This window comes from Streptomyces sp. NPDC014623 (genome assembly GCF_043088245.1).
Lineage (GTDB): Bacteria > Actinomycetota > Actinomycetes > Streptomycetales > Streptomycetaceae > Streptomyces.
This window is the reverse complement of record NZ_JBIBZU010000025.1, coordinates 1-55,749: the sequence shown is the minus strand read 5'-3', so window position 1 is coordinate 55,749 and position 55,749 is coordinate 1. Positions and strand designations below refer to the sequence as shown.

Annotated in this window: 54 protein-coding genes and 1 tRNA gene (1 of these 55 only partly in view); 25 read left to right on the top strand and 30 right to left on the bottom strand. The window is 69.5% G+C overall.

The window, feature by feature from the left end; translation table 11 throughout:
* On the bottom strand, positions 1-1,060 hold the 5' portion of the coding sequence (locus tag ACF1FZ_RS30550; RefSeq protein ID WP_391776628.1) for an NHL domain-containing thioredoxin family protein. It extends 752 nt beyond the left edge of the window; only the first 1,060 of its 1,812 coding nucleotides appear in the window; the start codon lies at positions 1,058-1,060; the stop codon falls past the left edge of the window.
* A 64-nt stretch (positions 1,061-1,124) separates the two neighbouring features.
* On the opposite strand from ACF1FZ_RS30550, the gene ACF1FZ_RS30545 reads away from it, so the two are divergent.
* A complete protein-coding gene (locus ACF1FZ_RS30545) occupies positions 1,125-1,619 on the top strand; it encodes an LURP-one-related/scramblase family protein (protein WP_391776627.1) in 495 nt (164 codons plus the stop codon).
* Between the two features lie 82 nt (positions 1,620-1,701).
* Here the strand turns inward: ACF1FZ_RS30545 and ACF1FZ_RS30540 are convergent, their stop codons facing one another.
* Complete coding sequence (locus ACF1FZ_RS30540) at positions 1,702-2,499, bottom strand: carbon-nitrogen family hydrolase (RefSeq protein ID WP_391776626.1); 798 nt, start codon at positions 2,497-2,499, stop codon at positions 1,702-1,704.
* A 200-nt stretch (positions 2,500-2,699) separates the two neighbouring features.
* On the opposite strand from ACF1FZ_RS30540, the gene ACF1FZ_RS30535 reads away from it, so the two are divergent.
* The gene (locus ACF1FZ_RS30535) at positions 2,700-3,524 is read left to right on the top strand and encodes a maleylpyruvate isomerase family mycothiol-dependent enzyme (RefSeq protein ID WP_391776625.1); all 825 of its coding nucleotides are present in this window, start codon (positions 2,700-2,702) and stop codon (positions 3,522-3,524) included.
* A 61-nt stretch (positions 3,525-3,585) separates the two neighbouring features.
* Here the strand turns inward: ACF1FZ_RS30535 and ACF1FZ_RS30530 are convergent, their stop codons facing one another.
* Positions 3,586-4,893 (bottom strand): nitrate/nitrite transporter, encoded by a 1,308-nt coding sequence (locus tag ACF1FZ_RS30530; protein ID WP_391776624.1) that lies wholly within the window; start codon positions 4,891-4,893, stop codon positions 3,586-3,588.
* On the bottom strand, positions 4,890-5,561 hold the full coding sequence (locus tag ACF1FZ_RS30525) for a GntR family transcriptional regulator (protein WP_391776623.1): 672 nt from the start codon (positions 5,559-5,561) through the stop codon (positions 4,890-4,892). Before ACF1FZ_RS30525 ends, ACF1FZ_RS30530 begins: the two co-directional genes overlap by 4 nt.
* Before the next feature lie 235 nt (positions 5,562-5,796).
* On the opposite strand from ACF1FZ_RS30525, the gene ACF1FZ_RS30520 reads away from it, so the two are divergent.
* Positions 5,797-6,675, top strand: coding sequence for a D-alanyl-D-alanine carboxypeptidase family protein (locus ACF1FZ_RS30520; RefSeq protein ID WP_391776672.1), 879 nt, complete (start codon positions 5,797-5,799; stop codon positions 6,673-6,675).
* A 60-nt stretch (positions 6,676-6,735) separates the two neighbouring features.
* Here the strand turns inward: ACF1FZ_RS30520 and ACF1FZ_RS30515 are convergent, their stop codons facing one another.
* From ACF1FZ_RS30515 to pdhA (ACF1FZ_RS30505), 3 genes are read right to left on the bottom strand one after another with little or no spacing between them, the layout of a single operon-like run.
* The gene (locus ACF1FZ_RS30515) at positions 6,736-8,130 is read right to left on the bottom strand and encodes a dihydrolipoamide acetyltransferase family protein (protein ID WP_391776622.1); all 1,395 of its coding nucleotides are present in this window, start codon (positions 8,128-8,130) and stop codon (positions 6,736-6,738) included.
* Positions 8,131-8,140: 10 nt separating this feature from the next.
* Positions 8,141-9,121, bottom strand: coding sequence for an alpha-ketoacid dehydrogenase subunit beta (locus ACF1FZ_RS30510; RefSeq protein WP_391776621.1), 981 nt, complete (start codon positions 9,119-9,121; stop codon positions 8,141-8,143).
* A 2-nt stretch (positions 9,122-9,123) separates the two neighbouring features.
* Positions 9,124-10,284, bottom strand: a complete 1,161-nt coding sequence (gene pdhA / locus ACF1FZ_RS30505) for a pyruvate dehydrogenase (acetyl-transferring) E1 component subunit alpha (protein WP_391776620.1) — start codon at positions 10,282-10,284, stop codon at positions 9,124-9,126.
* A gap of 346 nt (positions 10,285-10,630) precedes the next feature.
* On the opposite strand from pdhA (ACF1FZ_RS30505), the gene ACF1FZ_RS30500 reads away from it, so the two are divergent.
* The 3 genes from ACF1FZ_RS30500 (at position 10,631) to ACF1FZ_RS30490 (ending at position 12,996) form a co-directional block, all read left to right on the top strand.
* Positions 10,631-11,290, top strand: coding sequence for a response regulator (locus tag ACF1FZ_RS30500; RefSeq protein WP_391776619.1), 660 nt, complete (start codon positions 10,631-10,633; stop codon positions 11,288-11,290).
* A gap of 118 nt (positions 11,291-11,408) precedes the next feature.
* Positions 11,409-11,915, top strand: a complete 507-nt coding sequence (locus tag ACF1FZ_RS30495; protein ID WP_391776671.1) for a pyridoxamine 5'-phosphate oxidase family protein — start codon at positions 11,409-11,411, stop codon at positions 11,913-11,915.
* Between the two features lie 25 nt (positions 11,916-11,940).
* The gene (locus ACF1FZ_RS30490) at positions 11,941-12,996 is read left to right on the top strand and encodes a phosphotransferase (RefSeq protein WP_391776618.1); all 1,056 of its coding nucleotides are present in this window, start codon (positions 11,941-11,943) and stop codon (positions 12,994-12,996) included.
* A gap of 24 nt (positions 12,997-13,020) precedes the next feature.
* Here ACF1FZ_RS30490 and ACF1FZ_RS30485 read toward each other — a convergent pair whose 3' ends face one another.
* Positions 13,021-14,661, bottom strand: a complete 1,641-nt coding sequence (locus ACF1FZ_RS30485; protein WP_391776617.1) for a protein kinase — start codon at positions 14,659-14,661, stop codon at positions 13,021-13,023.
* Positions 14,662-14,955: 294 nt separating this feature from the next.
* On the opposite strand from ACF1FZ_RS30485, the gene ACF1FZ_RS30480 reads away from it, so the two are divergent.
* The 3 genes from ACF1FZ_RS30480 to ACF1FZ_RS30470 all read left to right on the top strand — a co-directional run bounded on the left by ACF1FZ_RS30480 (position 14,956) and on the right by ACF1FZ_RS30470 (position 18,032).
* Positions 14,956-16,581: a protein kinase gene (locus ACF1FZ_RS30480; RefSeq protein WP_391776616.1), complete on the top strand. Its 1,626-nt coding sequence runs from the start codon at positions 14,956-14,958 to the stop codon at positions 16,579-16,581.
* Positions 16,582-16,790: 209 nt separating this feature from the next.
* Positions 16,791-17,225: a hypothetical protein gene (locus ACF1FZ_RS30475; protein WP_391776615.1), complete on the top strand. Its 435-nt coding sequence runs from the start codon at positions 16,791-16,793 to the stop codon at positions 17,223-17,225.
* Positions 17,226-17,477: 252 nt separating this feature from the next.
* Positions 17,478-18,032 (top strand): bacterial proteasome activator family protein, encoded by a 555-nt coding sequence (locus ACF1FZ_RS30470; protein ID WP_391776614.1) that lies wholly within the window; start codon positions 17,478-17,480, stop codon positions 18,030-18,032.
* A gap of 155 nt (positions 18,033-18,187) precedes the next feature.
* Here ACF1FZ_RS30470 and ACF1FZ_RS30465 read toward each other — a convergent pair whose 3' ends face one another.
* The 7 genes from ACF1FZ_RS30465 to pdhA (ACF1FZ_RS30435) form a co-directional block, all read right to left on the bottom strand.
* Positions 18,188-19,174, bottom strand: a complete 987-nt coding sequence (locus ACF1FZ_RS30465) for an NAD(P)H-quinone oxidoreductase (RefSeq protein ID WP_391776613.1) — start codon at positions 19,172-19,174, stop codon at positions 18,188-18,190.
* Between the two features lie 69 nt (positions 19,175-19,243).
* Positions 19,244-20,347, bottom strand: a complete 1,104-nt coding sequence (locus ACF1FZ_RS30460; RefSeq protein WP_391776612.1) for a potassium channel family protein — start codon at positions 20,345-20,347, stop codon at positions 19,244-19,246.
* Complete coding sequence (locus tag ACF1FZ_RS30455) at positions 20,344-22,002, bottom strand: molybdopterin-binding protein (protein ID WP_391776611.1); 1,659 nt, start codon at positions 22,000-22,002, stop codon at positions 20,344-20,346. Before ACF1FZ_RS30455 ends, ACF1FZ_RS30460 begins: the two co-directional genes overlap by 4 nt.
* On the bottom strand, positions 21,999-22,874 hold the full coding sequence (locus ACF1FZ_RS30450) for an NTP transferase domain-containing protein (RefSeq protein WP_391776610.1): 876 nt from the start codon (positions 22,872-22,874) through the stop codon (positions 21,999-22,001). The genes ACF1FZ_RS30455 and ACF1FZ_RS30450 overlap by 4 nt, the downstream gene beginning before the upstream one ends.
* Positions 22,875-22,967: 93 nt before the next feature.
* Positions 22,968-24,305: a dihydrolipoamide acetyltransferase family protein gene (locus ACF1FZ_RS30445; protein ID WP_391776609.1), complete on the bottom strand. Its 1,338-nt coding sequence runs from the start codon at positions 24,303-24,305 to the stop codon at positions 22,968-22,970.
* On the bottom strand, positions 24,305-25,336 hold the full coding sequence (locus ACF1FZ_RS30440; RefSeq protein WP_391776608.1) for an alpha-ketoacid dehydrogenase subunit beta: 1,032 nt from the start codon (positions 25,334-25,336) through the stop codon (positions 24,305-24,307). The genes ACF1FZ_RS30445 and ACF1FZ_RS30440 overlap by 1 nt, the downstream gene beginning before the upstream one ends.
* Entirely contained in the window at positions 25,333-26,496 is a 1,164-nt protein-coding gene (pdhA, locus tag ACF1FZ_RS30435; RefSeq protein WP_391776607.1) for a pyruvate dehydrogenase (acetyl-transferring) E1 component subunit alpha, read from the bottom strand. Before pdhA (ACF1FZ_RS30435) ends, ACF1FZ_RS30440 begins: the two co-directional genes overlap by 4 nt.
* A 211-nt stretch (positions 26,497-26,707) precedes the next feature.
* Here pdhA (ACF1FZ_RS30435) and ACF1FZ_RS30430 point away from each other — a divergent pair, with 211 nt between their 5' ends.
* Positions 26,708-27,229: an Lrp/AsnC family transcriptional regulator gene (locus ACF1FZ_RS30430; protein ID WP_391776606.1), complete on the top strand. Its 522-nt coding sequence runs from the start codon at positions 26,708-26,710 to the stop codon at positions 27,227-27,229.
* 15 nt (positions 27,230-27,244) lie between these two features.
* On the opposite strand, the gene ACF1FZ_RS30425 is transcribed toward ACF1FZ_RS30430, so the two are convergent.
* Positions 27,245-27,835: a TetR/AcrR family transcriptional regulator gene (locus ACF1FZ_RS30425; protein WP_391776605.1), complete on the bottom strand. Its 591-nt coding sequence runs from the start codon at positions 27,833-27,835 to the stop codon at positions 27,245-27,247.
* Between the two features lie 122 nt (positions 27,836-27,957).
* On the opposite strand from ACF1FZ_RS30425, the gene paaN reads away from it, so the two are divergent.
* On the top strand, positions 27,958-29,658 hold the full coding sequence (gene paaN / locus ACF1FZ_RS30420) for a phenylacetic acid degradation protein PaaN (RefSeq protein ID WP_391776604.1): 1,701 nt from the start codon (positions 27,958-27,960) through the stop codon (positions 29,656-29,658).
* Between the two features lie 58 nt (positions 29,659-29,716).
* Here the strand turns inward: paaN and ACF1FZ_RS30415 are convergent, their stop codons facing one another.
* Genes ACF1FZ_RS30415 through ACF1FZ_RS30405 form a run of 3 tightly spaced genes read right to left on the bottom strand, consistent with a single transcriptional unit; the run spans position 29,717 to position 32,582 of the window.
* Entirely contained in the window at positions 29,717-30,427 is a 711-nt protein-coding gene (locus tag ACF1FZ_RS30415; protein ID WP_391776603.1) for a TrmH family RNA methyltransferase, read from the bottom strand.
* Positions 30,424-31,695, bottom strand: a complete 1,272-nt coding sequence (locus ACF1FZ_RS30410) for an HTTM domain-containing protein (protein WP_391776602.1) — start codon at positions 31,693-31,695, stop codon at positions 30,424-30,426. The genes ACF1FZ_RS30415 and ACF1FZ_RS30410 overlap by 4 nt, the downstream gene beginning before the upstream one ends.
* Entirely contained in the window at positions 31,692-32,582 is an 891-nt protein-coding gene (locus ACF1FZ_RS30405; RefSeq protein WP_391776601.1) for a DUF5819 family protein, read from the bottom strand. The genes ACF1FZ_RS30410 and ACF1FZ_RS30405 overlap by 4 nt, the downstream gene beginning before the upstream one ends.
* 114 nt (positions 32,583-32,696) lie before the next feature.
* Here ACF1FZ_RS30405 and paaA point away from each other — a divergent pair, with 114 nt between their 5' ends.
* From paaA to ACF1FZ_RS30380, 5 genes are read left to right on the top strand one after another with little or no spacing between them, the layout of a single operon-like run.
* On the top strand, positions 32,697-33,716 hold the full coding sequence (gene paaA, locus ACF1FZ_RS30400) for a 1,2-phenylacetyl-CoA epoxidase subunit PaaA (RefSeq protein WP_391776600.1): 1,020 nt from the start codon (positions 32,697-32,699) through the stop codon (positions 33,714-33,716).
* Positions 33,713-34,003, top strand: a complete 291-nt coding sequence (gene paaB / locus ACF1FZ_RS30395; protein ID WP_031090474.1) for a 1,2-phenylacetyl-CoA epoxidase subunit PaaB — start codon at positions 33,713-33,715, stop codon at positions 34,001-34,003. The genes paaA and paaB overlap by 4 nt, the downstream gene beginning before the upstream one ends.
* Positions 34,000-34,701: a 1,2-phenylacetyl-CoA epoxidase subunit PaaC gene (gene paaC, locus ACF1FZ_RS30390; protein WP_391776599.1), complete on the top strand. Its 702-nt coding sequence runs from the start codon at positions 34,000-34,002 to the stop codon at positions 34,699-34,701. Before paaB ends, paaC begins: the two co-directional genes overlap by 4 nt.
* The gene (gene paaD, locus ACF1FZ_RS30385) at positions 34,698-35,195 is read left to right on the top strand and encodes a 1,2-phenylacetyl-CoA epoxidase subunit PaaD (protein WP_391776670.1); all 498 of its coding nucleotides are present in this window, start codon (positions 34,698-34,700) and stop codon (positions 35,193-35,195) included. Before paaC ends, paaD begins: the two co-directional genes overlap by 4 nt.
* Positions 35,196-36,257, top strand: a complete 1,062-nt coding sequence (locus tag ACF1FZ_RS30380) for a 2Fe-2S iron-sulfur cluster-binding protein (protein ID WP_391776598.1) — start codon at positions 35,196-35,198, stop codon at positions 36,255-36,257.
* A gap of 197 nt (positions 36,258-36,454) precedes the next feature.
* Here the strand turns inward: ACF1FZ_RS30380 and ACF1FZ_RS30375 are convergent, their stop codons facing one another.
* Genes ACF1FZ_RS30375 through ACF1FZ_RS30365 form a run of 3 tightly spaced genes read right to left on the bottom strand, consistent with a single transcriptional unit; the run spans position 36,455 to position 39,367 of the window.
* The gene (locus ACF1FZ_RS30375) at positions 36,455-36,799 is read right to left on the bottom strand and encodes a rhodanese-like domain-containing protein (RefSeq protein ID WP_391776597.1); all 345 of its coding nucleotides are present in this window, start codon (positions 36,797-36,799) and stop codon (positions 36,455-36,457) included.
* Positions 36,800-36,844: 45 nt separating this feature from the next.
* Positions 36,845-37,852: a J domain-containing protein gene (locus tag ACF1FZ_RS30370; RefSeq protein ID WP_391776596.1), complete on the bottom strand. Its 1,008-nt coding sequence runs from the start codon at positions 37,850-37,852 to the stop codon at positions 36,845-36,847.
* A gap of 57 nt (positions 37,853-37,909) precedes the next feature.
* Positions 37,910-39,367, bottom strand: coding sequence for a DUF2252 domain-containing protein (locus ACF1FZ_RS30365; protein ID WP_391776595.1), 1,458 nt, complete (start codon positions 39,365-39,367; stop codon positions 37,910-37,912).
* A gap of 95 nt (positions 39,368-39,462) precedes the next feature.
* On the opposite strand from ACF1FZ_RS30365, the gene ACF1FZ_RS30360 reads away from it, so the two are divergent.
* The gene (locus ACF1FZ_RS30360) at positions 39,463-39,675 is read left to right on the top strand and encodes a hypothetical protein (RefSeq protein ID WP_391776594.1); all 213 of its coding nucleotides are present in this window, start codon (positions 39,463-39,465) and stop codon (positions 39,673-39,675) included.
* Between the two features lie 269 nt (positions 39,676-39,944).
* On the opposite strand, the gene ACF1FZ_RS30355 is transcribed toward ACF1FZ_RS30360, so the two are convergent.
* Positions 39,945-40,027: transfer RNA gene (locus tag ACF1FZ_RS30355), tRNA-Leu, on the bottom strand.
* Positions 40,028-40,342: 315 nt separating this feature from the next.
* Here ACF1FZ_RS30355 and ACF1FZ_RS30350 point away from each other — a divergent pair.
* The 6 genes from ACF1FZ_RS30350 to pknB all read left to right on the top strand — a co-directional run bounded on the left by ACF1FZ_RS30350 (position 40,343) and on the right by pknB (position 48,367).
* Positions 40,343-41,197 carry an FhaA domain-containing protein gene (locus ACF1FZ_RS30350; RefSeq protein ID WP_391776593.1) on the top strand — a complete coding sequence of 285 codons (855 nt, stop codon included), beginning with the start codon at positions 40,343-40,345 and terminating at the stop codon, positions 41,195-41,197.
* A gap of 10 nt (positions 41,198-41,207) precedes the next feature.
* Complete coding sequence (locus tag ACF1FZ_RS30345; protein ID WP_031090454.1) at positions 41,208-41,723, top strand: FHA domain-containing protein; 516 nt, start codon at positions 41,208-41,210, stop codon at positions 41,721-41,723.
* A gap of 129 nt (positions 41,724-41,852) precedes the next feature.
* Complete coding sequence (locus ACF1FZ_RS30340; protein ID WP_391776592.1) at positions 41,853-43,340, top strand: Stp1/IreP family PP2C-type Ser/Thr phosphatase; 1,488 nt, start codon at positions 41,853-41,855, stop codon at positions 43,338-43,340.
* Between the two features lie 21 nt (positions 43,341-43,361).
* Positions 43,362-44,762: an FtsW/RodA/SpoVE family cell cycle protein gene (locus ACF1FZ_RS30335; RefSeq protein WP_391776591.1), complete on the top strand. Its 1,401-nt coding sequence runs from the start codon at positions 43,362-43,364 to the stop codon at positions 44,760-44,762.
* Entirely contained in the window at positions 44,759-46,216 is a 1,458-nt protein-coding gene (locus ACF1FZ_RS30330; protein ID WP_391776590.1) for a peptidoglycan D,D-transpeptidase FtsI family protein, read from the top strand. The genes ACF1FZ_RS30335 and ACF1FZ_RS30330 overlap by 4 nt, the downstream gene beginning before the upstream one ends.
* Before the next feature lie 168 nt (positions 46,217-46,384).
* Positions 46,385-48,367: a Stk1 family PASTA domain-containing Ser/Thr kinase gene (pknB, locus tag ACF1FZ_RS30325; protein WP_391776589.1), complete on the top strand. Its 1,983-nt coding sequence runs from the start codon at positions 46,385-46,387 to the stop codon at positions 48,365-48,367.
* 94 nt (positions 48,368-48,461) lie between these two features.
* Here pknB and ACF1FZ_RS30320 read toward each other — a convergent pair whose 3' ends face one another.
* The 5 genes from ACF1FZ_RS30320 to ACF1FZ_RS30300 form a co-directional block, all read right to left on the bottom strand.
* On the bottom strand, positions 48,462-49,190 hold the full coding sequence (locus ACF1FZ_RS30320; RefSeq protein ID WP_391776588.1) for a class E sortase: 729 nt from the start codon (positions 49,188-49,190) through the stop codon (positions 48,462-48,464).
* Between the two features lie 25 nt (positions 49,191-49,215).
* The gene (locus tag ACF1FZ_RS30315) at positions 49,216-50,541 is read right to left on the bottom strand and encodes a class E sortase (RefSeq protein ID WP_391776587.1); all 1,326 of its coding nucleotides are present in this window, start codon (positions 50,539-50,541) and stop codon (positions 49,216-49,218) included.
* Positions 50,538-51,176 (bottom strand): aminodeoxychorismate/anthranilate synthase component II, encoded by a 639-nt coding sequence (locus tag ACF1FZ_RS30310; protein WP_391776586.1) that lies wholly within the window; start codon positions 51,174-51,176, stop codon positions 50,538-50,540. The genes ACF1FZ_RS30315 and ACF1FZ_RS30310 overlap by 4 nt, the downstream gene beginning before the upstream one ends.
* Complete coding sequence (locus tag ACF1FZ_RS30305) at positions 51,173-51,361, bottom strand: hypothetical protein (protein WP_391776585.1); 189 nt, start codon at positions 51,359-51,361, stop codon at positions 51,173-51,175. The genes ACF1FZ_RS30310 and ACF1FZ_RS30305 overlap by 4 nt, the downstream gene beginning before the upstream one ends.
* 140 nt (positions 51,362-51,501) lie before the next feature.
* Entirely contained in the window at positions 51,502-52,269 is a 768-nt protein-coding gene (locus ACF1FZ_RS30300) for a DUF881 domain-containing protein (RefSeq protein ID WP_391776584.1), read from the bottom strand.
* A gap of 136 nt (positions 52,270-52,405) precedes the next feature.
* Between ACF1FZ_RS30300 and crgA the strand changes: the two genes are divergently transcribed.
* Complete coding sequence (gene crgA / locus ACF1FZ_RS30295) at positions 52,406-52,660, top strand: cell division protein CrgA (RefSeq protein ID WP_391776583.1); 255 nt, start codon at positions 52,406-52,408, stop codon at positions 52,658-52,660.
* Between the two features lie 239 nt (positions 52,661-52,899).
* On the opposite strand, the gene ACF1FZ_RS30290 is transcribed toward crgA, so the two are convergent.
* Together ACF1FZ_RS30290 and ACF1FZ_RS30285 are read right to left on the bottom strand one after the other, a co-directional pair.
* Positions 52,900-53,814 carry a rhomboid family intramembrane serine protease gene (locus ACF1FZ_RS30290; protein ID WP_391776582.1) on the bottom strand — a complete coding sequence of 305 codons (915 nt, stop codon included), beginning with the start codon at positions 53,812-53,814 and terminating at the stop codon, positions 52,900-52,902.
* Positions 53,815-53,970: 156 nt separating this feature from the next.
* Positions 53,971-54,498 carry a peptidylprolyl isomerase gene (locus ACF1FZ_RS30285; protein WP_391776581.1) on the bottom strand — a complete coding sequence of 176 codons (528 nt, stop codon included), beginning with the start codon at positions 54,496-54,498 and terminating at the stop codon, positions 53,971-53,973.
* A gap of 347 nt (positions 54,499-54,845) precedes the next feature.
* Here ACF1FZ_RS30285 and ACF1FZ_RS30280 point away from each other — a divergent pair, with 347 nt between their 5' ends.
* The gene (locus ACF1FZ_RS30280) at positions 54,846-55,577 is read left to right on the top strand and encodes a DUF5324 family protein (protein ID WP_391776580.1); all 732 of its coding nucleotides are present in this window, start codon (positions 54,846-54,848) and stop codon (positions 55,575-55,577) included.
* The last annotated feature ends 172 nt before the right edge of the window (positions 55,578-55,749 follow it).

The following is a 55,749-nucleotide window of genomic DNA, read 5'->3' as shown; positions in this document are numbered from 1 at the left end:
GGTCGCCGGCCGCGGCCAGACCGGACGGCTGCGCGAACCACGCCTCGTTCCCGGGCCCGTCGACCAGGCCCTCGTTGGTCGTCCCGGCGGCGACCCCCACCGTGTCCGGCCCCGGGTCGTACGTCCACAACTGGTGCACCCCGGCCATGGCGATCCACAACCGGTCGCCGAACCAGGCGATGTCCCACGGCGACGAGAGGTCCACCTCCGTGGCCGGACCGCTGGTGGGGGAGCCCTGCCACCACTGACGCCCGGTCCCGGCCAGCGTGACCGTCACACCCGTCGTGGGGTCGAGCGCCCTGATCGCGTGATTGACCGTGTCCGCGACGGCGATCCGGCCGTCGGGCAGGACGGCGAGGCCCTGCGGTTCGCTGAACCGGGCCTCGTCGCGGCCGCCGTCCGCGAATCCACGCTCACCGGTGCCGAAGTGGCCCCGTACGGTCTCGCCGTCGGCGTCCAGCTCGACCAGGCGGTGCCGTGTGGTGTCCGAGACCAGGAAGCCGCCGTCGGGGAGGGCGAGCGCCTTGCCGGGGAAGCGCAGATGTGTGGCGACCGGCTCCGGAGCGACGTACGGGCCGTCGCCACGGCGCAGGGTGCCCTTCGCGGCGTGTTCGGCCTCCAGCTCCTCGACCAGCTTCTCGATGGCGTGGGCGTGCCCCTCGCCGGCGTGCTGGGCGACGACATACCCCTCGGGATCCACGACGACGAGCGTGGGCCAGGCCCGGACGGCGTACTGCTTCCAGGTGGCGAGCTCGGGGTCGTCGAGGACCGGGTGGTGCACCTCGTACCTCTCGACGGCGTCGACCACGGCCTGATGCTCCGCCTCGTGCACGAACTTCGGGGAGTGGACGCCGATGATCACCACGGTGTCGCGGTGCTTCTCCTCCAGCTCACGCAGCTCGTCGAGCACATGCAGACAGTTCACACAGCAGAAGGTCCAGAAATCCAGAATGACGATGCGTCCCCGCAGGTCAGCAAGGGTGTACTGCCGGTCACCTGTATTGAGCCAGCCGCCCTTGCCGATCAGTTCGGGGGCGCGGACACGTGCACGTGCTGTCATGACAACAGTCAACAGCACCGTGGCCTGCGCACATTCCGGCTGGACGTCGGGGAACCTGTGATCCATGAGACTTCTCGTACGTGAGCGGCTGTTCGGCGTCGGCGACGACTACTGGATCGAGGACGCGGACGGGCGGAAGCTCTTCCTCGTCGACGGCAAGGCCATGCGGCTCCGTGACACCTTCGAGCTGAAGGACACGAGCGGCCGGGTGCTGGTGGAGATCCGTCAGAAGCTGATCAGCCTGCGCGACACGATGATCATGGAGCGGGACGGTGAGCAGCTCGCCACGGTCAGACGCAAGCGGCTCTCGCTCCTGCGCAACCACTACCGGGTGACCCTGATGGACGGAACCGAGCTGGACGTCAGCGGCAAGATCCTCGACCGCGAGTTCGCCATCGACTACGACGGCGAGCTGCTCGCCCAGATCTCCCGGCGCTGGCTGACCGTCCGCGACACGTACGGCCTCGACATCGTGCGGGAGGACGCCGACGCGCCCCTGCTCCTCGCGGTGGCGGTCTGCGTGATCGTCCTTGCGGACAAGGAGCACGGCGACGGCTGAAGGACGGTTGGCCGCAGGACCATGGAGGGCCCCTCGGTCCGGTTTCACGTGAAACCGGGCCGACGGGACGCGCACGTACGGTTCAGGCGATGCGGCGCGGGGCGAGGCCCAGACGGCGGTCCTTGAGAGCCGGGAACTGCTCCCGGGTGGCGGCGGCCTTCGCCGGGTCGAACTCCACGGTGAGCACTTCCTCGGCCGCCCCCGCCTCGGCGAGCACCTCGCCCCAGGGGTCGACGACGATGCTGTGGCCCGCCTGCTCGACGCCCGCGTGGACACCCGCCGATCCGACCGCCAGGACGTACGCCTGGTTCTCGACCGCCCGGGCCTGCGCCAGCAGGGTCCAGTGCGAGCGGCGGCGCTCCGGCCAGCCGGCCGCGACGACCAGGGTTTCGGCCCCCGCGTCGACGAGGCCCCGGAACTGCTCGGGGAAGCGCAGGTCGTAACACGTGGCGAGGCCGAGGACGGTCTCCGGCAGAGCGACGGTGACGAGTTCCTCGCCCGCCCCCATCATGACCGCCTCGCCCTTGTCGAAACCGAAGCGATGGATCTTGCGGTAAGCGGCGGCCCGTCGGCCTTCGGGCGAGAACACCAGCGACGTGTTGTAGAGGGTGCCGTCCTCGGCGCGCTCGACGAAGGACCCGGCATGCAGCCAGACCCCGGCCTCGGCCGCGGCCTTCGCCATGATGTCGTGCGTGGGTCCGTGCAGCGGCTCGGCCTCGTCGGCGAAAGCGGCATAAGCGAAGGCGCCCACCGGCCAGAGCTCCGGGAGGACAACCAGGTCCGCACCCCGCTGGGCCACGACCAGCGAAGCCACGCGCTCCCTACGGGAATTGACTGTTTCATCCGGGTTTATTGCAATCTGGATGAGAGAGGCGTGCACACTACCACCGTCCTGGCATGGAAGCCGTCAACACGGGCCTACGATCGTCACACGAAAGCACTGCCGGGGTGCCTGCTCGCAGCGTAACTTAGCGAGCGAACCTCCCACGCAGCCCGCAGACAGCACCGTCGGTGCCGGCCCTCCCGTCGGCACTCCCCTGCTCTCCAGCCCATGCACCGCAGAACCGCACGAGGGGTCCCGTGACCGTCCATCCCAGCCTCCAGACCTATGCCGATGCCTGGACCCACTCCGTCGAGTCGATAGCCGAGCTGGTCAAGCCGCTCCCCGAAGGCGAGTGGAACCGCCGGACGCCCTGCCCGGGCTGGTCGGTACGCGACATCGTGTCGCACGTCATCGGCATGGAGTGCGAGCAGCTCGGCGATCCCCGTCCCATCCACACGCTGCCGCGCGACCTGTACCACGTGCAGAACGACCACCAGCGCTACATGGAGATGCAGGTCGACGTACGGCGCCACCACACGGCCCCGGAGATGACCTCGGAGCTGGAGTACACGCTCATCCGGCGCATGCGCCAGCTGCGCAACGAATCGCGTGCGCCCGAGACCATGGTGCGGGCGCCCCTCGGCGCCGAACAGACGCTGGAGCTGGCTCTGCGCATGCGGGCCTTCGACGTCTGGGTGCACGAGCAGGATCTGCGTACGACGCTGGGACAGCCCGGCAACCTGGATTCCCCCGGCGCCCCGATCGTCCGGGACATCCTGCTGGCCGGCCTGGCGAAGGTCGTCGCCAAGGACGCGGGCGCGCCGGCCAACTCGGCCGTGGTCTTCGATGTGCACGGCCCGCTGGAGTTCCTGCGTACGGTCAGGGTCGACGGCGACGGCCACGGATCGGTCGACGGAGCGCCGTCGCTGGGCCCCGCCGCGACCCTGGCGCTGGACTGGGAGACGTACTACCGACTGGCCTGCGGCCGGGTCCGGGCACAGGCCGTGGAGGACCGGATCAAGATCGAGGGCGACCAGGACCTGGCGTCCGAGATCCTGCGCCACTTCGCCCTGACCCCCTAGCACCGCGACCGGCGGCGCCCGTCCGCCGGCGGACCGGGACGGGCGCGCCGCCGAGGCGCTGTCAGGCGGGGACGTGTACGGCTTCGACCCGGCTGACGACGTGGTGATCGCGTTCCCTGTGCGTGGCGTCGGCGTGCAGCCGCAGGATCTGCACGACGCCGAGTGCCTCCAGGACGAAGACCGAGGCGAACGCGATGCGGTAGTTGTCACCGGTCGCGTCCAGGAGGACACCGACCGCGAACAGTGTCGTCATCGAGGCGACGAAACCGCCCATGTTGACGATGCCGGAAGCGGTGCCCTGGCGTTCCGGCGGATTGGCCGGCCGGCCGAAGTCGAAGCCGATCATCGAGGCCGGGCCGCAGGCGCCGAGCACCAGGCACAGGGTGATCAGCAGCCACATCGGCGCATGGTCGCCGGGGTAGAAGATCGTGGCCGCCCAGAGCAGTGCGGTCATCGCGACCGTGCCCAGGGCCAGCGGGGCGCGCGCCGCGTGGTGGCGAGCGATCACCTGCCCGTAGACGAGCCCCACGGCCATGTTGGAGAGCACCACCAGGGTGAGCAGTTCACCGGCCGTGCCCCTGTTCAGCCCCTGTGCCTCCACCAGGAACGGCATCCCCCACAGCAGCAGGAAGACCATGGCCGGGAACTGCGTGGTGAAGTGCACCCACATGCCCAGGCGGGTGCCCGGCTCCCGCCAGGAGGCGGCGATCTGCTTCCGCACGTACGCCGCTCCGGCGTGCTCGGCGGGCGGCGGCTCGTGGCCCTCGGGATGGTCCTTGAGGAAGAGCAGCAGCAGGACCAGCACCACCACGCCCGCCAGCGAGCTTCCGACGAACGTCGTGGTCCAGCCGAACCCGTGCAGCGCGCGGGCGATGAGGAGCGTCGAGACGAGGTTGCCCGCCATCCCGAAGAGTGCGGCCACCTGCCCGATCAGCGGCCCGCGCCGCGCCGGGAACCACCGGGCGCCGAGCCGCAGCACGCTGATGAACGTCATCGCGTCGCCGCAGCCGAGCAGCGCGCGTGAGGCGAGCGCCATGCCGTAGGAGGGGGAGAGGGCGAAACCCAGCTGCCCGGCCGTGAAGAGCACCACCCCGATGGTGAGGACCTTCTTGGTGCCGAGCCGGTCGACCAGGAGACCCACGGGTATCTGCATACCGGCGTAGACGAGCAGCTGGAGGATGGAGAACGTCGACAGGGCCGAGGCGTTGACGTCGAACCGGTCCGCCGCGTCGAGGCCGGCGACACCCAGGCTCGTACGGAAGATGATGGCGACGAAGTAGACGGCGACGCCGATGCCCCAGACCCACGCGGCGCGACGGCCGCCGGGCGGATCTCCGGGCAGGGAGAGGGCCGGAGCGGCGGAGGTCACCGGTCATCCCCCCGGACCAGCACCTTGACCCGGCTTACATGGCGCCGTACGACCTGTGCGGCTCCTTCCGCGTCGCCCGACCTGATGGCGTCCAGCAGCTCACCGTGCTCGGTGATGTTGGCGTCGACGCGGCCGGGGTGCGCCTCCATGACGGCGACGCCCATCCGCAGCTGCCGGTCACGGAGCTGGTCGTAGAGGCGTGAGAGGATCTCGTTGCCCGCGTTCTTCACGATCTCCGCGTGGAAGCAGCGGTCCTTGACGGAAACCGCCGCCAGATCGCCTGCCTCGGCGAGCTCCCGCTGTTCCCCCAGGAGCTGTTCGAGCCGGGCGATCAGCTGCGCCGACGCGGGCACGGCCTTGCGTGCGGCGAACTCCTCCACGAGCAGCCGGGTCTCCACCACGTCGGAGATCTCCTGCGCGGAGACCGCGAGCACCAGGGCGCCCTTCTTCGGGTAGAGCTTGATCAGCCCTTCGGCCTCCAGTCGGAGCAGCGCCTCCCGCACCGGGGTGCGGGATACGCCGACGGCGTCGGCCAGGTCGCCCTCGGTGAGAAGCGTGCCGCCCTCGTAGCGGCGGTCGAGGACCGCCTCCTTGATGTGGGTGTAGACGCGCTCGGCCGCGGGGGGCGGCTTGGGGACAGCGGGCGAGGCAGTAGGTGCAGCAGGCATGCACACAGCATAGATACAAGATGGGTGCGTCCGTCTCCCCGTCCGGAATCCGGACCGCCCACCCGTCCGAGACCCGGCCCGGTCGCGGCCGTATGATCCGTCCGCCCGGAACACATCACCCTTTCGGGGGTACATCCATCGGGCCACCTCGCGAGTCTCATCAGCGAGCAACACTTCATGTTGCCGCATTTCAGGTGTATTTGGAGCGTTTGACTTGAACATCGGTCTCAAGGCCATGAACCGCGCAGCCGTCGCCGCCACTGTGTCCCTCACCGCGGGCGCCGTCCTCACCGGCGGCGCGTTCGCGTCCACAGCCCACGCTGCGGCACCGCCGACGCCCACGATCACCGCCAAGGGCGGTTTCGTGATGAACGACGGCACCGGGAAGGCGCTCTACACCAAGACCGCGGACACCCGCCGCTCCACCGGTTCCACGACGAAGATCATGACCGCCAAGGTGGTACTGGCGCAGAAGAACCTGAACCTTGACTCCAAGGTCACGGTCCAGAAGGCGTACAGCGACTACATCGTCAAGAACACCGCCTCGTCGGCCCGGCTGATCGTCGGCGACAAGGTCACGGTCCGTCAGCTCCTGTACGGCCTGATGCTGCCCTCGGGCTGCGACGCCGCGTACGCGCTCGCCGACAAGTTCGGCTCCGGCTCCACGCGCGCGGCCAGGGTGAAGTCCTTCATCGGCAAGATGAACGCCTCCGCGAAGAGCCTCGGCCTGAAGAACACCCACTTCGACTCGTTCGACGGCATCGGCAGCGGATCGAACTACTCCACACCGCGCGACCTGACGAAGATCACCAGCAGCGCGATGAAGAACTCCACGTTCCGCGCGATCGTGAAGACGAAGTCGACCAAGCAGAAGGTCACGACGAAGAGCGGCGGCTACCGCTACATGTCATGGTCCAACACCAACCCGCTGCTGAGCAGTTACAGCGGCGCGATCGGCGTGAAGACCGGTTCGGGGCCGACGGCCAAGTACTGCCTGGTCTTCGCCGCGACCCGGAACGGCAAGACGGTCATCGGGACCGTCCTCACCTCCACGTCCGCGACCACCCGGACGGCCGACGCGAAGAAGCTCCTGGACTACGGCTTCAAGAAGTAACCGGCCCGCACGCGCAGAGGGGCCCACCGCGCGATGCGGTGGGCCCCTCTGCGTGGCCTCCTAGGCCCAGGTGATCAGCCGCTTCGGCTGCTCCAGGACCGCCGCGACGTCCGCGAGCACCTTGGAACCGAGCTCGCCGTCGACCAGCCGGTGGTCGAAGGAGAGCGCCAGAGTGGTCACCTGGCGGGGCTTCACCTTGCCCTTGTGGACCCAGGGCTGGAGCTTGATCGCTCCGACCGCGAGGATCGCGGACTCGCCCGGGTTCAGGATCGGCGTACCCGTGTCGACGCCGAAGACACCGACGTTGGTGATGGTCACCGTGCCGCCCGCCATCGCGGCGGGGGACGTCTTGCCCTCACGGGCCGTGGAGACCAGCTCACCCAGCGCCTCGCCCAGCTGGGGCAGGGTCTTGTCGTGCGCGTCCTTGATGTTCGGCACGATCAGACCGCGCGGGGTGGCAGCGGCGATACCCAGGTTGACGTAGTGCTTCTGCACGATCTCCTGGGCGGCCTCGTCCCAGGTGGCGTTGATCTCCGGGTTGCGCCTGATCGCGACCAGGAGCGCCTTGGCGACGATCAGGAGCGGGTTGACCCGGACCCCCGCCATGTCCTTGTCCTCCTTGAGCTCCGCCACGAGTTTCATCGTGCGCGTCACGTCGACGGTCACGAACTCGGTGACGTGCGGCGCGGTGAAGGCACTGCCGACCATGGCCTGCGCGATGGCCTTGCGCACGCCCTTGACCGGGATGCGGGTCTCCCGGCCGGCCTGAGCCGGCGGTGCCGTCACGGAAGCGGGCACCGTGGCGGCCCCCCCGGCCCGCGCGGGAGCCTCGACGGGCACCGGTGCGGCAGCCGCGTGGACGTCCTCGCGGGTGATGACACCGCCCTCGCCGGTCGGGGTGACCGTGGTGAGGTCGATGCCCAGGTCCTTCGCCAGCTTGCGCACCGGCGGCTTGGCGAGCGGACGGCTCTCCGGGGCCTGCGCGCCGTGGCCGTTGATCTCCGCCTGGACCGCGGCGGCGGCCGGACCCGGGACACCGGGCCCCTTGCGGGCACGGCGCTTGGTGGAACTCTCCGCCACGCCGTAGCCGACGAGCACCGGCTGGCGGCCCTTGGGCGCTTCCGGTTCGGCCTCGGCCACAGGCTGCTGAACGGTTTCCGCGGCCTCGGCCGGGGCGTCACCGCTGCCCGGCGCCACGTCCACCGCGATGATCACCTCGCCGACGTCGACGGTCGTGCCCTCGGGGAAGCGCAGCTCGTGCACCACCCCGTCGAACGGGATCGGCAGCTCCACGGCGGCCTTCGCCGTCTCGACCTCGCACACCACCTGGCCGTCGGTGACGGTGTCGCCGGGCTGGACGAACCACTTGAGGATCTCCGCCTCGGTCAGCCCCTCGCCCACATCGGGCATCTTGAACTCGCGGAAACGAGCAGACGTTTCGGTCATCGTCGTCACGGCCCTCTCCTCAGTACGCCAGCGAGCGGTCGACGGCGTCGAGCACCCGGTCGAGACCCGGCAGGTACTCGTCCTCGAGCCTGGCCGGCGGGTAGGGGGCGTGGTAGCCGCCGACCCGCAGCACCGGTGCTTCGAGATGGTAGAAGCAGCGCTCGGTGATCCGGGCCGCGATCTCGGCCCCGGAGCCGTAGAACACCGGCGCCTCGTGGACCACCACGAGCCGGCCGGTCTTCTCGACCGAGGTCTGTACGGTGTCGAAGTCGATCGGCGACATCGACCGCAGGTCCAGGACCTCGATCGACTTTCCCTCCTCCTGCGCCGCGGCGGCCGCCTCCAGGCAGACCTTCACCATCGGGCCGTACGCGACGAGCGTGAGGTCGGAACCCTCACGGGCCACGGCGGCCTTGTGGAGCGGGCCGGGGATGGACTCCGTGTCGAGCTCCCCCTTGTCCCAGTAGCGCCGCTTGGGCTCGAAGAAGATGATCGGATCGTCGCTCTGGACGGCCTGCTGCATCATCCAGTACGCGTCGCTCGCGTTGGACGGCGAGACGACCTTCAGGCCCGCCACGTGCGCGAACAGCGCTTCGGGCGACTCGCTGTGGTGCTCGACGGCACCGATGCCACCGCCGTACGGGATGCGGATGACGACCGGCATCTTGATCTTGCCGAGGGCACGGGCGTGCATCTTGGCGAGCTGCGTGACGATCTGGTCGTACGCGGGGAAGACGAAGCCGTCGAACTGGATCTCGACGATCGGGCGGTAACCGCGCAGGGCCAGGCCGATCGCCGTACCGACGATGCCGGACTCCGCGAGCGGGGTGTCGATGACCCGGCCCTCGCCGAAGTCCTTCTGGAGCCCGTCCGTGATGCGGAAGACCCCGCCCAGCTTGCCGACGTCCTCACCCATGATGAGGACCTTGGGGTCTGTCTCGAGAGCCTTGCGGAGCGACTCGTTGAGCGCCTTCGCGAGAGACATCTTCTCAGCGGCCATGGCTAGTTGCCCTCCTCGGCGAACGACGCCTGGTAGGCGGCGAACTGGGCGCGCTCCTCGTCGACGAGCGGGTTGCCGTCGGCGTACGTGTGGTCGAAGATCGCCAGCCGGTCAGGGTCGGGCATGGACCGCACCGCTTCGCGCACCCGCTTGCCGAGGGCCTCGCTCTCCTCCTCCAGCGCGGTGAAGTACGCCGCGTCGGCGAGGTCCTGCTTCTCCAGGTACGTACGCAGCCGCAGGATCGGGTCCTTGGCCTCCCAGGCCGCCCGCTCCTCGTCCGCCCGGTACTTGGTCGGGTCGTCGGAGGTGGTGTGGGCGCCCATCCGGTAGGTGAACGCCTCGACGAGGGTGGGCCCCTCGCCCCGCCGGGCCCGCTCCAGCGCCGACCTGGTGACGGCCAGGCACGCCAGTACGTCGTTGCCGTCGACCCGCACACCGGGGAAGCCGAAGCCCTGCGCACGCTGGTAGAGCGGCACGCGCGTCTGCTTCTCGGTCGGCTCGGAGATCGCCCACTGGTTGTTCTGGCAGAAGAACACGACGGGAGCGTTGTAGACGGCGGAGAAGGTGAACGCCTCCGCCACGTCTCCCTGGCTGGAGGCCCCGTCACCGAAGTACGCGATGACCGCCGAGTCCGCGCCGTCCTTGGCCACGCCCATGGCATAGCCCGTGGCGTGCAGGGTCTGCGAGCCGATGACGATCGTGTACAGGTGGAAGTTGTTGCTGCTCGGGTCCCAGCCGCCGTGGTTCACACCGCGGAACATCCCGAGCAGGTTGGTCGGGTCGACGCCCCGGCACCAGGCGACGCCGTGCTCCCGGTAGGTGGGGAAGACGTAGTCGTCGTCGTGCAGCGCGCGGCCGGAACCGATCTGTGCGGCCTCCTGGCCCAGCAGCGAGGCCCACAGGCCCAGCTCGCCCTGGCGCTGCAGCGCGGTGGCCTCGGCGTCGAAACGACGGGTCAGGACCATGTCCCGGTAGAGGCCGCGGAGCTCGTCCGCACTCAGGTCGATCTCGAAGTCCGGATGTGCGACGCGCTCGCCCTCGGGCGTCAGCAGCTGCACCAGCTGAGGGCCGGGACCCTCCGGTGTCTTCGCGGGCGTCTTCGCGGCGCTGGTCCGCTTGCTGCTGCGTCGCGGTTTGCGCGCGGCAGTGCTCTCCACGGTCACGTGCGTGCTCCTCCGTCGGTCCGGCCCCCGGGATGGCCGGGAACCAGTGCGGCTCGCCTGTGTCCGGACCCGTGCACGGGGTGGGTGCCGCTCGGCCGGGAACAGGCGTGACAGGTGCCCCGGCGAGCGTCCTGTCCTAAGCACGTTACCCAGTGCATCGCATAACTGCGAAACACCTTGTGACCTGCGATTTTGCTTGGATTTCCAAGTAAATCGCGAAAATCGCGAACTCCCGCTGGTCACAGCACTGGTAAGAGCCTGGCAGGCGGCCGGAACAACGGCACGTTATCCCGGCAGGCAGTTCCAGGGAAGGGCGGAGGACCAGCGAGTGTGTGAGACTGCGAATGTGCGCGAAGAAGGAAAAATCACGGTATTCCTGCTCGATGATCATGAAGTCGTCCGGCGCGGCGTTCACGAGCTGCTGGCCGCCGAGGAAGACATCGAGGTCGTCGGCGAGGCCGGCACGGCGACGGACGCGCTCGCACGGATCCCGGCGGCCCGGCCCGACGTCGCCGTCCTGGACGTGCGCCTGCCGGACGGCAGCGGGGTGGAGGTCTGCCGTGAGGTCCGCTCCCGGGACGAGGACGTCAAATGCCTGATGCTCACCTCCTACGCCGATGACGAGGCCCTCTTCGACGCGATCATGGCGGGCGCCTCGGGGTACGTGCTGAAAGCCATCCGGGGCGACGAGCTGCTCAGCGCCGTACGCGACGTGGCGGCCGGCAAGTCCCTGCTCGACCCGGCGGCCACCGCCCGGGTGCTGGAACGGCTGCGCGAGGGCAAGGAGAGCAAGGGCGACGACCGCCTCGCCGGGCTGACCGAGCAGGAGCGCAGGATCCTCGACCTGATCGGCGAGGGACTGACGAACCGCGTGATCGGCGAGCGGCTGCACCTCGCCGAGAAGACCATCAAGAACTACGTCTCCAGCCTGCTCTCCAAGCTGGGCATGGAGCGGCGTTCCCAGGCGGCGGCCTACGTCGCGAGGCTCCAGGCCGAGAAGCGCTGAGCCGGCGGGGCGGGGACCTTGGTCCCGGCCCGCCGGGGGCGACCGGCCCTTACGCGCCCCCTACATGTCCTTGAGAGTGGAAGGCATGCCTTCTCCCCTCCCCTCCGGCACCGGAACCATGACAGGTACCGGCTTTTTCGGCCCTCTCGGCTCCGGCTCCGGCGAGCCCCTCGGCCCCTTCGGCCCTTCCGCCTCCGGTGAGACCTCCGGCTCCTGCGGTGCCGAGAAGCTCCGCGCCATCGAACTGCTCGGCAGTGTCCGCCACGGCCGGCTGGCGACGAGTATGCGGGCCCTGCCCTTCCTGGCGGTGGCCCGGCACCTGGTGATCGAGGGCCGCGTCGTCCTGAGGACGCACAGAGGGTTCGGTTTCCACGAGTCCTGCGACGGCGGAGTCATCGCGTACGGGGCGGACAACTTCAGCTCCACCGCCCCCGACGGCACGGAAGATCTCTGGTCGGTGCAGTTCACCGGCCCCGTACAGCTCGTGCGACCGGCCCCTGAGCAGCGCGAACGTTTCGGGAACGGCCCCGCCGAGGTGAACGGCGAGCACTTCGACCCGGTCTACCTCAGGCTCGATCCACACCTCGCCCATATGCACACTCTGACCTTCGACGCAAGTCCGTAAGGCCGCACACTTAGCGTCACCTAACATGTGGCGAGTGCTGCGCTCATCTGTGACCCTTCCGCCTGTCCCTCCGGTCGACGAGGTCCTGCGCCGCTACCCGGACACCGGCGAACCCCTCGCCTGCGAACCCCTCAGCAAGGGCCTGCTCAACCACGGTTACCGCGTGTCCACCACCCGTGGCGCCTACTTCCTCAAGCACCACCTCGACAAGCACCACCTCGACGACGCCAGCGGCGACCACGCCACGATCGTCCGGCAGCACCGGGCGACCCAGCAGCTGCATTCCCTCGGTGTGCCGGTGGCCCCGCCCCTCACGGACACAGAGGGTGACACGGTCACGGTGATCGACGGACAGCGTTACGCCCTGCACCGGTGGGTGGACGGCCTCCACCGGGACGGCGCGCAGCTGACGACCGCCCAGTCGCGTCGGCTCGGCGCCCTCCTCGGAGCCGTGCACATGGGCCTGGAGCAGGTCATGGAGGCGGCCCCACCGCCTCCGGCGCGGGGGCAGAGTCCTGATCCCGCCGACACGTTCACGCTGATCGACGAGCTGCTGGCCGCCGCGCGGCGTCTGGGCCCCCGGGACGCCTTCGACGAGCTCGCCGTGCACCGCCTCGTCGAACGCCGTGCCCTGCTGGAACAGCACGCGCACCGCCGCCCGCCCACCCCCGGCTGTTCTGCCAGGGGATGGGTCCACGGCGACTTCCACCCGTTGAACCTGCTCTACCGCGGCGCCGACCCCGTAGCGATCGTGGACTGGGACCGGCTCGGCGTGCAGCCGCGCGCGGAGGAAGCCGTACGGGCTGCGGCGATCTTCTTCGTCCGCCCGGACGGGAAACTGGCGCTGGAGAAGGTGCGGGCGTACGCACGCGCCTACCGGTGTGCGGCGGGCGCCGGGGCGGCCGAGCTGGCGGCCGCGGTGCACCGGGTCTGGTGGGAGCGCCTCAACGACTTCTGGATACTGCGCTGGCGCTACCGCCTGCACGACCGCAGGGCCGACCCGCAGTTCCCTGCGGTGTCGGCCCTGGCGGTGTGGTGGACGCGCGAGTACGAGACGGTCAGCGAGGCCTTCACGGGGTGAAGGCCCGGGGTCCCCGGCCCCTGTTCAGGGCGTGGTGCCCGTCCCCGTGCCGGTGGACGCACCTGCGGCGGCGCCGGCCGAGGCCCCCGTGGCCGTACCGCCACCGCTGCCCTCGGTCGTCGTGCCGCTGCCCTCGGTCGTTCCTTCGCTGGTGCCCTCGGTGCCGCCGTCGTCGCCGGTGCCGCCGTTGTCGTCGCCGGTTCCGCCGTCGTCGTCGCCGGTTCCGCCCTCGGTCGTGGAGCTGCCGCCGTCACTCGTCCCGGGGTCCGGCGACGACGGGGTGTCCGACGGGTCCTGGGACGGCAGATCGGTCGGATTCCACGACGGTTCCCTGCTGGGCCAGCTGTTACCGCCCGTGGAGTTGTCCGGCGCCGTCGACTCCTCTTCCGTCTCCTCCTCCGACGGCTTCGGTGAGGCCTTCGTCTCGGACGGGGACGCCGAAGGAGAGGTCGTGGCGGGCGGCTTCTCCTTCGTACCGCCGTTGTCCGCGGCCTGCATGGCGAACGCGACACCCGCACCGATCGCGATGATGGCGAGCAGGACGAACAGCCACATCTTGCCGCGGCCGCCGCCGCTGTTGTGACCGCCCGCGTATGCCCCGTCCTCGGGGTTCATGGGCGGCAGGATCGGGCCCTGCGAGGTGTCCCCGTGCATGGGGTGCCCCATGACCGCGGTGCCGCCTCCGATGTTCATCGCCGCCGTGTGACCGCTGTCGTGCGTGTTGACCGGGCCGGTGTTCCAGGTGCCCGTGTGCCCGCCTTGGACCTGCAGCATCTGCAGGCTGTACTGGATGAGGCCGCGCATCTCCTCGGCGCTCTGGAACCGGTCGTCCGGGTCCTTCGCGAGGGAGCGCATGACGAGCCCGTCCAGCTCCGGCGGAACCTCACCCGCGACGTGGGAGGGCGGGACCGGCATGTCCTGGACGTGCTGGTAGACGACGGAGAGCGGGGTCTCGCCGGTGAACGGGGGCCGCAGGGCGAGCAGTTCGTAGAGCAGGCAGCCGGTGGCGTACAGGTCCGAGCGGTGGTCGACCGCCTTGCCGAGCGCCTGCTCGGGGGAGAGGTACTGGGGCGTGCCCATGACCATGCCGGTCTGGGTCATCGTCGACTGGGCGCCGTGCAGTGCACGAGCGATGCCGAAGTCCATGACCTTGACCGCTCCGGAGTGCGTGATGATCACGTTCGCCGGCTTGATGTCACGGTGCACGATGCCGTGCTGGTGGGAGTACGCCAGGGCTTCCAGGACCCCCGAGACGATGATCAGAGCCTGCTCGGTCGGCGGTGCCTCGGCTTCGAGCAGCAGGTCACGGATGGTGTTGCCCTCGACGAGCTCCATGACGATGTAGGGCACGGTCGACCCGCCCACGACGTCCTCGCCGGAGTCGTACACGGCGACGATCGCATGGTGGTTGAGCCCCGCGACCGACTGGGCCTCACGCGTGAAACGGGCCTTGGAGACCGGGTCCTCGGCAAGATCGGAGCGGAGCAGCTTCACCGCCACCGTGCGTCCCAGACGGACGTCCTCCGCGGCGTAGACCTCGGCCATACCGCCGCGGCCGAGCCGGTGGGTCATGCGGTATCGGCCGTCCCCGACCACACCGCCGACACCCCAGGAGTCGGTGCCATCCGAAACTCCGCCGCCGTTTGCTTCGGATTCGGGTGCCATCAGTCCTCGCCGTCGTATCTGTCCGCGCGTCCGCGGGTTCTCACGGTGCCTTGCTGCATTGCCACGTCACGCTACAGCCTCTGTGCGACACACCGGTTCCCAGAGTGACGGGCCATCCAATCGGCTCGCGCGCCGTCCGCGCAAATTCCATGCGCTTCCTGTAACGCTTCCGAGACGCTTCTTGTGCGTAGGGTCACGGAACGGGCACCCGGCTTGACGTGTCGGACCCCTCGGGCAGACTTGGCCCGTAACAGGGATGATCGCGTCCGCCGGGCGCCGAGGGGGATGCAAGTCATGAGCCACGACGGCGCACAGGGGCGTTACGCGGGCGGTTCCGTGGCCGGCGGCCGCTACCAGCTGCGCGACCTGCTCGGCGAGGGCGGTATGGCTTCCGTCTACCTCGCGTACGACTCCGCGCTGGACCGGCAGGTCGCCATCAAGACGCTGCACACGGAGCTCGGGCGCGAGCAGTCCTTCCGCGAGCGGTTCCGGCGCGAGGCGCAAGCCGTCGCCAAGCTGCAGCACACCAACATCGTCTCGGTGTTCGACACGGGCGAGGACGAGCTGGGCGGCGCACTGATGCCGTACATCGTCATGGAGTACGTCGAGGGACAGCCGCTGGGCTCCGTGCTCCAGTCGGACATCCAGCAGTACGGCGCGATGCCGGCCGACAAGGCCCTCAAGGTGACGGCCGATGTGCTCGCCGCCCTGGAGACCAGCCACGAGATGGGCCTGGTCCACCGCGACATCAAGCCCGGCAACGTGATGATGACCAAGCGTGGCGTCGTCAAGGTGATGGACTTCGGCATCGCCCGGGCCATGCAGTCGGGCGTCACCTCGATGACCCAGACCGGCATGGTCGTGGGTACCCCGCAGTACCTCTCCCCCGAGCAGGCGCTCGGCCGCGGCGTCGACGCGCGTTCCGACCTGTACTCGGTCGGCATCATGCTCTTCCAGCTGCTCACGGGACGCATCCCGTTCGATGCGGACTCCCCGCTCGCCATCGCGTACGCGCATGTGCAGGAGGAGCCGGTCGCCCCGTCGAGCATCAACCGTTCGATCACGCCCGCGATGGACGCCCTCGTCGCCCGCGCGCTGAAAAAGAACCCGAACGAGCGCTTCCCGAGCGCCGCGGCGATGCAGGACGAGATCGCGCGTGTGCTGAACGCGAGCGGCCCCGCGGGTGCTCCGGCGATCATCAGCGGCAGCAGTCCGGCGAACAGCGGTTCGGGGGTCGGCTCGGCGGTCTTCCCTCCCGTCGACCAGGGTGTGCCGGCGCCGCAGGGCGTGCAGACGCCGTACCAGCCGCACACCCACCAGCAGCACCAGCCAGGCCCCTACGGCGCACCGACACCCGCTCCCACTCCGGGATACGGCTACCCGCAGGCGGCCCAGCCCTACGGCGCACCGGCGCACCTCGGGCAGCGGACTCCGCCTCCGTACACGATGTCGCCGCAGCCCGCGGGGGGCGCGGGAGGCTCCTCCAAGCGCAACATGCCCGTCATCGTGGGGTCGATCGTGGTCGCGCTGGTCGCGCTCGGGGGCCTGATCACCTTCCTGAGCATGAATAACGATTCCGAGGGCGGCAAGGGCGGTGACCCGAGCACCGGCGAATCCACGGTGGCGGGTGAGCACAAGCCCCCGGAGCGGAACCGGACGATGGACGAAGAGGACTGCACGGACGCCATGGAGGACACGGACGACCCGGCGAAGGTCCAGGCCCCGCGTTTCGTCTACAAGGACATCCTCTCCGCGAAGGCGTGTGCTCTGGCCGCAGGCTGGACGATCAAGGAGATCAAGGTGGAGGGCAACACCTACGCCGAGGACCAGGTGGTCGACCAGTTCCCCTCCTCGGGCACCGCGATCCCTGAGCGGGGCGCCCACTTCGAGTTGCGTGTGTCCACGGGCGACCCCGCCTGAACAGCTGCACCCCTCGCGCTGCCCCTCTCTCATCACCCTCCTTCGTTGCCCGGTCCGCCTCCTCCGGACGGCGCTGCCGGTGAGGTGAGGTTTCCGGGTGCACTCGAGATGCCGGTCGTTTCGGCGCGTGTGACGCTGGTCTCATGCCTCCAGGACTCCTGGTTCCGCGGCCGTCACGATGCGTGGCCTGTCTGGTGATGGCGCTCGGTGTGGCGATCGGACCCCCCGCCTGGGCATACGGGGAGGACGGAGCCGCGGTGACCGCACGGCCGGCTCACCTGACTCCGGCGCAGCCCTCGGCCCCCCGTTCGTCCGCTGCGAGTCCCTCCCCCGAAGAGTCCTCCCTGGCCGGACGGCAGGCCGGGGAGGGCCGGGCGCGGCCGGGGCGGTCGCTGACACCGCAGGAGGCCGCGAGCTCCGAGGCCGCGGCCGACGAGGTGCCGCCGGACCCTGATCCCGCCGAGGTGCCCGCGTTCACGCCCCCGCCCGAGGCGTTCCCGCAGCCCTCCGAGGCGGTACAGCGGCGGCAGGCGCTGGACGAGCCCGCCGCACGGCAGGTGCGGGACGTGTCACTGGGCAGCGGAATCGCCTTGGTCGGCCTGGGGCTGGCGTTTCTGGCTCTGCGCATACGCCGCGCGGACTGACCCGTCCGGACCGTGACGCGTGGCCCTCGGCACTCGCGCCCGACGGTGTGTGGCCGGTGACGCCCATGTCCGGCGTACCGGTGCTCGCGGGACTGCCGGCCGCGGTGCTCTCCGGGTCGCGTCCGGCCCTTGCGTGACGCGCGGGGTGACCGGCCACGGTGAACACGCATCCCGGTGTCCCCGGAAAAGGGTGATCATCCCTTTCCGGGGGCACCACCATGTGGTGATGCCCGTGTGCGAGACAATGGCGTCATGGAGATGCCGAGGAATGAACGGTCGCAGGAGCACCCCCAAGTCCTCGTGGTGGGGCAGGACGGAATGGCTATCGGCGGCGGTGACGGTGGCGGTGACGACGAATCGCGCGAGGTCCCGGTGACGGAGATGGTCGAACAGCCCGCGAAGGTCATGCGCATCGGCAGCATGATCAAGCAGCTTCTGGAAGAGGTCAGGGCAGCTCCTCTCGACGAGGCGAGCCGGGTGAGGTTGAAGGAGATCCACGCGAGCTCGGTGAAGGAGCTCGAGGACGGTCTGGCGCCGGAGCTCGTGGAGGAGCTGGAACGGCTCTCGCTGCCGTTCACCGAGGAGTCCGTGCCTTCTGAAGCCGAGCTGCGGATCGCGCAGGCCCAGCTGGTCGGATGGCTGGAGGGTCTTTTCCACGGCATTCAGACGGCATTGTTCGCCCAGCAGATGGCGGCCCGTGCGCAGCTGGAGAACATGCGCCGCGCTCTTCCTCCCGGCCTCGGCCATGAGGAGGAGGAAGGCGGCGCCGATCCGCACGGACCGGCGCGCTCCGGGCCGTATCTCTAGCCTTCGGCACCGCACCGCAGCGGTACGCCCCCGGGGCCCGGCACACGCGATGCGTGCCGGGCCCCGGCGTTCGCGTGGGGCATGAGCGCGGACCACGGGGCCGGACGTGGTTCTCGAACGTGCTGCGTCCGGCGCACGCTTCCGGCACGCCCGTGTCAGGCCTGCGGCGTGGCCAGGAGGATCTTGCCGATGTGGCTGCTGGACTCCATCAGCCGGTGCGCCTCTGCGGCGTCCGCCATCGGGAGCGTGCGGTCCACGACGGGCCGCACGACACCGTCGGCGAGCAACGGCCACACGTGCTCACGTACCGCCGCGATGATCGCGGCCTTCTCCGCGAGCGGCCGCGCACGCAGAGACGTGGCCGTGACAGCGGCTCGCTTGCTCAGCAGGGCGCCCAGGTTCAGCTCGCCCTTGGCACCGCCCTGGAGGCCGATGATGGCGAGACGGCCGTTCACAGCCAGTGCCCGCACGTTCCGGTCCAGATACTTCGCCCCGACGATGTCGAGGATCACGTCGGCCCCCGCACCGTCCGTCACCTTGTACAGTTCCTCGACGAAATCCTGCTCGCGGTAGTCGATGAGGACGTCGGCGCCGAGTTCCTGACAGCGCGCCAGCTTCTCGGGACCTCCCGCCGTCACCGCCACACGCGCGCCCACGGCCTTGGCGAGCTGGATCGCCATCGTACCGATCCCGCTGGAACCGCCGTGGACCAGGAGGTTCTCACCGGGGCGCAGGTGGGCCACCATGAAGACGTTGGACCATACCGTCGCCGTCACCTCGGGCAGCGCCGCGGCATCGGCCAGGCTCACATCGTCGGGCACGGGCAGCAGCTGGCCTGCTGGCACAGCCACCTTCTCCGCGTATCCACCACCCGCAAGCAGTCCGCACACCTCGTCGCCCACGGACCACCCGGTCACCCCGGGGCCGAGCGCCGCGACGCGGCCCGCGCACTCCAGGCCAGGGTAGGGGGAGGCGCCGGGCGGGGGGTTGTAGAAGCCCTGCCGCTGCAGCACATCGGCCCGGTTGACCGCGCTGGAGACGACCTCGACGAGGACTTCGCCCTCACCTGGTACGGGATCGGGGACCTCGGCCCATACGAGCGCTTCGGGGCCGCCTGGTTCGGGGATCGTGATCGCATACATGGCCGCGAGGCTACTCCGTGCGGAGTCCCGGACGGGGGCGGGCCTGCCCGCGTCGTGTCCGGCCCTGCTCTAAGGGCGCTGTTGGGGCTGCTGCGTAGGGTGCGTCGGCGATGTATGGAGCGGTGAGGCACGCACGATCGTGATCACCCGGTCCGTCAGCTGCAGAGGACTGGCCGCCGGATCGTCGTAACCGAGCAACCGGTGGCCACGCAGGACGCTGACCACCAGGTCATCGGTCTCGCGTACGTTTTTGCCGACCTCGGCCTTTATCACCGGCCGTTCCACGAGATCGAGCCCGCTGCCCTGCTGGATGAGATCCTCCATCACCGTGCCCGCGCTGGGGCTGAGGACGGAGAGGCCGAGCAGGCGTCCCGCCGCGCTCGCGCTGGTGATCACGGCATCGGCGCCGGACTGCCGCAGCAGCGGCGCGTTCTCCTCCTCACGCACGGCGGCCACGATCTTGGCACCTCTGTTGAGCTGACGCGCGGTCAAGGCGACCAGCACGGCGGTGTCGTCGCGCTGGGTGGCGATGATGATCTGACGGGCCTTCTGGACCTCGGCCCGCAACAGCACATCGCTGCGCGTCGCATCCCCCAGTACGCCCACGAATCCTTCGCCGTTCGCCGCTTCGATCACCTTGCCGGCCGGGTCGACGATGACGATCTGGTCCTTCTTCAGACCGGTGGCGCAGAGGGTCTGGATCGCCGAACGGCCCTTCGTCCCGAAGCCGACGACCACGGTGTGTTCACGCAAGTTGGTTCTCCAACGGTTCAGCCGGAAGTCCTCCCGGGTCCGTTCCGTCAGGACCTCGAGGGTGGTGCCGACCAGGATGATCAGGAAGAGCACGCGCAACGGCGTCACCAGCACCACGTTGACGAGCCGAGCCGGGTCACTGTACGGGACGATGTCACCGTAGCCGGTGGTCGACAGCGTCACCGTCGCGTAGTAGACGGCATCGAGGAAGTCGACCTTGTTGTCGGCGTTGTCGTGGTAGCCGTCCCGGTCGGCCCAGACGATGAAAACCGTGGCGGCCAGCACCGTGAGAGCCATCGCCAGCCGCTTGGCCACCTGGCGCAGCGGTCTGTCCACCACTCGCCGGGGCAGAAGCACCCGGGTCGGCACGACATGTTCGTCGGCGCGCCTGGCCATCGCGTCGTGGCCGGGAAGTTTCACGTGAAACACCCTTCCGTCCACGGCAGTGCCGAGGTCCACGGTAGATCGAGGATCTCCACCTCGGTGCCGGACCGTACCCCGCCGGGTGGCACCACGGCCAGCCCGTCCGCGCCGGCGACCCCACGGAGCATGGCGGGACCGTTGTAATGGAGTGGCACGACACGGTCGTTGCGATGGATCACAGGGATCAGCCGGGTATCACGCGGGTGTCCGTGCACCTCTTCATGGACGACCGCACGGTAAGGAACCTGGGCAGACCGGCCGGCGATTCCCCTGATCAGCGGCTCGGCCAGCGTCAGCAGACCGGAGACGGCGGCGAGGGGATTACCGGGCAGACCCACCAGGCAGGGGCCGCCCTCGGCGAGCCGCGCCAGAAGCATGGGGTGGCCAGGGCGTACGGCCACCCCGTCGATCAGCAGCTCGGCCCCGATCCCGGCCAGGACCGGGTGGACATGATCCACCGGTCCGGCGGCGGTCCCGCCCGTGGTCAGGATCAGATCGGCGTCGGAGGAGATGAGGGCCTGGCGGAGTGCCGCGGCGTCGTCGCCGAGGCGCCGAGGCTCGGAGACCTCGGCACCAAGGGAGCGGAGCCAGGGAGCCAGCATGGGGCCGAGCGCATCCCGGATCAGCCCGTCACGCGGAAGCCCCGCCGCGAGGAGCTCGTCGCCGAGAACGAAGACGTCCACGCGGGGCCGGGGCGCGGTGACGAGAGCGTCGTAACCCGCGGCAGCCGCCAGACCGAGGACGGGCGGAGTCACCACGGTTCCCACGGGCAGGAGCTCGTCACCGGCCCGGCACTCCTGGCCCCGGGGCCGGATGTCCTGGCCCGGGGCTACTGTGCGGGTGGCGTACAACAGGCCCTTGGCCTCGTCGAAATGTGCGTGTTCGCTGCGGATCACGGCGGTGGCGTCCGCCGGCAGCCGTGCGCCTGTGGCGATCCGCAGTGCCTGTCCGTCGGGAAGCGGCTCCGTGGAACCGCGACCGGCCAACAGCCCTTCCCCCTCCCGTACGCGCCAGGGCCCCGGCCCCGCGACGACCCAGCCGTCCATGGCCGAGGTGTCGAACGACGGCAGATCGGTGAGCGCGACGACCGCCTCGGCCAGGACATGCCCGACAGCCCGGTCCAGCGGCAGCCGGTGGACAGCGGGGGCGGTACGGCCGAGGCGCTCGGCCAGAGCGCGTGCTTCGGTCCAGGCGGTCGTCCTGGCTCGGTGGACGTGCAAAGAGGGAGTCGCACCGTGGGCCGGCGGGGTCCCGCGTCGGCCGGAAGGACGACCCGAGGTCCCCGAAGCCGGGGGATCGGAGGCCGAGGCTCCCGAAGCCGGCCCTTCTGGGGCGCGGGCCTCCGGAGCCGGGAAGCCCGGTGCAGAGGTGTCGCCCGGCCTCGAGGTGGCTGATGCCCGAGCGTTCGATGCCTGAGCTTCTGGTGCCGGAGCACCTGGCGCCGCAGCGGTGCCTGGTGCAGGGCCTGCGCTCATGCCCGGCTCTGCCGCCGGCGGCGAGGAAGCGGGAACCGTCGCGCCGGGCCGGCCCGGCGGGGACTGCGCGACCTGCTGCTGGCGCCCGACGAGAGCCAGGGCCTGCTCGACGGCCCGCTCCTCCTCGGCCGCCCGCTCCCCCTCAGCCGTCCACGCATCGCCTCCGTGCGCGGTCATGGCGTGCCGGGCCCGCTGCCCGCCTCCGTCTCCTCCTCCCAACGGAGCGCGAGGGCAGTGGCCTTGCGGGAGGCTTCGGCCACCGCTTCAGCCGCGGCTTCCGGGCTCCTGCCGCTGCTCGCCATCGCCGCCGCGTACCCCACCAGGAAGGTGGTCAGTGGCGCGGCGGGCCGGGCGACACCGTGTGCGGCATCACGGGCGAGGTCGAGCAGGACGCCGGTGTCGACGTCGAGCTCGATGCCCAGTTCGTTCTTGACTGCGGTGATCCATTCGTCCAGCACGGTCCCATGCTCCCTGATCCGTGCCCTGGCGGCAGCAATGTCCTCCCAGGTGTCGCAGTCGAACGAAGCCAAGGGACCGGCCGGGACCCGGGCCAGATCCAGTTCGCTCGTCAGCAACCGCAGGGGGAGACCGGCGAGGCTGCCGTGTTCGGTGGCGATGAGGGCCAGTTCACGGCGCAGCGGCTCGGCCCGGTAGACCGCGACCAACGGCTGGTCCCGGCCGTCCTGATCGGTGCACAGGGCGCCTTCGCGGGCTTCCGGTTCCGCCGCGGCCAGCAGCGAGCGGACGGTCGCCTCACGCAGGAACGGCAGATCCGCCGAGAGCACCAGAACGCTCTCCGCGTCCGTGTGCCGCACGCCGGCGCCGAGCGCGGCCAACGGCCCGCCGCCCTCGGGCACTTCACGCGTCCAGGTGACCGGACGCACGGTGGGCCTGCGTCCGCCCACCACCACGGTGCACCGGGCGTCGGCACATACGGCGAGCACCCGGTCGAGCAGCGCACGGCCGCCCACACGGAGCCCTGGCTTGTCGGCTCCCCCCAGGCGCTTCGCAGCCCCTCCGGCAAGCACGATGGCGTCATACGCGGTCATGCTCCCGAGTATGCGGGCCGCGGGTACACGGCGGCCCCCCGGGGACCGGACTCAGAAGAAGCCCGGCCCCGGGCCGGCCACGGCCCGGGGCCGCTACACCGTGCGCAGGAGCACCGCCGGCTGTTCCACACAGTCGGCCACGTACCTCAGGAACCCACCCGCCGTGCCGCCGTCACAGACCCGGTGGTCGAAGGTGAGTGAGAGCTGGACGACCTGGCGGACCGCCAGCTCGCCTTCGTGCACCCAGGGTCTGGGCACGATACGGCCCACGCCGAGCATGGCCGCCTCCGGATGGTTGATGATCGGTGTCGAACCATCAACGCCGAACACCCCGTAGTTGTTCAGCGTGAACGTCCCTCCGGTGAGCTGCGCCGGGGTCAGCTTCCCGTCCCGGGCCGCCTCGGTCAGCCGGGTGATCTCCGCCCCGATCGACTCCGTGTTCCGCGTATGTGCGTCCCGGACGACCGGAACGACCAGACCGCGCTCCGTCTGTGCGGCGAAGCCCAGGTGGACGCCGGAAAGCCGCACGATCTCCCGGGCGTCCGGATCCACCGTCGAGTTGAGTTCGGGGAACCGCGCCAGAGCCGCCGTGCAGATGCGGGCCAGCAGGGCGAGCACCGACACCTTCGCCCCTGCCGCGGAACCGCCGGCGTTCATCGCGGCTCGCGCCGCCATCAGCTCGGTGGCATCGGCATCGACCCAGCATGTGGCATCGGGGATCTCCCGCCGGCTGCGGGAGAGCTTCTCCGCGACCGCGCCCCGGACCCCGCGCAGCGCGATTCGCCCGGCCGGCGCGTCCGGCTCCGGCCGGCCCGTCCGTGCCGCGCCGGCAGCACGCTCCCCGTCCGCGGCCCTGATAGCGGACTCGACATCGGTCCGCAGGATCAACCCGTCCCGTCCCGTCCCGGCAACCTCTCGGAGGTCGAGACCGTGTTGCCGCGCCAGCCTCCTGACCAGTGGGGATATCACGGCAACGGGGCTATGCGGCTCCACCACGCCGAGGGCCGGAGCCGTGGTCACCACCGGAGGCGAGACTGGGGCCGGAGCGGGAGCGGGCCTGATCCGGCGTCTCCGTGCGGCAGGTGCCCCCGTGCCGTAACCGACCAGCACGTTGCCGGACGAACCGCTCTCGGTGCTGTGGCCGACGGAGCCCTCGGAAGTCCTTTGCTCCCTCACCGGCTTCACCGATCCGACCGCCACCGTCAGCAACGGTGCACCGACCGGGAGCTCACTGCCCTCCTCGCCGAATCGCGCCGTCACGACGCCCCCGTAAGGGCAGGGCACCTCCACCATCGCCTTGGCCGTCTCGACCTCGACGACCGGCTGGTCGACGGTGACGACCTCCCCCACCTCGACCAGCCAACGCACGATTTCGGCCTCGGTCAGCCCTTCGCCGAGGTCGGGCAGCTTGAATTCGAGTACCTGCGCCATCAGCTCTCGGCCTCCCACTGCAGACGGGCGACCGCGTCGAGCACCCGGTCCACACCCGGCAGATGATGCCGCTCCTGCATCGGCGGCGGATAGGGAATGTCGAACCCGGCGACGCGCAGGACCGGCGCCTCCAGGTGGTGGAAGCACCGCTCGGTGATACGCGCAGCGATCTCGCCACCCGGTCCGCCGAAACCGGACGACTCGTGGACGACCACCGCCCGCCCCGTGCGGCGGACCGATGCGACGACGGTCTCGTCGTCGAAGGGCACCAGCGAACGCAGGTCGACCACCTCGAGATCCCAGCCCTCGGCCGTGGCGGCCCCGGCTGCTTCCAGACACACCGGGAGAGAGGGCCCGTAGGTGATCAGGGTCGCGCTGCGCCCCGGACGCCGGACCACGGCCCGCCCGATCGGCTCGACCGCGGGTGGCGCGTCCGGCGACCAGTCGGCCTTGGACCAGTAGAGCCTCTTCGGCTCCAGGAAGACCACCGGGTCGTCGGACGCGATCGATTCCCTCAGCAGTCCGTACGCGTCGTCGACCGTGGCCGGCATGACGACGTGCAGCCCGGGCGTGGCCATGTAGTACGCCTCGGAGGAGTCGCTGTGGTGCTCGACCCCGCCGATCCCGCCGCCGTAGGGCACCCGCACCGTGATGGGCAGCGGCATGGCGCCGCCTGTGCGGTTCCGCATCTTGGCGACATGACTGACCAACTGCTCGAACGCCGGATACGCGAAGGCGTCGAACTGCATCTCCACCACGGGCCGCAGTCCGTACATCGCCATGCCCACGGCCGCGCCGAGGATTCCCGCCTCGGCCAGTGGTGTGTCCGTGCAGCGGTCGTCGCCGAACTCCTTCGCCAGACCGTCGGTGACACGGAAGACACCACCGAGCGTCCCGACGTCCTCACCGAGGACATGTACCGTCGGATCCTCCGCCATCGCATCGCGCAGCGCCCGTCCGAGGGCGTGCGCCATCGTGACCGGCCTGGCCTTGGCCGCCCGTTCGCCGGCCGTCGCGGCAGCAGTGGTCATCGCTCCTCCTCCGTGCCGCTCTCGCCGTACGGGCCGTGCTCGGCGTCCAGCTCGTCGCGCAGCCTTGCCGCCTGCTCCCGCAGCTGGCCGGTCTGTTCCTCGTAGACATGGGTGAACAGATCCATCGGGTCGAGCACCGGATCGGCGTTCATCTGCTCCCGCAGCCCCTCCGCCATCCGTTCCGCCGCCTCCCGCACCCTCTCCATGCCGTCCTCGTCGAGCAGCCCGCGTGCGGTCAGCTCCCGCTCGAGAAGCCTGATGGGATCGTGTGCACGCCACGCCTCCACCTCGCTGTCGCCGCGGTAGCGGGTGGCGTCGTCGGCATTCGTATGGGCGTCCATGCGGTACGTGACCGCCTCGACCAGCGTCGGCCCGTCACCCCGCCTCGCCCGTGCCACCGCCTCGCTCAGCACCTGGTGCATCGCGGGTGCGTCGTTGCCGTCGACCAGGCGTCCCGGCATCCCGTATCCCACGGCCTTGTGGGCGAGGGACGGCGCCGCGGTCTGCTTGGCCAGGGGCACGGAGATCGCGAAGCCGTTGTTCTGTACGAGGAACACGACCGGGGCCCGCCATACGGCTGCGAAATTCAGGGCCTCGTGGAAGTCGCCCTCACTCGTCCCGCCGTCGCCGACCATCGCGAGGGCCACCACGTCGTCGCCCTTCAGACGCGCCGCGTGCGCCAGGCCGACGGCATGCGGCAACTGGGTGGCCAGCGGGGTGCACAGCGGGGCGATCCGGTGCTCACGCGGGTCGTACCCGGTGTGCCGGTCCCCCCGCAGCAGCGTCAGCGCCTCGACCGGGTCCAGACCACGTGCCACCGCGGCGAGGGTGTCGCGATAGCTGGGAAAGAGCCAGTCCCGGCCCTCCAGCACGAGTGCCGCGGCGATCTCAGCGGCCTCCTGCCCGGTGCTCGACGGGTACACCGCGAGCCTGCCCTGCTTGGTCAGTGCGGTGGCCTGCGCGTTGTAACGGCGACCGCGCACCAGCTCGGCGTAGAGCCTCAGCAGCAGCTCGGGGTCGGCTCCGGCCGCGGCGTCCGTACCGAGCACGCGGTACGGCTCGGGGTCCGGGAGCAGCGGCGCGGGATCGGTGAGCGGCCGCCAGGCCGGGGGCGGCGTGGGCCGGTAGGCGGCTGCGCCGGGCAGCTCCTGGACCGTCATGACAAGCACCTCCTGGCATCGAGATATATCGAGGGGTGTCGAAATGTGCCGGAATGTCGGGGCGTGAGCGCGGCACCGCTGTGGTGTGCCTCACCTACCGATTGTTCGGTCGCGGGCGCAATTTGGCTACAGGCACCTCCGGCCTGTGGACAAACGGTTCTCCACAGCCTGGGATAAGGGCAGGTCGTCCACAACAGGGAGGCGCGGGCAGATGCCGGCTGAACAAATGGCCGAGGGGGGTGGGGAATCCGTCCCCACTCCACCCGCACGGCCGCTGGACTCCACCGACCGCGCCATCCTGCGCATCCTCCAGACGGACGGCCGCGCCTCCGTGCGCGCCGTGGCGGAGCGCGTGCATGTCTCACGGGCCAATGCGTACGCCCGGATCAACAGGCTCGTCGAGGACGGCGTGATCCGCGGCTTCAGCGCACGCGTGAATCACGAACGAGCGGGACAGTCCGCCTCCGCCTACATCACTCTCAAGATCGTCCAGAACTCGTGGCGCACTGTGCGCGAACAGCTCCAGGCGCTTCCGGGGGCCACCCACATCGCACTGGTCAGCGGCGACTTCGACGTCCTGCTCCTGGTCCACACGCCGGACAACCAGGCGCTGCGCGAATTGGTCCTGACCAGGATCCAGGCCATACCCGAGGTGCTGTCCACCCGCACCCTGCTGGTGTTCGAGGAGACCGACCTGGGTACGCGTCCGGACCGCCCGGCCGAGCTCGCCTAGGGTCGCTCTCCGGGTTCAGGCGGCCCGCATCCCCTCGAAGGCGAGCCGGACGACCGTGTCCGCGAGCTGCTCGGCCTCCGAGGAACCGCCGGGCTGCGGGCGGTACCACTCGACCAGTGAATTCACCATGCCGAAGAGCAGCCGGGTCGCCAGGCGTATGTCCACGTCCGCGCGAAGATCACCGGCCGCCACCGCGGCCCTGAGCAGCTCGGACACCCGCTGGTCGAACTCGCGCCGGCGCTCCAGGGCCCAGCGCTCCGTCCTCGTGTTGCCACGCACGCGCAGCAGCAGCGTCACGTAGGGCAGCTCCGCCATCAGCACCTCGACCGTACGTCGCGTGACGTATTCGACCCGGGCGATCGCGGGCCCCCGCATGGCCCCCGGCTCGTCGAGGATGCCGAAGAGCCCGTCGAGAGCCCGGCTCACCGCGCGCCGCAGGAGCTCTTCCTTGCCCGCCACATGGTGGTAGATGGACGACTTGGAGATGCCCGCCGCCTTGGAAAGGTGCTCCATGGACGTGCCGTCGTAGCCGCGCTCGTTGAATACGCGGACGGCAACGGTCAGGAGTGTTTCCGGGGTGTACGTGTCCCGCTTGGCCGTGGTCATGACCGCGATCCTCCCCCATGACGTGTCCACAGGTTCTTCGGGCCCCTTGTACCGACCGATCGTTCGGTTACTCTAACTCCGTCAGTACATCCCTGCCCGGCTCGACGAGGAGTTGGTCCGCCATGGCCGCCGAGCTTTCCCCCGCGAAGCTGTCCGAGATCCACCGTCCGACGCTCGACCAGGCCCTCGAAGCGATCCGCACGCGCGCCTACTGGTCTCCGCACCCCGAGCACCCGAAGGCCTACGGCGAGGGGGGCCTTCCCGGCAGCCTCGGCGCGGCTGAGGGAAAGGCCGCGTTCGACGCCGTGCTCGACACCCGGCTGGATCTCGGCCAGCCCGGCACCGACGGCTGGACGGGCGGAGAGATCTCGCCGTACGGGCCGGAGCTCGGCGTCGAGTATCCACACGCCGACCCGGACATCCTGCTTCCGGCCATGAGCGCTGCCATGGGCTCCTGGCGTGCGGCCGGTCCGGAGACGAGGGCCCTGGTCTGCCTGGAGATCCTCGCCCGGATCAGCGCGCGTACGCACGAGCTGGCCCACGCCGTGATGCACACCAGTGGGCAGGCGTTCGTGATGGCCTTCCAGGCGGGCGGCCCGCACGCCCAGGACCGCGGTCTGGAAGCCGTGGCGTACGCCTACGAGGAACAGACGCGTACGCCGCGCAGCGCCGACTGGTCGAAACCCCAGGGGAAGCGCGACCCGCTGCAGCTCCACAAGTCGTACACGGCAACCGGCCGGGGCGTCTCCCTGCTGATCGGCTGCAACACCTTTCCCACGTGGAACGGCTATCCAGGCCTTTTCGCCTCGCTGGCGACCGGGAATCCCGTGCTGGTCAAGCCGCACCCGCGGGCGGTCCTGCCGCTGGCCCTCACCGTGCGGCTGGCTCGCGAGGTGCTGACCGAGGCGGGCTTCGACCCGAATCTCGTCGCCCTGGCGACCGAGCGGCCAGGAGAGGGCATCGCCAAAACCCTGGCGGTACGACCCGAGGTCAAGATCATCGACTACACGGGGTCCACCGCCTTCGGGGACTGGCTGGAGACCAACGCCCGGCAGGCCCAGGTCTACACCGAGAAGGCGGGGGTCAACACGATCGTCCTCGACTCGACCGACGACTACCGGGGCATGCTCTCCAACCTGGCCTTCTCGCTCTCCCTCTACAGCGGCCAGATGTGCACCACCCCGCAGAATCTGCTCATCCCGCGCGACGGCATCACGACCGACGCGGGCGCCAAGTCCTACGAGGAGGTGGTGGCCGACATCGCCGAGGCCGTGAGTGGGCTTCTCGGTGACGACGCCCGGGCCAACGGACTGCTCGGCGCCCTGGTGAACCCGGACGTCAAGGCCCGGGTCGAAGGGGCGGCGGCCCTGGGCGACGTAGCACTCGCCTCGCGCCCTGTGGCCAACCCCGACTTCCCCGAGGCCGTGGTGCGTACGCCGGCTCTCGTGAAGCTCGACGGCGCCAAGTCCGACGACGGGGCGGCCTACCTTTCGGAATGCTTCGGCCCGGTCTCGTTCGCGGTCGCCGTCGACTCGACCTCCGACGCGCTGGACCTGCTGCGCCGCACGGTCCGCGAGAAGGGTGCGATGACCGTCGGCGCGTACACCACCTCACCCGAGGTGGAGCGTGCGGTGGAGGAGGTCTGCTTCGACGAGTCGGCTCAGCTCTCGCTGAATCTCACCGGCGGTGTGTACGTCAACCAGACGGCTGCTTTCTCCGACTTCCACGGTTCAGGAGGCAACCCTGCGGCCAACGCGGCGCTCTGCGACGGGGCGTTCGTGTCCAACCGGTTCCGGGTGGTGGAAGTCCGCCGTCAGGCCTGAGCAGGCCCTGGGAAGCCGGCCGCAGGACGTCCGGTGGAGCGGGGACCCGCTCCACCGGTCATCCGCCCCGTGGATCCGGAATGTCCGCGTGGCGCTGCACCCACGCGTGCATGGCGATGGCGGCCGCGGCGCCGGCGTTGATCGACCGCGTCGAGCCGAACTGCGCGATCGAGCACACCATCGAGGCATGCCGACGCGCTTCCTCCGTCAGCCCGGGCCCCTCCTGCCCGAACAGCAGCACACAGCGGCGCGGCAGTTCCGTCCGCTCCAGCGCCACGGCCCCGGGGAGGTTGTCGATCCCGATGATCGGGAGCCCTTCGGTCTCCGCCCAGGCAGTCAGATCCGCCGTGTCCGGGTGGTGCCGCACATGCTGGTAGCGGTCGGTGACCATCGCGCCCCGCCGGTTCCAGCGGCGCCGCCCCACGATGTGGATCTCCTTCGCCAGGAAGGCGTTGGCGGTCCGCACCACCGAACCGATGTTGAAGTCATGGCCCCAGTTCTCCACCGCCACATGGAAGTCGTGCCGCCGGAGATCCAGATCGGCGACGATCGCCTCCCGCGTCCAGTACCGGTAGGCGTCGCCCACATTGCGCCGGTCACCGTGGGCAAGGAGTTCGGGGTCGTACCGCTCTCCCTCGGGCCAGGGCAACGGGTGAGGTCCGACACCGATCACGGCGCCGTACCCGTCGTCGTACTGGATCGGTTCCGCGGACGGATCGGGCGCGGCTGCCGCACGGGGCTCTTCTGTACTGCCGGTCTCGCTGGTCACCCGACGAGCGTATGGCCCTTGCCCCCACCGCTGCGCGTGGCCTCCTCGTCATCCGTACCCGCCCGCCGCTGCCCGGGAAGCCGGAGCCTGCCCGCCGCCCGGGAGACCAGGCGTTGCCGACCGCGCGACACCCTGTGCCCCAGCCACACCAGGAAGACCGTCGGCAGGAAGACGGCGTCGGCCGCGATCATCGCCATGGAGAAGAAAGGGAGCCCCAGCAGGACGGAGATCCCGGCGTGCTCACCGATCATGATGACCAGAAGGACGTTCTTGACCCGTCGGTTGAACAGCGTGAAGGGGAAAGCGACCTGCACGATGACCGTGGCGTACGTCAGCACCATGACCACCAGGGCGCTGGATGCGAGCAGGCCGGAGAGCCCGGGCCACGGGGTGAAGTAGTCCAGTTCGAGCGGGTAGTAGATCGCGGTGCCGTCCTGCCAGCGGGACCCCTGGATCTTGTACCAGCCGGCGGTCGCGTAGATCAGGCACACCTCGGCCATGATCACGAAAAGAGCGGCGTTGTGGGCCAGGTTGGCCAGCACGTCGGACAGGGCGCGCATCTCGTGGTCCGGCGCATAGCGGTTCAGTGCCCACCAGGCCCCGTTCCCCAGCCACAGCACCCACAGAAGGGACGGCAACCACCACGTGCCACCGAGGCCCCCCATGACGGTGGCGGGCAGGAGAACGCATCCGGAGACCGCCCACAGGGCCGGCCCCACGACGTCACGGCCCGGCCGGCTTCCCTTCGCGAGACGTTCGGCCTCCCGCGACGCCCGGCGCGCATCCAGGGACCAGACCCGCGCACAGCGGGTCAGCACCAGGTAGAGCGCCATCAGGTGGATGACGTTGTCGCCACCGTCGCCCATGAAGATGCTGCGGTTCTGCAGGGAGAGCACCCCGGCCATGAACACGACGGAGGTGGCACGGGTCCGCCAGCCAGTCATCAGAAGCGCCGCCGACACCAGGGTGAGCGCGTAGACGGTCTCGAACCAGATCGCGCTGTCCGACCACATCAGGACGGTGAAGGCGTCGTTGTTGGTGATGAGCCGGCGCGCCATGTCCCAGCTCCACGGCCCGTCCGGCCCGTACAACTCGTGGCGGTGTGGCAGTTCACGCAGCAGGAACAGCAGATAGGTGGTGGAGACACCGATGCGGACGACGGCGCTCTGGTAAGCGCCGAGGGGAGAGGCCGTGACGCGCTGGACGGCGCCGGCGAGCGAATGGCCTGCGCTGTCGGCGCGTTCACGGACCGGAGTGGGGGCGCTCATTTCTCCGCCTTCCCGGCCTGCGAGGCCTGATCCGCCGCGGTCGTCCTGGAGAGGTCGGACGGGGTGACGGTCCACCACGGGAGCTCCCTGTACTCCGGCCGGGTGCTGATCTTCTCGCCACTCCACGCCGGGGCCCCGACGGGACGCACTTCGGACCGCACCTGGATGCGCTCGACAGCGCCGCCGTAACCGTGCTCGGCGAGGCGCAGCATGACGATGCGGCGGATGTAGCGCTCGGACAACTCGCCGCGCAGGCCGTTGGGACGGTTCTCGCTGTCGTGGGACCCGGTGTAGAAGTCCCAGGCACGGCGCAGTTCGTTCTGGTCGATGTGGCTGGGGAGAAGGTTGCCGCGTATCCGCTCGCCGTCGTCACGCGAGAGGTTGAACCAGCGGGTGACACTGCTGCCGTCGGCACCGTTGTCGGCCACTTCGGCCCGCACGTGCACGGAGATGTTCTGCTGGAGCGGATTGGGCGCGAACAGTTTCCAGTTCTGCTCGAACTCGGGAAAGACCCAGTCCTCGACCACTTCGCCGTGCTGTTTCGTCAGTGTGTTGGACGGCGCGACATGCAGAAAGATCATGGCTATGTGTGCGCAGGCCAGCAGCCCGATGACGCACAGAACCAGCGTCGCGGCGACCTGATACGGAAGCGACAGCGCGGCCATACCGCTGCCCTGGCGGCTTCCGGCGGGCCCCGGTACGCAGCCGGTGGCGGCGTCACACGGCGCCGCGACGACCGGCGCCGGGCTCGGGAGAGAATCCGCATCTCCGTCCGGTATTCCCGCAGAGGCGGCCCCGGCCTCCTGATCCGCGTGCTCCCGGGCCGTCACACCGGGCCAGGCGAGCTTCTTCTCGTTTCCGGCACGCCCACCGTGGTCCGCGTCCATCCCGCCCCGATCACGTCGATCACCACTCAGTTATCCACAGGCTTGACACCCTAAGGGCCCCCGGCTCACCATTGAAGCCACTCACCCGAACGACCGGTCGGTAGGGAGCCCGTGATGGCGGCAGTGACTGCGGACCAGACGACGCAGGGGACAGCAGGCGCGGCGGAGGCGGAGCGCCTCAGGGTGTTCGACGCAGCGGTGGCGGCCGACGACCGGATCGAGCCACGGGACTGGATGCCGGACGCGTACCGGGCGACCCTGATCCGTCAGATGGCCCAGCACGCACATTCAGAGATCATCGGCATGCAGCCCGAGGCCAACTGGATCTCACGAGCACCCTCGCTGCGCCGTAAGGCCATCCTGATGGCGAAGGTGCAGGACGAGGCGGGACACGGCCTCTATCTGTACAGCGCGGCGGAGACCCTGGGGACCAGCCGCGAGGAACTCCTCGACAAACTGCACGCCGGGCGTCAGCGCTATTCATCGATCTTCAATTACCCCACGCTGACCTGGGCGGACGTGGGTGCGATCGGCTGGCTGGTGGACGGTGCCGCTATCACCAACCAGGTACCGCTCTGCCGCTGCTCCTACGGCCCGTACGCGCGGGCGATGGTCCGGATCTGCAAGGAGGAGTCCTTCCACCAGCGCCAGGGGTACGAGCTGCTGCTCGCCCTGAGCCGGGGTACCCCCGCCCAGCACGAAATGGCGCAGGACGCGGTGAACCGCTGGTGGTGGCCCTCTCTGATGATGTTCGGTCCGCCTGACGACGCCTCGGCACACTCGGCCCAGTCAATGGCGTGGAAGATCAAACGGCACTCCAACGACGAGCTGCGCCGGCGCTTCGTCGACATCTGTGTACCGCAGGCAGAAGCGCTCGGGCTCACCCTCCCCGACCCCGGCATCCGGTGGAACGAGGAGCTCGGGCAGCACGACTTCGGAGCGATCGACTGGAGGGAGTTCCAGGAGGTCCTCAAGGGCAACGGTCCCTGCAACGAGCAACGGCTCACCCAGCGGCGCACGGCTCACGAAGAGGGCGCCTGGGTCCGCGACGCGGCAGCGGCGTACGCAGACAAGCACGCGGCACGGCCCGGTCCCACCGGATCAGCCGCCCAGCCCATGGAGGCGACCTCATGAGCAGTTCGACCGACTGGCCACTGTGGGAGGTGTTCGTGCGTTCCCGTCGCGGGCTGTCCCACACCCATGCCGGCAGCCTGCACGCGCCGGACGCCGAGATGGCTCTGCGCAATGCCCGTGATCTGTACACACGCCGTTCGGAAGGCGTCTCCCTCTGGGTTGTCCCCTCGACGGAGATCACCGCCTCCTCGCCGGACGAGAAGGACTCCTTCTTCGAACCCGCCGGGGACAAGCCCTACCGACACCCCACGTTCTACGAGATCCCGGAAGGGGTGAAGCACCTGTGAGCGCGGCCCTCGCCCTCGGCGACGACGCGCTGGTGCTCTCGCACCGGCTGGGGGAGTGGGCGGGCCGTGCCCCGGTGCTGGAGGAGGAGGTGGCTCTGGCCAACATCGCTCTGGACCTTCTGGGACAGGCCAGAACGCTGCTCTCGTTCGTAGGGGATGAGGACCAGCTGGCCTACCTCCGTGAGGAGCGGGCCTTCCGAAACGTCCAGCTGGTGGAGCAGCCGAACGGCGACTTCGCCCACACCATCGCCCGCCAGCTCTACTTCTCCGTCTACCAGCACCTGCTGTACAAGGAGCTGGCCGCCGGTGAGGGCGAGTTCACAGATCTCGCGGCCAAGGTCGTCAAGGAAGTCGCCTACCACCGGGACCACGCGGAACAGTGGGTCCTGCGCCTGGGCGACGGCACCGCGGAAAGCCATGAGCGCATGCAGCTCGCGCTCGATGCCTTGTGGAGGTTCACCGGCGAGCTGTTCGAACCCGTCGAAGGAGTCGACGTTGACCCGCACGCTCTGCGCGACCGTTGGCTGGCCGCTGTCACCTCAGTGGTGCACCGGGCCACCCTGAACCTCCCGTCAGGACCGCAGTCCGGGGCCTGGACGGCCGGAGCCGGACGGCAGGGCCTGCACACGGAGCCGTTCGGGCGGATGCTCGCCGAGATGCAGCATCTTCACCGCAGCCACCCGGGGGCATCGTGGTGACCACCGAAACACCACTCGAGGCGGAACTCCACCAGCTGGCGGGCTCCGTGCCCGATCCCGAGCTACCGGTCCTCACCCTGGACGAGCTCGGCGTACTTCGCGGCGTACGGGTGGACGAGGCGGGCAAGGTCACCGTGCGGCTCACGCCGACATACACCGGTTGCCCCGCCATCGAAGCCATGTCCACCGACATCGAGCGTGTGCTGCACGACCACGGGGTCACGGGGGTCTCCGTGGTCACGGTCCTCGCCCCTGCCTGGTCGACGGACGACATCAGCGACGAAGGGCGCCGGAAGCTCGCAGCGTTCGGCATAGCGCCGCCACGTCCGCGAAGCGGGCCGGCCGGGCCGGTGCCGCTGACGCTCTCGGTGCGCTGTCCCCAGTGCGGTTCCACGGACACGGAGTTGCTGAGCCGGTTCTCCTCCACGGCCTGCAAGGCGCTGCGCCGGTGTGTGACGTGCCGCGAACCGTTCGACCATTTCAAGGAGTTGTAGATGTTCCATCCGCTCCGGGTCAGCGAGATCGAACGGATCACGGACGACGCGGTGGCCGTCACCTTCGCCGTGCCGGCCGCGCTGCGCGAGACCTTCCGGCACACTCCCGGCCAGCACCTGAACGTGCGCCACCACGTCGGCGACGAGGAGATCCGACGGTCCTACTCGATCTGCACACCTGCCACCGAGCAACCGGGCGCCCCCTTGCTCCGGGTGGGCATCCGCATGGTCGACGGAGGCACCTTCTCCACGTACGCCCTCAAGGAGCTGGCGGTCGGGGACCAGGTGGAGGCCATGGCCCCGACGGGCCGTTTCGTCCTCGCTCCGCGCCCGGGCAATTTCGCCGCGGTCGTCGGTGGCAGCGGCATCACACCGGTGCTGTCGATGGCGGCGACACTGCTGGCACGGGAACCTCTGGCGCGTTTCTGTCTGATTCGCAGTGACCGGACAGCTGCGTCGACGATGTTCCTCGACGAGGTGGCGGACCTCAAGGACCGCTATCCGGACCGCTTTCAGCTGGTGACCTCACTGTCCCGGGAGGAACAGGCTGCCGGGCTGCATTCAGGCCGTCTGGACCGCGAGCGGCTCACCGGACTGCTGCCCGCCCTGCTGTCGGTTCCCGACGTGGACGGCTGGTTCCTGTGCGGGCCTCTCGGCCTGGTCAGGGGTGCGGAGAGCGCGCTGCGCGCACTCGGAGCCGACCGGTCCCGCATCCACCAGGAGATCTTCCACGTCACCGGCCAGGTGACGGCTTCGCCGGCGGCCACCCAGGTGGTCACACCGTCGGAGAGCAGACTTACGGCGACCCTCGACGGGCGGTCGGGCAGCTGGCCGGTCCAGGGCGGTGAATCGCTGCTGGACACGGTGCTGCGAAGCCGCTCGGACGCTCCGTATGCCTGCAAGGGAGGAGTGTGCGGGACCTGCCGGGCCTTCCTGGTGTCGGGCGAGGTGCGGATGGACCGCAATTTCGCGCTGGAACCGGAGGAGACCGGAGCCGGCTTCGTCCTGGCGTGCCAGTCGCACCCCGTCACCCCGGAGGTCGAAATCGACTTCGACCGCTGACGCCCCCGTGCAACGCCCTGCCCGGACAGCAACCCGTGCCCAGCGACCCGGCACCGGACGACGCCCCTGCCTGCGTATGCCCGTCGACTACACCCGACGGCGCGAGCGGCCCCGCCCGCACTGCCGCACCGGCCGGAAAGACACGCCGTGCGGCAGGCCCACCGCTCAAGGCTCCTGCGGAACGGGACACCGTGCTCTCAGAGGACGAAAGCCGGGCTTCCGTCATCCGTGACCATCGGACGCCCGGCACCGTCCCAGGCATGCATGCCGCCATCGATGTTCACGGCGTCGATGCCCTGTCGCACCAGATACTGAGTGACCTGGGCGGACCGGCCTCCGACGCGGCACATCACATGTACGCGCCGACCGTCACCGGCCGCCTCGGTCAGCTCGCCGAAGCGGTCGGCGAAGTCACTCATGGGGATGTGCAGTGCGCCCTCGACATGCCCGGCCGCCCATTCGTCGTCCTCACGGACGTCCAGCACAAAACCGTCCGACGGAACGGCCGCGGCGTCCACCGAGGGCAGCGGAGCGAAATTCATGGGTATGCCTTCTCTCGTACGTACGCGCCAGGGTCATCCGGAACGCTACTGCACCAGGCCTGCCAGCTCGCTCTCACGCTGGGACACCTCCGCCAGAAGCTTTTCGCCGATATCGTCCAGAAGCCGGTCGGGATCGTCCGGTGCCATCCGCAGCATCGAGCCGATCGCGCTTTCCTCCAGCTCCTGGGCCAGAGCCGTCAGCAGCTCCTTACGACGGCTGAGCCACTCCAGCCGCGCGTACAGCTCCTCGCTCTCGCTCAGCCTCAGCTCCGGGATCACAGGGCCCGCCGCCCATTCGGCGGCCAGCTCCTTCAGCAACGCCACGTCGCCACGTCCGTAGGCCGCGTTGACGCGAGCGATGAATTCGTCACGCCGTGCCCGCTCCTTCTCGTCCGGAGCCAGGTCCGGGTGGGCCTGGCGGGCCAGTTCCCGGTACAGCTTGCGCGCCTCCTCACCCGGCCTCACCCGCTTCGGCGGCCGGACGGGCTGCTCGGTGAGCATGGCCGAGGCCTCGGGCGAGAGCCCGTCCGAGTCCATCCAGTCGTGGAAGAGCTCGTCGACGCCGGGCATCGGCATGACGATCGACCGTGCCTCCTGCGCCTTGCGCAGATCCTCCGGATCGCCGGTCCTCGCGGCCCGCGCCTCCGCGATCTGCGCATCGAGCTCATCGAGGCGTGCGTACATCGGGCCGAGTTTCTGGTGGTGCAGCCGCGAGAAGTTCTCCACCTCGACCCGGAAGGTCTCCACCGCGATCTCGAACTCGATCAACGCCTGCTCGGCCACCCGGACCGCTTTGGCGAGCCGCTCCGCAGGACGAGGCGCACCGCTCGCATCCGTCACCGCGTCGTCGCCCGCCTCACCACCCCCGCCGCCGGCCGGATCCCCAGCCGTGCCACCGGCGGCGGTACCCGCCTGCGGCGCATCGTCCGGGGCCGTTCGCGGCGTCTCGCCCCGCAACGCGTCCTGCACGTGCTGCGGCTCGTCCTGCCGGCCCGGCTTCTGCCGGTCTTCGTCGTTCCGGGTGGTCGGCACCCCGGCGGCTTCGTGGGTCACCCGTCCAGCGTATGGCCACCACCCGCACCATGAGGACACACGGTGTCGCCAAGCCGCTCAGACGCCGAGCTCGGCGGCTATCCGCCCGGCTCGGACCGCCCGGAGGAGCTCGGCGTGATCCGCCTCGGTCCGGTCCGCGTACGTCACCGCGAAATCGGCCACTGCGGCGTCCAGCTCGGTGTTCTTCCCGCAGTAACCCGCGAGCAGCCGGGGGTCGGCGCTGTGTGCGTGGGCCCTGGCCAGCAGCGCCCCGGTCATCCGCCCGTAGTCGTCCACCTGGTCCGCTGCGAGCGCGGAGGGATCCACACTGCCCTTGCGGTTCCTGAACTGGCGCACCTGGCAGGGCCTGCCGTCGACCTCGGCCCAGCCGAGCAACATGTCACTGACGACCTGCATCCGCTTCTGTCCGAGCACCACCCGACGTCCCTCGTGCACCACGTCCGGCACCTCGAAGCCGACCTGGGGGAGATAAGGGGCCAGCACGGAGGGGCGGGCCTCCTTCACCTGCAGGACAAGCGGCTCGCCACGATGGTCGAGCAGGAGCACCACGTACGACCGGGTTCCCACACTTCCCGTGCCGACCACCCGGAACGCCACGTCATGGATCGCGTGGCGGGCCAGCAGCGGAACCTTGTCCTCCGAGATCGTCCCGAGGTAACCCTCGAGCCCCGCCGCCACGGCCGACGCCTCCGCGTCGGGCACCCGGCGCAGCACGGGCGGTGCGTCGACGAAGCGGCGGCCACCGTCCTCGCACTCCTCGGTGGACCTGGCGGCGAAGCGGGCACTCGTGTTGTTGCGTGCCTTGGCGGAAACCCGCTCCAGGGTCCCGAGCAGGTCCCTCGCGTCGGTGTACGAGACGAGTTCCTCGTCCGCGATGGCGTTCCACGCGTCGAGCGCGGGCAGACCGGCCAGCAGGCGCATCGTGCGCCGGTACGCACCCACCGTGTCGTACGCGCCCTGTCGGCAGGTGTCCTCGTCCGCCCCCGCCTCCCGGCCTGCGAGCACCAGTGAGGTGGCGAGCCGCTTGAGATCCCACTCCCATGGACCGAAGACGGTCTCGTCGAAGTCGTTGAGGTCCATGACCAGGTTGCCGCGCGCATCGCCGTACAGACCGAAGTTGGCCGCATGCGCGTCACCGCACAACTGGGCACCCACCCCCGTGACCGGCGTGCCCGTCAGGTCATGGGCCATCAAGCCGGCCGAGCCGCGCAGAAACGCGAACGGCGTTGCCGCCATCCGCCCCACCCGTATGGGTGTCAGGCCAGGTACCCGGCCCCGGTTCGACTCCTCCACCGCGTCCACTGCGTCGGGCCTTCCGGCGGGCAGGACCAGAGCACGGTGCGCGGCCCGGGGTGTCTTGAGCCTCAGCGCCTTGCCGGCTGCCTTCGGCGACACCGCCCCGGCCCCGGGCGGCCTGACTCCTGCGGCCACAGGCCGCGCGAAACCGGGAACAACCGGAATGCGCCTCTCCGCTGCCGCCCGCCGTGTCGCCGCCGTCGACTCGCCTTCGCCCATGGAGCGTCGCCTCCCCCGCCTCGTTCAGCTGTTCCGTCCGTCCGACACCAACCGCGGACGACGGTACGCCTGTCCCGTGACAACATCCCGCCTCTGTGGACAGCTTGGGAACCGACCTGTGGAAAACCTGCGCGCCAGGCGGAACCTGCAAGCATGCTCGGGCGGAAGGCGATCTCGTCGTCCAGAAGTCGAAGCCGCCGCTCGAAGCCCGGGCGGCCGAGCCCGCACCGCTCGCCGATGCGTCGAACGGGTTCACGCGAAGCACTTCTCCGGTACGGATCTTCGACACGGCTCCGGCGTTCACGTGAAACAGCAAGCACCTCCGCCCGCACTTCTGCACCAGGTACGGGTCCCCTCATCGTCCGCAGCCCACGCCTGCCCGCCCGAGGACGACCCAGGAGCACACATCCGGGACCGGCAGGCGCAGGCCGGCAACAAGCGGCTTCGGAGAAAGAGCCACGCCGGCCGCCCAGGACCCACCCAAGAAGATCCGCACAACGAAGAGCCCCTGCACCGGATCTTTCCGGTGCAGGGGCTCTGTCGAACCAACTTGGCAGTCGCAAGCGACCGCCTGTTGTGCGCGAGGGGGGATTTGAACCCCCACGTCCCTAAGGACACTGGCACCTGAAGCCAGCGCGTCTGCCGTTCCGCCACTCGCGCATGAGTGGTGTTTTCAGACTCTCTCACCGTGTGGTGTGAGCGCCTGGCGACATCCGGAAGATTAGCACGCTGGACAGGGTGGATTCACATCCGTTGTTTCGCCGGACCCACGAGGGGAAGCGGGAACGCGGAAAGCCCGGCCCCACTCCTCCTGAGTGCACCCGGAGTGCGGGACACTGTCAGGAGGCCACCTCTACGATCCGTGTGAGAGGTGACACTCATCCTCTGTGCAGACAAGGGGAACCAGCCGATTTCCCGACGCGTGGATACGATCAGCAAGCAGTGCAGGGATGACGACACCGGAGGAGGTGCCCCATGGGAGTCATGAAGCGTTTCGAGCAGCGTCTCGAAGGTCTGGTCAACGGCACCTTCGCCAAGGTCTTCAAGTCCGAGGTACAGCCGGTCGAGATCGCGGGAGCCCTCCAGCGCGAGTGCGACAACAACGCGACGATCTGGAACCGCGAGCGGACCGTGGTACCCAACGACTTCATCGTCGAGCTCAGCACTCCTGACTACGAGCGGCTCAGCCCGTACTCCGGCCAGCTCGGCGACGAGCTGTCCGGCCTCGTACGTGACTACGCCAAGCAGCAGCGGTACACCTTCATGGGCCCGATCAAGGTCCACCTGGAGAAGGCGGACGACCTCGACACGGGTCTCTACCGCGTACGCAGCCGGACCCTGGCATCGAGTTCGTCACAGCAGCAGGGCCAGCAGAGCGGCCCCGCTCCCCATTCCCAGCCGAACCGCCCCGCCGCCCCGCAGGGGCAGGGCGGTTACGGTTACCCGCCTGCTTCCGCCCCGCCCATGCCTCCGGCCCCGCCGCCGGGCGCCGGGGGCTCCTCCAGCGACTGGCGCCCGCCGGCCGCGTCCGGCTCCGCGCCGGGCGCCCAGGTGCGGCGCTGGATCGAGATCAACGGCACCCGCCATCAGATCTCCCGCCCGACGTTGGTGATGGGACGAAGCACCGACGCCGACGTGCGGATCGACGACCCCGGCGTATCGCGCCGGCACTGTGAGATCCGGACCGGAACGCCCTCGACGATCCAGGATCTCGGGTCCACCAACGGCATCGTGGTGGACGGGCAGCACACCACCCGCGCTACGCTCCGCGACGGCTCGCGGATCGTCGTGGGCAGCACCACCATCGTTTACCGGCAAGCCGAAGGGTGAAGCGGGGGCAATGTCAGAGCTGACCCTGACGGTCATGCGGCTAGGTTTCCTGGCTGTTCTGTGGCTATTCGTAATCGTGGCCGTTCAGGTCATTCGCAGCGACCTGTTCGGTACGCGCGTCACGCAGCGCGGCTCACGCCGCACTGCCGGTGACGCCCGACCGCAGCAGGGGCGCCAACAACAAGCAGCGCCGCCTCAGCAGCGCCAGCAGTCCGGGCGCCAGCGCCGCGGGGCACCCACCAAGCTGGTCGTCTCCGAAGGAACGCTCACCGGCACCACCGTCGCGCTCCAGGGGCAGACCATCACCCTGGGCCGTGCGCACGATTCAACGATCGTGCTGGATGACGACTACGCGTCCAGTCGGCATGCCAGGATCTATCCGGACCGTGACGGCCAGTGGATCGTCGAGGACCTCGGGTCCACCAACGGCACCTATCTCGACCGGACCCGGCTCACCACCCCGACACCTGTTCCGCTGGGCGCGCCGATCCGCATCGGCAAGACCGTCATCGAGCTGCGGAAGTAGTACGACAATGAGCGAGCGGAGCGAGCGAGCCGCAGCGGTCCTGAAGACGGACCCGGCGCGGCTCCCGACCGGAGGGTGGGCAGTGTGGCTCGAGACCGGCTGTACCCCGAGCCGACGGGCGAGGTGCGCATGAGCTTGTCCCTGCGCTTCGCCGCCGGATCGCACAAGGGCATGATCCGGGAAGGCAACGAGGACTCCGGTTACGCCGGACCCCGCCTTCTCGCCATCGCCGACGGCATGGGCGGCCAGGCGGCCGGAGAGGTCGCCAGCTCCGAGGTGATCTCCACGCTCGTCCAGCTCGACGACGACGTCCCGGGCTCCGACATCCTCACCTCGCTCGGTACGGCGGTCCAGCGGGCCAACGACCAGCTGCGCGTCATGGTCGAGGAGGACCCCCAGCTGGAGGGGATGGGCACGACGCTCACCGCCCTGCTCTGGACCGGTCAGCGCCTCGGCCTCGTCCACGTCGGCGACTCCCGGGCTTATCTCCTGCGCGACGGCGTACTCACGCAGATCACCCAGGACCACACCTGGGTCCAGCGTCTCGTCGACGAGGGCAGGATCACCGAGGAAGAGGCCACCACCCACCCGCAGCGCTCCCTGCTCATGCGGGCCCTGGGCAGCGGCGACCACGTGGAGCCCGATCTCTCCATCCGGGAGGTCCGCGCCGGTGACCGCTACCTGATCTGCTCGGACGGGCTCTCGGGCGTCGTCTCCCACCAGACGATGGAAGAGACCCTGGCCAGCTACCAGGGCCCCCAGGAGACCATCCAGGACCTCATCCAGCTCGCTCTGCGCGGCGGCGGCCCCGACAACATCACCTGCATCGTCGCCGACGTCCTGGACGTCGACAGCAACGACACCCTGGCCGGGCAGCTCAACGACACCCCGGTCATCGTCGGTGCGGTCGCCGAGAACCAGGCCGCCCAGACGAACGACGGCCGCGCCATGGAGACACCGGCCGGACGGGCGGCCGGGCTCGGCCGCCCCGTGCCGCCGCCGGCCGGGGGCTTCGGTCCTCCCGGCAGCGGCGAAGACATGGGTTACGGCTCCGGCCCGGACGGCGCCTTCAACTCGTACACCGACGACGACTTCGTCAAGCCCCGCAGCCGCGGCAGGTGGCTGAAGCGGTCGTTCTACATCGTGCTGGCGCTGGCCGTCATCGGCGGCGGTGTCTACGGCGGATACCGCTGGACCCAGACCCAGTTCTACGTGGGCGCGAAGGACGACAACGTCGCGCTGTTCCGCGGAATCAGCCAGGACCTCGCCTGGGTGTCCCTCTCGAAGGTCGAAGAGGACACCGAGATCGAACTGAAGTACCTCCCGCCCTACTGGCGCAAGAAGGTCGAAGCGACCATCTCCCAGGGCAACCTCACCGATGCCCGCAAGAAGATCAGCGAGCTCGAAGCACAGGCCTCCGCCTGCGAGAAGGACGCGCAGCGCCGCGCGGCCGAGGCGGACACCAATGCCGCCAAGAACCAGGGCGAAACCGGCAGCGCCTCCGACAGCACGTCCGCCACGTCTCCCGCCAAGGGGACCAAGACCGCGACTCCCACTCCCGGCCCCAGCCTCTCGGAGGAAGAGAAGAAGCTGGCCCTGCAGTGCGGTAAGCAGTAAGCCGTAGGGGGCCTTCAGCACATGAGCGTTGTCACCAACACGACCACCATCGGCGCGATCGACGCGCCGAGCCGCCGTAACACCGAGCTGGCGCTGGTCGCCTTCGCCGTTCTGATCTCGGTGTTCGCGTACGCCAACGTGGGTCTCGCCCTCAACGGCGAACTGCCCGCCGGAATGCTCGGTTACGGCCTGGGCCTCGCGCTGCTCGGCGGCGTGGCACACCTCGCCGTGCGGAGGTTCGCCCCGTACGCCGACCCGCTGCTGCTGCCGCTGGCGACCCTGCTGAACGGGCTGGGGCTGGCGCTCATCTGGCGCCTGGACCAGTCGGAGCGGTTCCAGGCACTCAAGACGTTCGCCCCCGCCGCCTCCAAGCAGCTGATGTTCTCAGCGGTCGGCGTCGCCCTGCTGGTCGTCGTCCTGATCGCCCTCAAGGACCACCGGATCCTGCAGCGTTACACCTACATCTCCATGCTGGTGGCGCTGTTCCTGCTGATCCTTCCGATGTTCTTCCCGGCCGTGAACGGCGCCAAGATCTGGATCAAGATCCCTGGCGTCGGCACGATCCAGCCGGGTGAGTTCGCGAAGATCATCATCGCGGTGTTCTTCGCCGGATACCTGATGGTCAAGCGCGACGCCCTGGCCCTGGCCAGCCGCCGCTTCATGGGTCTCTACCTGCCCCGGGGCCGCGACCTCGGGCCGATCCTCATGGTGTGGGCGTTCTCGATCCTCATCCTGGTCTTCGAGACCGACCTGGGATCCTCACTGCTGTTCTTCGGCATGTTCGTCGTCATGCTGTACGTGGCCACCGAGCGCACCAGCTGGATCGTCTTCGGCCTGCTGATGTCCGGTGCCGGCGCTGTCGGTGTGGCGACGTTCGAGCCCCACGTCCAGGATCGTGTCACCGCCTGGCTCGACCCCTTCGCGGGCTGGGGCAAGGAGATGGCGAGCGAGCAGATGGCCAAGTCGCTGATGGCCTTCGGTTCCGGCGGAACCCTCGGTACGGGACTCGGCCAAGGCAACTCCGACCTGATCGGTTTCGCCGCCAACTCCGACTTCATCCTCGCCACCGTCGGTGAGGAGCTCGGCCTCGCCGGAATGATGGGGGTCCTGCTCGTCTACGGTCTCATCGTCGAGCGCGGTGTCCGCACGGCACTCGCCGCCCGCGACCCGTTCGGCAAGCTCCTGGCGATCGGTCTCTCCGGCTCCTTCGCCATCCAGGTCTTCGTCGTCGCCGGCGGTGTCATGGGGCTCATCCCGCTGACCGGTATGACCATGCCGTTCCTCGCGGCCGGTGGTTCCTCCGTCATCGCCAACTGGGCGCTCATCGGCATCCTGCTCAGGATCAGCGACACCGCCCGGCGTCCCGCCCCGGCTCCCGCACCGTCCCCGGACGCCGAGATGACCCAGGTGGTCCGACCGTGAACAAGCCGCTCCGCAGGATCGCGCTCTTCTGCGGCATCCTCGTCCTCGCCCTGCTGGTCCGCACGAACTACCTCCAGTACGTCCGTGCCGACGAGCTCAACGCGAACGAGCACAACCGCCGCGTCCAGATCGAGCGCTACGCCCACGAACGCGGCAACATCATCGTCGACGGCGAACCCGTCACGGGTTCCGTCGAGACCACGGACAGCGACTTCACGTACAAGCGCGTCTGGAAGAACGGCCCCATGTGGGCGCCCGTCACCGGCTACTCCTCGCAGGCCTTCGACTCCTCGCAGCTGGAGAGCATCGAGGACGGCATCCTCACCGGCAACAGCGACCAGCTGTTCTTCGACCGCACCCTGTCGATGTTCACCGGTGAGCAGAAGACCGGCGGGAACATCGTCACCACTCTGAACGGTGAAGCCCAGAAGGCCGCCTTCACCGGGCTGGGCGACAAGAAGGGCGCCGTCGCGGCGATCGACCCGCAGACCGGCGCGATCCTGGCGCTGGCGAGCACGCCCTCGTACGACCCCTCGGTCTTCGCGGGCAACTCCATGAAGGACTCCGACGCCCGGCAGAAGCTCCTGTCCGACAAGGACAAGCCGATGCTGAACCGGGCCCTGCGGGAGACCTACCCGCCCGGCTCGACGTTCAAGGTCGTCACGGCCGCCGCGGCACTGGAGAACGGCCTCTACACCGACATCGACGCGGAGACGGACTCCCCGCTGCCCTGGCGGCTCCCCCTGTCGACCAACCTGCTGCAGAACGAGGGGAACATCCCCTGCGAGGACGCCTCGCTCCGGGACGCCCTGCGTTACTCCTGCAACACGGTCTTCGGCAAGATGAGCGACGATCTCGGCAACGGGAAGATGATCGAACAGGCCGAGAAGTTCGGCTTCGGCAAGGAAGTCTTCACCCCGGTCCGGGCCGACGCCAGCATCTACCCGAAGGACAACCGGCCGCAGAACGCCATGGCGGGCATCGGCCAGGCCTCCAACCGCGCCACACCGCTCCAGATGGCCATGGTGGCGTCCGCGATCGCCAACGACGGCAAGCTCATGCAGCCGTACATGGTCGCCCAGCGCCAGGCACCCAACCTGGACGTCATCTACACGCACGAGAAGGAGCAGCTGAGCCGGCCGCTCTCGGCGGAGAACGCCCAGAAGGTGCAGCAGATGATGGAGACCGTCGTCGAGGACGGCACGGGAACCAACGCGCGGATCGACGGCGTCACTGTCGGTGGCAAGACCGGTACCGCACAGCACGGCCTCAACAACAGCGAGAAGCCGTACGCGTGGTTCATCTCGTACGCCAAGACCGGCAGCGGATCCCCGGTCGCCGTCGCCGTGGTGGTCGAGGACGGCAACGCCAACCGGGACGACATCTCCGGCGGTGGCCTGGCCGCACCGATCGCCAAGAACGTGATGAAGGCCGTACTCGACGGAAAGCAGTGACACCCGTCACAACTTCTGTCCACACCAGCACGTCGGGATACCGGTCGGATATCAGCTGACGGGTGCGGGCCGATCATGCCGGGAGCGCCCGGTAGCGTAAGTGCGAACAGCGCACCGCCGGACCACACACGGGTGCGGTCGGGACTGACGGAGAGGGCTGGATCAGTTATGGAAGAGCCGCGTCGCCTCGGCGGCCGGTACGAGCTGGGCTCGGTGCTCGGCCGTGGTGGCATGGCCGAGGTCTACCTCGCGCACGACACCCGGCTCGGTCGCACCGTCGCTGTGAAGACGCTGCGGGCCGACCTCGCCCGCGACCCGTCCTTCCAGGCACGGTTCCGCCGTGAGGCCCAGTCGGCCGCCTCGCTCAACCACCCCGCGATCGTCGCCGTCTACGACACCGGCGAGGATTACGTCGACGGGGTCTCCATCCCGTACATCGTGATGGAGTACGTCGACGGGTCGACGCTCAGAGAGCTCCTGCACTCCGGCCGCAAGCTGCTGCCGGAGCGGACCCTCGAGATGACTGTCGGAATCCTGCAGGCGCTGGAGTACTCGCACCGCGCCCAGATCGTCCATCGTGACATCAAGCCGGCGAACGTCATGCTGACGCGCACCGGCCAGGTCAAGGTCATGGACTTCGGTATCGCCCGTGCCATGGGCGACTCCGGGATGACGATGACCCAGACCGCCGCGGTCATCGGCACGGCCCAGTACCTCTCCCCCGAGCAGGCCAAGGGCGAGCAGGTCGACGCCCGCTCCGACCTGTACTCCACCGGCTGCCTGCTCTACGAACTGCTCGCGGTCCGGCCCCCGTTCGTCGGTGACTCGCCCGTCGCGGTCGCGTACCAGCACGTGCGCGAGGAGCCGCAGCCTCCGAGTAACTTCGACCCCGAGATCACGCCCGAAATGGACGCCATCGTCCTGAAGGCGCTGACCAAGGACCCCGACTACCGCTACCAGTCGGCCGACGAGATGCGTGCCGACATCGAGGCCTGTCTCGACGGCCAGCCGGTCGCGGCCACAGCGGCCATGGGCGCGGCGGGCTACGGCGGGTACGACGCCTACGGCAACGACCAGCCCACCACCGCCCTGCGGACGACGGACCCGGGTGGCGGCCAGACATCCATGCTGCCCCCGGTCAACCCGGACGACGGCGGCTACGGCTACGACGAGCGCCCGGGCCGCCGGCGCCAGAAGAAGAGCAACACCTCGACGATCCTCCTCGTCGTCGCCGGCATCCTGGTGCTCATCGGTGCGATCCTGATCGGCCGGTACATCTTCAGCTCAGACGGCGGGGACGACGGCACGTTCGGCGCGCCGAACATGGTCGGTACCACAGTCGCAGAGGCGCAGAGACTCGCGGACAACGCCGAGGTCGTGCTGAAGGTCGGGTCCAAGGAGCCCTGCGAGGACCAGGAGAAGGACAAGATCTGCAGCCAGACCCCGGCCCCGGACGCCCAGATGGCAACGGGTGAGACCGTGACGGTCGTCGTCTCCACCGGCGCCCCCAAGGTCGAGGTCCCCGACGTCCTGGAGAAGTCCGAGGACAGCGCCCGCAAGAAGCTGGAGGACGAGGGCTTCACGGTGAAGGTCACCGCGGTGGAGTCCGATGCGACCCCGGGCACGGTCACCAAGCAGGACCCCGAGGGCGGTACGAAGGCCGACAGGGAGACCGAGGTCACGATCACGGTGGCCAAGGAGGCCCTGCTCGATCTTCCGGTTCTCAACCGGTCCTACGCCGAGGCGGAGGCCCAGCTCCGGGGGATCGGCTTCACCAACATCTCCCGGCAGGAGGTCGACTCGGACCAGCCGAAGGACATGGTCGTCGGCCAGACTCCGGAAGGCCCGAGCAAGCAGGCCAAGGACGCCCAGATCGTCCTCAAGGTCTCCAAGGGCCCGGCGCAGCCCGAGCAGGTCACCATCCCGGGTGACATCGTCGGCAAGCGTTATCAGGACGCGAAGGGCACGCTCGAAGGCCTGGGGCTCGTGGTCGCGCTGGCCCCCAACTCGTCCGACAAGCCGAACGCCCTGGTGATGCAGGCCGCGCCGGGGGCCAACAGCCAGGTCCCCAAGGGCAGCACGGTCACCCTCACCACCCTCGGCGGTACGGACGGGGGCGGGGACGGCGGCTTCTTCGGCGGCCGGGGATAGCCGGACCGAGCCTGCCCGACGCCGTACGGACAGACACAGGGCCCCGGTCACCTCAACGGTGACCGGGGCCCTGTGCCGTCGTCCTCGTCCGTGTCTACCGCAGCTCCGCCGGCTTCGTGCGGTCCCTGTCCACCTTCTCGGTCCGCACCAGCTCGCCCCACACGATGTAGCGGTACTTCGACGTGTAGACGGGGGTGCACGTCGTCAGCGTGATGTAGCGGCCGGGTTTCTTCACACCGGACTCCTCGGGCACCGGGGCGATCGCGTCGACGTTGAACTTCGACGTCTCCGGGAGCTCCGCGTAGACCTTGTAGACGTACCAGGTGTCCTTGGTCTCGAAGACGACCGCGTCACCCTTCTTCACCTTGTCGATGTTGTGGAACTTGGCACCGTGTCCGTCCCGGTGCGCGGCGAGCGCGAAGTTGCCCTGTGCGTCCGAGGGGAGGGCCGACTTCACCGGATCCGTGTAGTAGCCGGCGATGCCGTTGTTGAGCGTCTCGGGGTCGGTGCCCTTCTTGACCAGCACCTCGCCGTTCTTCATGGCGGGGACGTGGAGGAAGCCGATGCCGTCCCTGGTGTCCAGGGCCCCCGGGCCGCCCGCCCAGCGGTCACGTACGGTCTCGCCCTGCGCGGCGGCCTCGCGGTCGGCGAGCACGTTGGTCCACCACAGCGAGTAGACGACGAACAGGCCCAGCACCAGGCCGGCGGTGATCAGGAGCTCGCCGAAGAGGCTCACCGCCGTCGCGACGGGATGACGGCGCCTGCTCCGCACCGGGACCACCGGCTCGTCGGTGCGCTCTTCGTGCTCGGTCCTCGCTGCCACCGCACCGTCCCTGTCGTGATGATGTTCAGCCGACGAGCGCGTCGGGCTTCCCCTCGCTGCGCGGCCGTTCGTCGACCATTTTGCCCCACACGATCATTCGGTACGTACTCGTGAATTCCGGCGTGCACGTCGTCAGCGTGATGTACCTGCCGGGGCCGGTGAACCCGGACCCCGGAGGCACTTCGTCGATCACGGCCACATTGGACGGGGACGTCTGCGGAAGGATGCTGGACATCTCGTACGTGTAGTAGGCGTCCTGCGTCTCGACCACGATCGGGTCGCCCGGCTTCAGCCTGTTGACGTAGCGGAAGGGCTCACCGTGGGTGTTGCGGTGTCCCGCCACCGCGAAGTTCCCCTGCTTCGCCGACGGCATCGCGGTCTTCAGCTCGCCCTCGGCGTAATGGCCGATCATGCCGCGGTCGAGGACCTTCTCCTTGTCGATGCCCTCGGCGATCGGCGCGACCACGTCGAGCTTGGGGATGTGGATGACGGCGAATCCCTGTCCGGGTTCGAAGACACCCGGACTGCGCTCGCCGCTCGCCCACTCGTCCTGGATCCTGTTCGTCTCCCGGCCGGCGATCTGGTCGGCGCGGATGTTGGTCCACCAGAGCTGGTACGTGACGAACAGGAGCATCAGCACACCGAAGGTGATGAACACTTCCCCGACGACCCGGCTGGCGACGACGGCGGGGCTGTCCTTGGCGGCACGGGCCGCGCGCCGGGCCTCCAGCCGTGACATCGGAACGGCGGGCTCCGGCGGTTCGGCTCCCCCGGCACGCCGGGGTTCGCCCCGCCGTCTCCCGCGGCCTCTGGCCGCCCGCCGGCGCTCGGCCCGGCCGCCGGTCGCAGTCGTCCTTGGGACGGGCTCCGAGGCATCGGTGCCCGCCCGCTGCGGTGCCCTGCGCGCATCGGCGGTCCGCAGGGCGACGGTCTCGTCACTCGGTACGGGACGGCCATCGGTGAGGGGCCGTACGGGGTCGGGGCCTGATGCGCCCGGCGCCGGAGCGGGCGACCCCGGTCCGGCCGGCACCGTCGCCTCCCGGACGGCTCCCGCCGCAGGAGCCGCTTCCGGCTCCCTTCGCCCGTACCAGCCCTTCTGATACCCCTCCGGGTCGTACCACCCGTCCGGGGGCTCCACAGGCCCCTGAACCGCCGTCCGAGGCGTCTGCCGGGCCCCGCCGTCCTGCTGGGAGGCCCCCGCCCGGAACCAGGGCGAGGTGTGCTGCCCCGGCAGCGGATCGTTCAGCGGGTCCGCGAGCTGCTCCACCGCCGCCTCGAACGTGCCGTCGGGCTCGTACGCTCCCTGCGCGTACGGACCTTCATGCCCGGTATGAGGGCGGGGTGAGGTCACGCGACGGCCTTGCCCACCACCGGGGCGAGCCCCGTCGATCTCCCGACGGCGCCGTGGTCACCACACCGCACCAGCCAGTTGGCGAGCATCAGGTGGCCGTGCTCCGTGAGCACCGACTCGGGGTGGAACTGCACGCCCTCCACCGCCTGTTCGCGATGGCGGAGCCCCATGATGATGCCGTCGGCAGTGCGTGCGGTGACTTCCAGCTCCGCCGGTACCGCCGTCGGTTCGGCGGCGAGCGAGTGGTAACGCGTCGCGGTGAACGGGGAGGGCAGCCCGGCGAACACGCCCCTGCCTTCGTGGAACACGGGGGAGGTCTTGCCGTGCAGCAGTTCCGGCGCCCGGTCCACCACGCCGCCGTACGCGACGGCCATCGACTGCATGCCCAGGCAGACACCGAAGACCGGAACTCCGCTCCGCGCGCAGTGGTGCACCATCTCGATGCAGACGCCCGCCTGCTCGGGTGTACCGGGACCCGGCGACAGCAGGACTCCGTCGAAACCGTCGTCGGCGTGCGCCGTGGTCACCTCGTCGTTGCGCACCACTTCGCACTCCGCGCCGAGCTGGTAGAGGTACTGGACGAGGTTGAAGACGAAACTGTCGTAGTTGTCGACCACGAGGATGCGCGCGCTCACCGGCCGGCCCCCGCTGCTCCGGCGTCTTCGCCGTCCACCGTCACATCGCCGAACGGGAGCAGTGGCTCCGCCCACGGGAAGACGTACTGGAAGAGCGCGTAGACAACGGCCAGGACGAGCACGAGCGAGATGAAGCCCCGCACCCATGCGTTGCCCGGCAGGTGCCGCCAGATCCAGCCGTACATGCTGTTGCCTCCATTCGGTACGGCACCAGACTAAACGGCCGGGGCACAGGCGTGGGTCAGCTGTGGAAAGCCGTCTGCCGGGCGCCCGTCACAGTCCCGTCCGTCCTCACGCGCACCCGTCGCCCAGGGCCCCCGGCGGGCTACTCCACAGGCTGTGCGTAATGGAGGTCGACGGTGCCCGAATAGCCGGGAAGCGTCAGCTCGTCGTCCTCTTCGACCTTCCACCCGAGCCCGTACGCCTTGACGTACAGCTGGTAGTTCTGGATCGCCGTGGAGTCCGTGAGCGCCTGCCTGAGCTCGCCGCGGTCGCCGACGGCGGTGACCTTGTACGGAGGCGAGTAGACCCGCCCCTGCAGGATCAGCGTGTTGCCGACGCAGCGCACCGCGCTGGTGGAGATCAGCCGCTGGTCCATCACCTGGATCCCACGGGCTCCGCCTTCCCAGAGGGCGTTCACGACGGCCTGCAGGTCCTGCTGGTGGATCACCAGGTCGTTGGGCTGCGGCTCGGGGTACCCGGGGTTGGCGGTGGCGTTCGGCGGGGCGTCGTTCAGCGTGACGGCAAGCGCTTCGCCGGTGACCTCCGTGGTGCCCGCGGCCTTCTCCAGTGCGTCGAGCTCTGCGTCCTCGGCGCGGGTGCTCCCGTCGTCGCGGCGGGCGAGGGTGTCGATGTCCGCGCGCACGGAAGCGGTCGATTCGTCCAGCTCGGCGTTCTTCTCGCTGCGCTGCTGAATGAGATCGGAAAGCTTCAGCAACGAGGAGTCGGTGCGGATATCGGTCCCCTTGGCCGTATTGGCGCTGGTCACGAAGATCAGTCCGGCCAGGGCGAAAACGGCAGCGGTGAGGCATTGGACCGGCCGACGGGACACGCGCCGGGCCGGGCCTCGAGGAGAGTCGGCAGAATTGCTCAACGTATCCTTATCTCCTTAGGCGCCACGGAAGCACTACGCTAACGGACGCCCCGGGGAGGCAGCATTCCCCCTCGCGCCCCGGCGCCAGCCACAGATCCCTGCGCGGTCACGCAGCGCATCGACAGGAGAGTCCCTCGTGCCGAAGTCACGTATCCGCAAGAAGGCAGACTTCACGCCTCCGCCGGCGAAGCAGTCGACGAGCATAAAGCTGACCAACCGCAGCTGGGTGGCACCGGTGATGCTGGCGCTCTTCCTGATCGGCCTGGCCTGGATCGTGGTCTTCTACGTCACCGAGGGCGAGCTGCCGGTCGACGCTCTCGGCAACTGGAACATCGTGGTGGGCTTCGGCTTCATCGCCGGCGGCTTCGGGGTTTCCACACAGTGGAAGTAGTTCTGCCCTGAGTTACCCACAGAGTTATCCACAGGTGGGGGAAAAGGTCGGACCGCCTGTGGATAACTTTTCTCGTTCTTGATCCCGCGTGACTGCGCGCTTACGCGTCGCGAGGCGGTACGCCCCTTGTCCTACCTGTTGAAACCCGGGTCGGCGACAAGGGGCACACCTGTTCCTCACGTCATGCACAAGATTCGGCACCCTCTGTGGACAACCGCTCCCGAGACAACGATCTCCGCTCAGGTGAGCGCAGCCGTCCTGATGAGGACGGCCACCACGACCATCACGAGGACCAGCGCACACACGCCGTACTGCACGGGATGCCGGTGCTCGCGCGGTGCGTGGACCATGGCGATCGCGATCAGCACGCCTGCCACCAGTCCTCCCCCATGTGCCTGCCAGGCGATCGCACCCCACGGGTTGAAGGTGAAGATCAGGTTCACCACGAGCAGCGCGATCACCGGCCGCATGTCGTAATTCATCCGGCGCATCAGCACGGCCGTGGCACCCAGCAGGCCGAAGACGGCGCCCGAAGCACCGAGCGAGCCCTGGGCGGGGTCGACGATCCCATAGGTGAGCGCACTGCCCGCGAGTCCCGAGAGCAGATAGAGGGTGAGATAGCGGGCACGGCCCAGCGCTGCCTCCAGAGGCCCTCCGAGCCACCACAGCCCCAGCATGTTGAACGCGACGTGCCACACCTCCTGGTGCAGGAACACCGACGTCACCAGCCGGTACCACTGGCCCTCCGCCACGCCTTCGAGACCTGCGGAGGGATCACCCGAGTAGGCCCGGCCGAACAGCAGCAGATCATCGACCAGTGGATGGCCCGACCGCTCGGTGATCAGGACCGCGACGAAAACGGCGAGGTTGATGCCGAGCAGGACCTTGGTGACCAGCCTGGGGTCGTCGGCGACGCTTCCGCCCGCCAGGGTCCGGGGCCGGTTCGCCGCGCGGTGGTGACCCGTGCCGGAACCTTCCCGGACGCACTCCGGACAGTGGAAGCCCACCGAGGCTTCGATCATGCAGTCCGTGCAGACCGGCCGCTCGCACCGCGTGCAGCGGATGCCCGTCTCCCTGTCCGGATGCCGGTAGCAGGCGGGCGGGCCGTCCGCGGCTGCGGACCCGTCCCGGTCTTGCGGCGGATGCTGGTCCATCGGTCACGGTCCCTTCGGTCCTCGTCCGCGGTGGCGGCACACATGCGACCACCCCGCTCGCCCGTTGTGCAGCAGTACGGACGAACAGGGCGGTTGGTTCCCGTGCGGGACGGCGGCCGTCCGGTCAGCGGCCCGGGAGGCCGCCGCCCCCTCGGATCAACGGGTCTCGACGACCACCGATTCGATCACCACGTCCTGGAGCGGGCGGTCGGTGCGCGGGTTCGTCGGAGCCGCCGCGATCGCGTCCACGACCTTCTTGCCGGCCTCGTCGGCGACCTCGCCGAAGATCGTGTGCTTGCCGGTCAGCCAGGCGGTGGGCGACACGGTCACGAAGAACTGCGAACCGTTGGTGCCGGGCCCGGCGTTGGCCATCGCCAGCAGGTAGGGCTTGGTGAACGCCAGATCAGGGTGGAACTCGTCACCGAACTCGTACCCCGGGCCGCCCGTACCGTTGCCCAGGGGGTCACCGCCCTGGATCATGAAACCGCTGATGACACGGTGGAAGACAGTGCCGTCGTACAGCTTGCCGGTGGACTTCCTGCCCGTCTCCGGGTCGGTCCACTCCCGCTCGCCCTTGGCGAGCTCGACGAAGTTCCTGACCGTCTTCGGCGCGTGGTCCGGCAGGAGCCTGATCTCGATGTCGCCCCGGCTGGTCCTCAAAGTGGCGTAAAGCTGCTCGGCCACGGTCTGCCTTCCGTAAGTCTTCGCTGATGACCACCGATCCTCGCACGGAGCGCCCTCCGCACAGCGTGGTCGCGGAGCCAAGAGGAGCAGTACTCACCTTGTTGCCCGCTTTCCCGCACCTTTCCCACACTTCCCACCGGCCGGATTCGGCCAGGCACCCGACGGCACGGAGCGCGCCGACACGAACCGTGGCATCGTCGGCGACATGATCCTCTTGCGCCGCATTGCCCGAGAATGACCTCGTGACCCGGATGCCCGTCCCGCATGGCGCTCGCGGCCCCAGCGGGCATGATTTCGAATTGGGTGGATAGGCGGAGTACCTACCCGCCACCAAGGAGGAGGATCCAGTGACCCGCATCGACAGCGTGCGTGCCGCAACCTACTCGGCGAAGGACAGCGCGCAGCACGCCGCGGAAGTGGTGGCGCCTTACGCCGACACGGCCAAGGAACAGGCCGCGCACTACGCGCAGGAGGCCCGCGCCCGGCTCGCGCCCAAGGTGTCGAAGGCAGCCGCACAAGCCCGCGTCCAGTACGGCGCGCACCTCGCACCGCGCATCGAACAGGCACTGACCCATGTGCCTCCCAAGGTCGACGAAGCCGCGCACAAGGCTGCCGCCCGGACGCGAAATGCCGCTCGGAGCGCAGCCGACTACACCGTGCCGCGTGTCGAGTACGCGGTGGCGGCGAGCCGGCCCGTGGCCGAGGAAGCCACCGCCCGCAGCGCGGCGGCGCTGGCCGCCCTGCGCGGACAGGTGACGGCCAAGGAGATCCAGAAGCTCGTACGGAAGCACGAACGGCGTGCCAGGGCAGGGCGTACGGCCAAGGGGTTCCTCCTCCTGGGCCTCCTGGCCGGCGGGGCTTTCGCCGCCTGGAAGTGGTGGGACAAGCAGGCCAACCCCGACTGGCTGGTCGAGCCGCCCGCCCCTACCGAGGTGGCCGACGACCGTGCCCCCCTGACCTCGGTCGACGGCAGCGGCGGGACCGTCCTCGACCCGGAGGTCCGCGCCAAGCAGGACGAGGCCGAGTCCGGATCCGGATCCAGTCCGGCGGACAGTGCCGACCGCGACGACCAGCGCTGACCTGGCCACACCGGGACGACACCGGAGAGGGGCGGGGGGGGGGGGGGGGGGGGGGCCCCCCCCCCCCCCCCGGGGCCGCCGCCCCCCCCCCCCCCCCCCCCCCCCCCCCCCGCCCCCCCCCCCCCCCCCCCCCCCCCCCCCCCCCCCCCCCCCCCCCCCGCCCCCCCCCCCC

What these genes read in the sequence shown, in the direction of transcription:
- ACF1FZ_RS30545 (WP_391776627.1), top strand. Translation starts at nt 1,125, where the DNA reads ATGAGACTTCTCGTACGTGAGCGGCTGTTCGGCGTCGGCGACGACTAC.
- ACF1FZ_RS30525 (WP_391776623.1), bottom strand. Translation starts at nt 5,561, where the DNA reads ATGCCTGCTGCACCTACTGCCTCGCCCGCTGTCCCCAAGCCGCCCCCC.
- ACF1FZ_RS30520 (WP_391776672.1), top strand. Translation starts at nt 5,797, where the DNA reads ATGAACCGCGCAGCCGTCGCCGCCACTGTGTCCCTCACCGCGGGCGCC.
- ACF1FZ_RS30510 (WP_391776621.1), bottom strand. Translation starts at nt 9,121, where the DNA reads ATGGCCGCTGAGAAGATGTCTCTCGCGAAGGCGCTCAACGAGTCGCTC.
- ACF1FZ_RS30495 (WP_391776671.1), top strand. Translation starts at nt 11,409, where the DNA reads ATGACAGGTACCGGCTTTTTCGGCCCTCTCGGCTCCGGCTCCGGCGAG.
- ACF1FZ_RS30490 (WP_391776618.1), top strand. Translation starts at nt 11,941, where the DNA reads ATGTGGCGAGTGCTGCGCTCATCTGTGACCCTTCCGCCTGTCCCTCCG.
- ACF1FZ_RS30485 (WP_391776617.1), bottom strand. Translation starts at nt 14,661, where the DNA reads ATGGCACCCGAATCCGAAGCAAACGGCGGCGGAGTTTCGGATGGCACC.
- ACF1FZ_RS30480 (WP_391776616.1), top strand. Translation starts at nt 14,956, where the DNA reads ATGAGCCACGACGGCGCACAGGGGCGTTACGCGGGCGGTTCCGTGGCC.
- ACF1FZ_RS30470 (WP_391776614.1), top strand. Translation starts at nt 17,478, where the DNA reads ATGGAGATGCCGAGGAATGAACGGTCGCAGGAGCACCCCCAAGTCCTC.
- ACF1FZ_RS30465 (WP_391776613.1), bottom strand. Translation starts at nt 19,174, where the DNA reads ATGTATGCGATCACGATCCCCGAACCAGGCGGCCCCGAAGCGCTCGTA.
- ACF1FZ_RS30455 (WP_391776611.1), bottom strand. Translation starts at nt 22,002, where the DNA reads ATGACCGCGCACGGAGGCGATGCGTGGACGGCTGAGGGGGAGCGGGCG.
- ACF1FZ_RS30450 (WP_391776610.1), bottom strand. Translation starts at nt 22,874, where the DNA reads ATGACCGCGTATGACGCCATCGTGCTTGCCGGAGGGGCTGCGAAGCGC.
- ACF1FZ_RS30445 (WP_391776609.1), bottom strand. Translation starts at nt 24,305, where the DNA reads ATGGCGCAGGTACTCGAATTCAAGCTGCCCGACCTCGGCGAAGGGCTG.
- ACF1FZ_RS30440 (WP_391776608.1), bottom strand. Translation starts at nt 25,336, where the DNA reads ATGACCACTGCTGCCGCGACGGCCGGCGAACGGGCGGCCAAGGCCAGG.
- pdhA (WP_391776607.1), bottom strand. Translation starts at nt 26,496, where the DNA reads ATGACGGTCCAGGAGCTGCCCGGCGCAGCCGCCTACCGGCCCACGCCG.
- ACF1FZ_RS30430 (WP_391776606.1), top strand. Translation starts at nt 26,708, where the DNA reads ATGCCGGCTGAACAAATGGCCGAGGGGGGTGGGGAATCCGTCCCCACT.
- ACF1FZ_RS30425 (WP_391776605.1), bottom strand. Translation starts at nt 27,835, where the DNA reads ATGACCACGGCCAAGCGGGACACGTACACCCCGGAAACACTCCTGACC.
- paaN (WP_391776604.1), top strand. Translation starts at nt 27,958, where the DNA reads ATGGCCGCCGAGCTTTCCCCCGCGAAGCTGTCCGAGATCCACCGTCCG.
- ACF1FZ_RS30410 (WP_391776602.1), bottom strand. Translation starts at nt 31,695, where the DNA reads ATGAGCGCCCCCACTCCGGTCCGTGAACGCGCCGACAGCGCAGGCCAT.
- ACF1FZ_RS30405 (WP_391776601.1), bottom strand. Translation starts at nt 32,582, where the DNA reads ATGGACGCGGACCACGGTGGGCGTGCCGGAAACGAGAAGAAGCTCGCC.
- paaA (WP_391776600.1), top strand. Translation starts at nt 32,697, where the DNA reads ATGGCGGCAGTGACTGCGGACCAGACGACGCAGGGGACAGCAGGCGCG.
- paaB (WP_031090474.1), top strand. Translation starts at nt 33,713, where the DNA reads ATGAGCAGTTCGACCGACTGGCCACTGTGGGAGGTGTTCGTGCGTTCC.
- ACF1FZ_RS30380 (WP_391776598.1), top strand. Translation starts at nt 35,196, where the DNA reads ATGTTCCATCCGCTCCGGGTCAGCGAGATCGAACGGATCACGGACGAC.
- ACF1FZ_RS30375 (WP_391776597.1), bottom strand. Translation starts at nt 36,799, where the DNA reads ATGAATTTCGCTCCGCTGCCCTCGGTGGACGCCGCGGCCGTTCCGTCG.
- ACF1FZ_RS30365 (WP_391776595.1), bottom strand. Translation starts at nt 39,367, where the DNA reads ATGGGCGAAGGCGAGTCGACGGCGGCGACACGGCGGGCGGCAGCGGAG.
- ACF1FZ_RS30350 (WP_391776593.1), top strand. Translation starts at nt 40,343, where the DNA reads ATGGGAGTCATGAAGCGTTTCGAGCAGCGTCTCGAAGGTCTGGTCAAC.
- ACF1FZ_RS30345 (WP_031090454.1), top strand. Translation starts at nt 41,208, where the DNA reads ATGTCAGAGCTGACCCTGACGGTCATGCGGCTAGGTTTCCTGGCTGTT.
- ACF1FZ_RS30340 (WP_391776592.1), top strand. Translation starts at nt 41,853, where the DNA reads ATGAGCTTGTCCCTGCGCTTCGCCGCCGGATCGCACAAGGGCATGATC.
- ACF1FZ_RS30335 (WP_391776591.1), top strand. Translation starts at nt 43,362, where the DNA reads ATGAGCGTTGTCACCAACACGACCACCATCGGCGCGATCGACGCGCCG.
- pknB (WP_391776589.1), top strand. Translation starts at nt 46,385, where the DNA reads ATGGAAGAGCCGCGTCGCCTCGGCGGCCGGTACGAGCTGGGCTCGGTG.
- ACF1FZ_RS30305 (WP_391776585.1), bottom strand. Translation starts at nt 51,361, where the DNA reads ATGTACGGCTGGATCTGGCGGCACCTGCCGGGCAACGCATGGGTGCGG.
- ACF1FZ_RS30290 (WP_391776582.1), bottom strand. Translation starts at nt 53,814, where the DNA reads ATGGACCAGCATCCGCCGCAAGACCGGGACGGGTCCGCAGCCGCGGAC.